The 57,671-nt window shown below is 34.3% G+C and carries 49 protein-coding genes and 1 pseudogene (1 of these 50 running past the window's edge); 38 read left to right on the top strand and 12 right to left on the bottom strand.

Going from position 1 to position 57,671, the window contains the following annotated elements:
* The 7 genes and pseudogenes from QLS31_RS03385 to QLS31_RS03355 all read left to right on the top strand — a co-directional run.
* Positions 1-192, top strand: the final stretch of a protein-coding gene (locus QLS31_RS03385; protein ID WP_282742597.1) for a flavodoxin. Its footprint begins 411 nt before the window's first position; 192 of the gene's 603 nt are visible here — the last part of the coding sequence; the start codon falls outside the window, past its left edge; its stop codon occupies positions 190-192.
* A 31-nt stretch (positions 193-223) separates the two neighbouring features.
* Positions 224-982: a carboxymuconolactone decarboxylase family protein gene (locus QLS31_RS03380; protein WP_282742596.1), complete on the top strand. Its 759-nt coding sequence runs from the start codon at positions 224-226 to the stop codon at positions 980-982.
* Positions 983-2,044, top strand: a complete 1,062-nt coding sequence (locus QLS31_RS03375) for an alpha/beta hydrolase (protein ID WP_282742594.1) — start codon at positions 983-985, stop codon at positions 2,042-2,044. It abuts the gene before it with no gap.
* An 11-nt stretch (positions 2,045-2,055) separates the two neighbouring features.
* Positions 2,056-2,538 carry a cupin domain-containing protein gene (locus tag QLS31_RS03370; RefSeq protein ID WP_282742593.1) on the top strand — a complete coding sequence of 161 codons (483 nt, stop codon included), beginning with the start codon at positions 2,056-2,058 and terminating at the stop codon, positions 2,536-2,538.
* Positions 2,539-2,762: 224 nt separating this feature from the next.
* Positions 2,763-3,341 carry a TetR/AcrR family transcriptional regulator gene (locus tag QLS31_RS03365; RefSeq protein WP_099715164.1) on the top strand — a complete coding sequence of 193 codons (579 nt, stop codon included), beginning with the start codon at positions 2,763-2,765 and terminating at the stop codon, positions 3,339-3,341.
* 215 nt (positions 3,342-3,556) lie between these two features.
* Entirely contained in the window at positions 3,557-4,696 is a 1,140-nt protein-coding gene (locus QLS31_RS03360) for an efflux RND transporter periplasmic adaptor subunit (protein ID WP_282716385.1), read from the top strand.
* Positions 4,697-4,708: 12 nt separating this feature from the next.
* Positions 4,709-5,869: pseudogene (locus QLS31_RS03355) on the top strand (efflux RND transporter permease subunit); the annotation flags it as partial.
* Here the strand turns inward: QLS31_RS03355 and QLS31_RS03350 are convergent.
* Positions 5,853-7,082 (bottom strand): SusC/RagA family TonB-linked outer membrane protein, encoded by a 1,230-nt coding sequence (locus QLS31_RS03350; protein WP_282742882.1) that lies wholly within the window; start codon positions 7,080-7,082, stop codon positions 5,853-5,855. The pseudogene QLS31_RS03355 and the gene QLS31_RS03350 sit on opposite strands and share 17 nt — an antisense overlap.
* Positions 7,083-7,762: 680 nt before the next feature.
* On the opposite strand from QLS31_RS03350, the gene QLS31_RS03345 reads away from it, so the two are divergent.
* The 4 genes from QLS31_RS03345 to QLS31_RS03330 all read left to right on the top strand — a co-directional run bounded on the left by QLS31_RS03345 (position 7,763) and on the right by QLS31_RS03330 (position 13,198).
* A complete protein-coding gene (locus QLS31_RS03345) occupies positions 7,763-9,547 on the top strand; it encodes a DUF885 domain-containing protein (protein WP_282742591.1) in 1,785 nt (594 codons plus the stop codon).
* A gap of 166 nt (positions 9,548-9,713) precedes the next feature.
* Complete coding sequence (locus QLS31_RS03340) at positions 9,714-11,873, top strand: S9 family peptidase (RefSeq protein ID WP_282742589.1); 2,160 nt, start codon at positions 9,714-9,716, stop codon at positions 11,871-11,873.
* A gap of 222 nt (positions 11,874-12,095) precedes the next feature.
* Positions 12,096-12,530, top strand: a complete 435-nt coding sequence (locus QLS31_RS03335) for a DUF6526 family protein (RefSeq protein ID WP_282742588.1) — start codon at positions 12,096-12,098, stop codon at positions 12,528-12,530.
* 98 nt (positions 12,531-12,628) lie between these two features.
* The gene (locus QLS31_RS03330; protein ID WP_282742586.1) at positions 12,629-13,198 is read left to right on the top strand and encodes a pentapeptide repeat-containing protein; all 570 of its coding nucleotides are present in this window, start codon (positions 12,629-12,631) and stop codon (positions 13,196-13,198) included.
* Between the two features lie 158 nt (positions 13,199-13,356).
* Here QLS31_RS03330 and QLS31_RS03325 read toward each other — a convergent pair whose 3' ends face one another.
* From QLS31_RS03325 to glyA, 6 genes are all read right to left on the bottom strand, one after another.
* A complete protein-coding gene (locus tag QLS31_RS03325; RefSeq protein ID WP_282742584.1) occupies positions 13,357-13,854 on the bottom strand; it encodes a GNAT family N-acetyltransferase in 498 nt (165 codons plus the stop codon).
* 18 nt (positions 13,855-13,872) lie between these two features.
* Positions 13,873-15,669 (bottom strand): ATP-binding protein, encoded by a 1,797-nt coding sequence (locus QLS31_RS03320; protein ID WP_282742583.1) that lies wholly within the window; start codon positions 15,667-15,669, stop codon positions 13,873-13,875.
* A 10-nt stretch (positions 15,670-15,679) separates the two neighbouring features.
* A complete protein-coding gene (locus QLS31_RS03315; RefSeq protein ID WP_282712628.1) occupies positions 15,680-16,132 on the bottom strand; it encodes a response regulator in 453 nt (150 codons plus the stop codon).
* A 29-nt stretch (positions 16,133-16,161) separates the two neighbouring features.
* Positions 16,162-16,722 carry an AraC family transcriptional regulator gene (locus QLS31_RS03310; RefSeq protein ID WP_282742581.1) on the bottom strand — a complete coding sequence of 187 codons (561 nt, stop codon included), beginning with the start codon at positions 16,720-16,722 and terminating at the stop codon, positions 16,162-16,164.
* 198 nt (positions 16,723-16,920) lie between these two features.
* Complete coding sequence (locus QLS31_RS03305; protein WP_099715146.1) at positions 16,921-17,514, bottom strand: tRNA-(ms[2]io[6]A)-hydroxylase; 594 nt, start codon at positions 17,512-17,514, stop codon at positions 16,921-16,923.
* Positions 17,515-17,638: 124 nt separating this feature from the next.
* The gene (gene glyA / locus QLS31_RS03300; protein ID WP_282712625.1) at positions 17,639-18,913 is read right to left on the bottom strand and encodes a serine hydroxymethyltransferase; all 1,275 of its coding nucleotides are present in this window, start codon (positions 18,911-18,913) and stop codon (positions 17,639-17,641) included.
* A 108-nt stretch (positions 18,914-19,021) separates the two neighbouring features.
* On the opposite strand from glyA, the gene fahA reads away from it, so the two are divergent.
* From fahA to argH, 12 genes are all read left to right on the top strand, one after another.
* Positions 19,022-20,305 (top strand): fumarylacetoacetase, encoded by a 1,284-nt coding sequence (gene fahA / locus QLS31_RS03295; RefSeq protein WP_282742580.1) that lies wholly within the window; start codon positions 19,022-19,024, stop codon positions 20,303-20,305.
* 156 nt (positions 20,306-20,461) lie between these two features.
* Positions 20,462-21,646, top strand: coding sequence for a hypothetical protein (locus QLS31_RS03290; protein WP_282742578.1), 1,185 nt, complete (start codon positions 20,462-20,464; stop codon positions 21,644-21,646).
* Positions 21,647-22,116: 470 nt separating this feature from the next.
* Positions 22,117-22,734 (top strand): GNAT family N-acetyltransferase, encoded by a 618-nt coding sequence (locus QLS31_RS03285; protein WP_099715142.1) that lies wholly within the window; start codon positions 22,117-22,119, stop codon positions 22,732-22,734.
* A 4-nt stretch (positions 22,735-22,738) separates the two neighbouring features.
* The gene (locus tag QLS31_RS03280; RefSeq protein ID WP_282742576.1) at positions 22,739-23,932 is read left to right on the top strand and encodes an argininosuccinate synthase domain-containing protein; all 1,194 of its coding nucleotides are present in this window, start codon (positions 22,739-22,741) and stop codon (positions 23,930-23,932) included.
* Positions 23,925-24,902, top strand: coding sequence for an N-acetyl-gamma-glutamyl-phosphate reductase (gene argC / locus QLS31_RS03275; protein ID WP_282742575.1), 978 nt, complete (start codon positions 23,925-23,927; stop codon positions 24,900-24,902). Before QLS31_RS03280 ends, argC begins: the two co-directional genes overlap by 8 nt.
* Positions 24,903-24,977: 75 nt before the next feature.
* Positions 24,978-26,114, top strand: a complete 1,137-nt coding sequence (locus QLS31_RS03270) for an aminotransferase class III-fold pyridoxal phosphate-dependent enzyme (RefSeq protein WP_282742573.1) — start codon at positions 24,978-24,980, stop codon at positions 26,112-26,114.
* Between the two features lie 235 nt (positions 26,115-26,349).
* Positions 26,350-27,546 (top strand): glutamate-5-semialdehyde dehydrogenase, encoded by a 1,197-nt coding sequence (locus QLS31_RS03265; protein WP_282742571.1) that lies wholly within the window; start codon positions 26,350-26,352, stop codon positions 27,544-27,546.
* Between the two features lie 135 nt (positions 27,547-27,681).
* Positions 27,682-28,443, top strand: coding sequence for a glutamate 5-kinase (gene proB, locus QLS31_RS03260; protein WP_099715138.1), 762 nt, complete (start codon positions 27,682-27,684; stop codon positions 28,441-28,443).
* A 69-nt stretch (positions 28,444-28,512) separates the two neighbouring features.
* Positions 28,513-29,460: an N-acetylornithine carbamoyltransferase gene (locus QLS31_RS03255; protein WP_282742569.1), complete on the top strand. Its 948-nt coding sequence runs from the start codon at positions 28,513-28,515 to the stop codon at positions 29,458-29,460.
* Positions 29,450-30,235, top strand: coding sequence for an acetylglutamate kinase (argB, locus tag QLS31_RS03250; protein ID WP_282742567.1), 786 nt, complete (start codon positions 29,450-29,452; stop codon positions 30,233-30,235). Before QLS31_RS03255 ends, argB begins: the two co-directional genes overlap by 11 nt.
* Positions 30,232-31,308 carry a M20 family metallo-hydrolase gene (locus QLS31_RS03245; protein WP_282742565.1) on the top strand — a complete coding sequence of 359 codons (1,077 nt, stop codon included), beginning with the start codon at positions 30,232-30,234 and terminating at the stop codon, positions 31,306-31,308. Before argB ends, QLS31_RS03245 begins: the two co-directional genes overlap by 4 nt.
* Positions 31,309-31,367: 59 nt before the next feature.
* Positions 31,368-32,648, top strand: coding sequence for an argininosuccinate lyase (gene argH, locus QLS31_RS03240; protein ID WP_282742563.1), 1,281 nt, complete (start codon positions 31,368-31,370; stop codon positions 32,646-32,648).
* Between the two features lie 86 nt (positions 32,649-32,734).
* Here argH and ytxJ read toward each other — a convergent pair whose 3' ends face one another.
* Positions 32,735-33,124 (bottom strand): bacillithiol system redox-active protein YtxJ, encoded by a 390-nt coding sequence (gene ytxJ / locus QLS31_RS03235; protein WP_121342333.1) that lies wholly within the window; start codon positions 33,122-33,124, stop codon positions 32,735-32,737.
* A 144-nt stretch (positions 33,125-33,268) separates the two neighbouring features.
* On the opposite strand from ytxJ, the gene clpB reads away from it, so the two are divergent.
* Positions 33,269-35,872: an ATP-dependent chaperone ClpB gene (clpB, locus tag QLS31_RS03230; protein WP_282742561.1), complete on the top strand. Its 2,604-nt coding sequence runs from the start codon at positions 33,269-33,271 to the stop codon at positions 35,870-35,872.
* Positions 35,873-36,173: 301 nt separating this feature from the next.
* Complete coding sequence (locus tag QLS31_RS03225) at positions 36,174-39,455, top strand: YCF48-related protein (protein ID WP_282742559.1); 3,282 nt, start codon at positions 36,174-36,176, stop codon at positions 39,453-39,455.
* A gap of 241 nt (positions 39,456-39,696) precedes the next feature.
* Here the strand turns inward: QLS31_RS03225 and QLS31_RS03220 are convergent, their stop codons facing one another.
* Positions 39,697-40,164, bottom strand: a complete 468-nt coding sequence (locus QLS31_RS03220) for an OsmC family protein (RefSeq protein ID WP_282742557.1) — start codon at positions 40,162-40,164, stop codon at positions 39,697-39,699.
* A gap of 203 nt (positions 40,165-40,367) precedes the next feature.
* Here QLS31_RS03220 and QLS31_RS03215 point away from each other — a divergent pair, with 203 nt between their 5' ends.
* Complete coding sequence (locus QLS31_RS03215; protein ID WP_282742555.1) at positions 40,368-41,237, top strand: DUF808 domain-containing protein; 870 nt, start codon at positions 40,368-40,370, stop codon at positions 41,235-41,237.
* 472 nt (positions 41,238-41,709) lie between these two features.
* Complete coding sequence (locus QLS31_RS03210; protein WP_282742552.1) at positions 41,710-42,189, top strand: hypothetical protein; 480 nt, start codon at positions 41,710-41,712, stop codon at positions 42,187-42,189.
* A gap of 64 nt (positions 42,190-42,253) precedes the next feature.
* On the opposite strand, the gene ltrA is transcribed toward QLS31_RS03210, so the two are convergent.
* Positions 42,254-43,570, bottom strand: coding sequence for a group II intron reverse transcriptase/maturase (gene ltrA, locus QLS31_RS03205; RefSeq protein WP_282742550.1), 1,317 nt, complete (start codon positions 43,568-43,570; stop codon positions 42,254-42,256).
* A gap of 736 nt (positions 43,571-44,306) precedes the next feature.
* Between ltrA and QLS31_RS03200 the strand changes: the two genes are divergently transcribed.
* From QLS31_RS03200 to QLS31_RS03185, 4 genes are all read left to right on the top strand, one after another.
* Entirely contained in the window at positions 44,307-44,972 is a 666-nt protein-coding gene (locus QLS31_RS03200) for a hypothetical protein (protein ID WP_282742547.1), read from the top strand.
* 178 nt (positions 44,973-45,150) lie between these two features.
* Positions 45,151-45,549 (top strand): lipocalin family protein, encoded by a 399-nt coding sequence (locus QLS31_RS03195; protein ID WP_282742545.1) that lies wholly within the window; start codon positions 45,151-45,153, stop codon positions 45,547-45,549.
* Between the two features lie 134 nt (positions 45,550-45,683).
* Entirely contained in the window at positions 45,684-46,751 is a 1,068-nt protein-coding gene (locus tag QLS31_RS03190; protein WP_282742543.1) for a serine hydrolase domain-containing protein, read from the top strand.
* Between the two features lie 428 nt (positions 46,752-47,179).
* Positions 47,180-47,665, top strand: coding sequence for a hypothetical protein (locus QLS31_RS03185; protein ID WP_147402356.1), 486 nt, complete (start codon positions 47,180-47,182; stop codon positions 47,663-47,665).
* A 135-nt stretch (positions 47,666-47,800) separates the two neighbouring features.
* Here QLS31_RS03185 and QLS31_RS03180 read toward each other — a convergent pair whose 3' ends face one another.
* Complete coding sequence (locus QLS31_RS03180) at positions 47,801-48,319, bottom strand: nuclear transport factor 2 family protein (RefSeq protein ID WP_282742541.1); 519 nt, start codon at positions 48,317-48,319, stop codon at positions 47,801-47,803.
* A gap of 183 nt (positions 48,320-48,502) precedes the next feature.
* On the opposite strand from QLS31_RS03180, the gene QLS31_RS03175 reads away from it, so the two are divergent.
* Positions 48,503-49,429 (top strand): helix-turn-helix domain-containing protein, encoded by a 927-nt coding sequence (locus QLS31_RS03175; protein ID WP_282742539.1) that lies wholly within the window; start codon positions 48,503-48,505, stop codon positions 49,427-49,429.
* Between the two features lie 154 nt (positions 49,430-49,583).
* Here the strand turns inward: QLS31_RS03175 and QLS31_RS03170 are convergent, their stop codons facing one another.
* Positions 49,584-50,123, bottom strand: coding sequence for a YSC84-related protein (locus QLS31_RS03170; RefSeq protein WP_282742537.1), 540 nt, complete (start codon positions 50,121-50,123; stop codon positions 49,584-49,586).
* A gap of 374 nt (positions 50,124-50,497) precedes the next feature.
* Between QLS31_RS03170 and QLS31_RS03165 the strand changes: the two genes are divergently transcribed.
* The 6 genes from QLS31_RS03165 (at position 50,498) to QLS31_RS03140 (ending at position 57,661) form a co-directional block, all read left to right on the top strand.
* Positions 50,498-51,439, top strand: a complete 942-nt coding sequence (locus QLS31_RS03165; RefSeq protein WP_282742535.1) for a hypothetical protein — start codon at positions 50,498-50,500, stop codon at positions 51,437-51,439.
* An 18-nt stretch (positions 51,440-51,457) separates the two neighbouring features.
* Positions 51,458-53,974, top strand: a complete 2,517-nt coding sequence (locus QLS31_RS03160; protein WP_282742533.1) for an FAD-binding oxidoreductase — start codon at positions 51,458-51,460, stop codon at positions 53,972-53,974.
* A gap of 121 nt (positions 53,975-54,095) precedes the next feature.
* Positions 54,096-54,605, top strand: a complete 510-nt coding sequence (locus QLS31_RS03155; RefSeq protein WP_282742530.1) for a GNAT family N-acetyltransferase — start codon at positions 54,096-54,098, stop codon at positions 54,603-54,605.
* 119 nt (positions 54,606-54,724) lie between these two features.
* Complete coding sequence (locus QLS31_RS03150) at positions 54,725-55,228, top strand: SRPBCC domain-containing protein (RefSeq protein ID WP_121341899.1); 504 nt, start codon at positions 54,725-54,727, stop codon at positions 55,226-55,228.
* A 290-nt stretch (positions 55,229-55,518) separates the two neighbouring features.
* Positions 55,519-57,048, top strand: coding sequence for a carboxypeptidase (locus QLS31_RS03145; RefSeq protein WP_282742528.1), 1,530 nt, complete (start codon positions 55,519-55,521; stop codon positions 57,046-57,048).
* Positions 57,049-57,127: 79 nt separating this feature from the next.
* Positions 57,128-57,661 (top strand): transposase, encoded by a 534-nt coding sequence (locus tag QLS31_RS03140; protein WP_282742526.1) that lies wholly within the window; start codon positions 57,128-57,130, stop codon positions 57,659-57,661.
* Positions 57,662-57,671: the final 10 nt, after the last annotated feature.

Here is a 57,671-nt window from a genome sequence, read left to right as displayed (position 1 = left end):
GGTTATGGTATTGGAAGTAGTTTTGATAAGATTAAAGAACTATGCACTGAATGCAAAATATTGGAAGGATTTTCCATTAAAGGAGGTAAAGAAAGAGATGGAATTTTATTTGTAATGGAAGGTGAAAAGAAAACTGAAGCCGAAAAAGAAATACAAACATGGTTAAAGAAAATAGGGATTCTGAAGAATTGAAATATTTGAAATAACAGTAAATAAAATAAAGATGAAGGATTTTAAAATTTTCAGTTTAATAGTCATGATTGTATGCATTACATTGTCTCCTAATGACGTTAAAGCAAAACAGTTGACAGCTACCGAAAGTAATTTAAGCGCAAAAGAAAAAAGCATTATTACCATTGCGTCACTTACAGCTAAAGGCGATTTAGTCACTCTAAAATCAGAGTTAAACAAAGGTCTTGAAGCGGGACTTACCGTCAATGAAGTAAAAGAAATATTGATTCATACCTATGCCTATTGCGGTTTTCCGAGAAGTATCAGAGGATTGCAAACTTTTATGGAAGTACTTAACGAACGAAAAACAAAAGGGATTAACGATGAATCTGGCAAAGAAGCTTCTCCAATCAAAGAAGATGGCAATAAATACCAACGAGGCAAAACCATTTTAGAACAACTTACCAAAACACAACAACCGAATACGCTTACAGGATATTCAGCTTTTGCACCGGTAATAGATACTTTTTTAAAAGAACATTTGTTTGCCGATATTTTTGAAAGAGATGTTTTAACCTACGCTCAAAGAGAATTGGTTACAATTTCTGTTATCAGTGCAATTGGTGATGCTGAACCAATGCTAAAAAGTCATTTATCAATTGCTATCAATGTAGGTGTATCCGCTGAACAGTTGAAAGAATTTATAGGCGTAATCCAACCAATCATTGGAAGAAAGAAAACTAAAGAAGCAAAAGAAACAGTAAACGAAGTGTTGAAAAGTAGACAGAAAAATAATTTAAAAATAAAATAAATGAAAAAAATAGCATTAATAATCACAATAGCAATTTCAATAATAACGGTACAAATGTCAAGTGCTCAAAATACCCAAAAGCAAGTAAATAAAAATCCATACACTCTTGTATATGAGGGAGCAATTACCGAAAATGTAAAGGGAAAAGTAAACATTTATCCTGTTACTTATACAATTAAAGAGATTACAATAGTAGCTAATGTCTATACTCCTGCCAACTACGATGCTTCAAAAAAATATCCTGCGGTAGTTATTGCTCATCCTAATGGTGGTGTAAAAGAACAAGTGGCAGGTTTATACGCCCAACGATTAGCTGAACAGGGCTATATCACTATCACGGCAGATGCGGCTTACCAAGGTGGTAGCGGCGGAGAGCCTCGTAATGTGGATAAACCGGCAAACCGAATTGAAGACGTACACGCAATGGCTGATTTTATTTCACAATACAAAGGAGCTGATACTTCAAGACTTGGATTATTAGGAATTTGTGGTGGCGGTGGTTATTCTTTAAAGGCAGCCCAATCTGACAAACGATTTAAAGCAATAGCCACAGTGAGTATGTTCAATTCAGGTGTAGTAAGACGTAACGGTTTTATGAACTCACAATTTTCAACAATTCAGCAACGATTAAAAGAAGCTTCTGATGCCCGTGCCCAAGAAGCAGCAGGCGGTACAATTATGTATGTAGGCGATACGCAACTAACTGATAAACAAATAGCAGCACTACCGTTTGATCTATATCGTGAAGGATTTGAGTATTACGGTAAAACACATGCTCATCCAAATTCAACATTTAAATACACAAAGAGTAGTCTGATGAATTTAATGACGTTTGATGCCAGTACCAATATGGACTTGATAAACCAACCTTTGTTAATGATAGCAGGTAGTAAAGCCGATACTTTTTATATGACTGATGATGCTTTTAACAAAGCTACCAATGCAAAAAACAAAGAACTATTTCTTATTAATGGCGCTACTCATATAGAAACCTATTGGAAACCTGATTATGTGTCGCAAGCGGTAAATAAATTGGTGAATTTTTATCAAATTAACCTTTAAAATTTAAAAGGATGAAACTTAAAAATATAGCCATAATAGTTCTTACAGGAATGTTTGCTTTTTCTTGTAAAGCACAAAAAAAAGCAATACTTTCAACAGAAACAGCATCACAAAAATCAATCCTTTTCGGCAAAGGAGAAAAAATCACCAATACTAATTTTACAGGTACAGCTTATTTACAAATGCTGATAGCTGCTGATAGTCTTAATCCAACCTCAGTAGGAAATGTAACCTTTGAACCTGGAGCAAGAACAAAATGGCATCTTCATCCGGGCGGGCAAATTTTGTTGGCCACCGATGGAGTTGGATATTATCAGGAAAAAGGGCAACCTAAAAAAATACTTCGTAAAGGAGATGTAATCAAATGTCCACCCAATATTCAACATTGGCACGGTGCCAGTGTTGACACCTATTTTGTTCAAGTCGCAATAACAAATACTCAAAACGGCGTGCCTGTTTGGTTAGAGGCTGTAACTGATGAAGAGTACAAATAAATAGAAACAGAAAAGAAATGTTTTTTTCTAAATATGCTTTTCAATGCTATATTACGAGCGGTTTCAACCGATTGATAAGCTAAATAATAATCCCAAAAAACCTATAGTAAATAAATATTTTTACGCTTTATAAAACTAAATAGAACTGAAATTAAAAATAAAATTGCATTCTGAAACGCTTGTTCCAAAAAAAATTATATATTTGCACTTTAAATTAAAACTTAATGGCTCGCTGCGTAGAATTTAACGAAGTTGAAAAAATTGAAAAAGCAATGAATGTCTTTTGGGAAAAAGGATATAATGCTACTTCAATGCAAGACCTCGTGGATGCAATGCAGATCAATAGAAGTAGTTTATATAATACAATTGGTGACAAGCATCAGTTATTTATGAAATGCATCAGCAATTATTTTGATACAGCAATGTGTGAAGTAAAGCAAAAAGTAGCCAAAGAAAAATCTGCTAAGCAAGCTCTTATCAACATTATTAATGATAAAGCATCCTGGATAGTAGATTGTGAAAAAGGTTGTCTAGGTATTAAAACTATTTTTGAATTAGCACCTGAAGACCTTGAAGTTCGCAACCTAATGAGTAAAAACAATGATATTTTTATTGATTTTTTAGCTGAAACGGTTCAAAAAGCAATGGACAATAAGGAAATGGATGATACTGAAGATGCTGATTTAATGGCAGAGTATATTATGACATCATTTACAGGTTGGAAACAATCCTACATCCTCCATAGAAATCCTATAAAAATTAAAAAAATGTCAGAATACCTGATTAAAAATATATTCAAATAATTTTTTTTACACGAATTCTGAAACGTTTATTTCAGATAACATTATTTATTAAGCATACGCATTTTTTTAAACTACAGCATTGATTCTGAAACGATTGTTCCAGAATTATTGCTACACTAAAACCATAATCTTTAAATAAAAACAGCATGAATTCTGAAACGTTTATTCCAAAAACAATTGCAATACCTAAGACCCAATTAAATCCAATTTCAATCATGAAAAAAATTACATTATTAAGCATAATGGCTGTGTTTATAATCAGCTGTGCAGATAAATCACAAGCGCCTGCTGCTGCAGCTCCTACTCTTCCTGTAATGAGTATTAGCTATCAGGCAGCCTCAACAGAAACCGAATATCCAGCTGCTCTACAAGGTGCTGTAGATGTAGAAATTCGCCCGCAAGTATCCGGAAACCTAGAAAGAATATATGTAGACGAAGGTACTTATGTTAACAAAGGTCAGACACTTTTTAAAATAAACGAACGCCCTTTTCGTGAGCAATTAAACAATGCTTTGGCTAATCTTCACGCGGCAGAAGCAGCTTATTTAAACGCTCAATTAGAAGTCGATAAATTGATGCCTTTGGTTCTGAACAAGGTAGTTTCGGAATATCAGTTGAAAACGGCTAAAGCTTCGCAAAAAATCGCTGCTGCCAATATCGAACAAGCAAAAGCAATGGTAGGTTCCGCTAGAATTAATTTAGGATATACAAATGTTACAGCTCCTGTTAGCGGTTATATTGGAAGATTGCCTAAAAAACAAGGAAGTTTAGTTGCCTCAACTGATGTTGAGCCGTTAACCAGCTTATCAGATGTGCATGAAGTGTATGCTTATTTCTCATTAGGTGAAACCGATTTTATCAAATTCAAATCGCTTTATACAGGAAATACCCTTGGCGATAAAATCAAAAAAATTCCTCCAGTTACTTTAATTCTTGCTGATAATTCGGATTACCCGCAATTAGGTAAAATCGATATGGTCGACGGACAATTCGATAAAAACACAGGGGCAATAACACTTAGAGCAACTTTCCCAAATGCAGGCGGAACGCTACGTTCAGGAAATACAGGGAAAATTCGTTTGGGAATTCAACACAATGATGCCATTTTGGTTCCGCAATCGGCCACAGTAGAAATGCAGGATAAAATATTCGTTTTTACACTAAACAAAGCAAACAAAGTTAACAAAATGCCTATCACAATTATTGGTAAAAGTGGTACTGACTATCTCATCAAAGATGGTGTGAAATCTGGAGACCAAATCGTATTAAGCGGTATCGACAAACTTCAGGAAGGACAGGTAATTCAACCAGAAAAAACAACGGCTAAAGTTGCCCAAATAATTAACAAAAAATAATTTATATAAAAAATGTTCAAAATATTTATACAAAGACCCGTACTGGCAACTGTTATTTCCTTTTTATTGGTGATATTAGGTATACTTGGTCTGACGAAGTTGCCTTTACAACAGTTTCCAGATATTGCTCCACCATCTGTTTTAGTGACGGCAGTTTATCCGGGAGCTAATGCAGAAACGGTTTTGCGTTCTGTTGCCCCTTCTCGGGAAGAATCTATAAACGGTGTTGAAAACATGACGTACATGAGCTCAACAGCCAGTAATGATGGTACTCTTGCTATTACTGTTTTCTTTAAACTGGGGACTGATGCTGATCAGGCAGCTGTAAACGTTCAAAACAGGGTGGCACAAGCTACAAGTCAGTTGCCGGCAGAAGTTGTTCAGCAAGGTGTAACCACTGCAAAACAACAAAACAGTTTCATCATGGCGATTGGTATGTATACCGATGATGAGTCGAAATACGATCAGACTTTTGTTGCCAATTATGCTCAAATTAATATTATTCCTGAAATCAAACGTATTCCGGGTGTAGGTTCTGTCAGTATTTTTGGTGGAGTCAAAGATTATTCGATGAGAGTTTGGTTAAACCCAACTCAAATGTCAACCTATCAGGTTACACCAAATGAAGTAATGGCAGCTATTCAGGACAAAAGTTTAGAAGCTGCGCCGGGTAAATTTGGTGAAAGAAGTAAAGAGGTTTTTGAATATGTAATTAAATATAAAGGGAAACTTACTAAACCAGAGGATTATCAAAACATTGCCATTCGTTCGAATGCAGATGGTTCTGTGCTGCGCTTAAAAGACGTTGCCAGAGTAGAACTTGGTGCCTATTCTTATAACAGCTTAACGCGTTTAAACGGAAAAAAGGGAATTGTAATTGGTGTTATTCAGTTGGCGGGTTCTAACTCAAATGACATTCAAGTTGCAATTAATAAGCTAATTGTGAAAGCCTCAAAAGATTTTCCTCCAGGCATAAAACACAATATTTTCTATAGTACAAAGGTTTCGTTAGACCAATCAATCGATCAGGTAAAACAAACTTTGATAGAAGCTTTTATATTAGTATTTATCGTTGTATTTATCTTCTTGCAGGATTTCAGATCGACTTTAATTCCGGCAATTGCAGTTCCTGTGGCCATTCTAGGTACGTTCTTCTTCATGCAGTTATTCGGTTTGTATTTGTCAAGTCTTCATACAAATCAAGACGTATCAACGGATTAAAAACATCTGCAAATATGGAAGGAGCACCATTTTCATCATATGCAGGATACGTTGGATTCAAACTCAATGCAGTACCTATCAAACTTTCTATAGTCGGCCTCTCACTTTTAGTATTGGTAGCATTCAAGTTCAAATCAATCTTAAGCCTGTTGTTTAACAGTTTTTGGGTTAGATTAATTCTACCGGAAATCTTTTTCAGTTCACTATTTTTTAAAATACCTTGTTGATCTTGGTGACCAACAGAAGCAAAATACGTTAGATTATCAGCACCACCACTTAAATTTAAGTTATGGTTTTGAGAAAATGCTGTTCGTGTTATTTCTTTTTGCCAATTAGTAGATCCACCCAAATCAATTAGCTGCCCACCGATTTCAACTACTTTTGCTCTAAAAGCATCTGCACTATAAACAGGGATTTCTTTGGCCATATTTGAGGTTCCAAGACTTGTTGAATACGTTACTTTAGATTGTCCTTTCTTACCTCTTTTTGTGGTAATCAAGATAACTCCATTAGCTCCTCTTGAACCATAAATAGCTGTAGCAGAAGCATCTTTCAACACATCGATAGATTCTATATCGTCAGCATTAATAAAACTAAGCGGATTTGTTGCTCCGCCTGTACTTGAATTATCAAGAGCAAATCCATCAATAACAAATAAAGGTGTACTTCCAGTACGAACTCCACCTTGACCACGTATGCTTATGGCTTGGTTACTACCTGGTTCTCCACTTGCAGAAGTGATGTTTACCCCAGAAACCTTACCTTGTATTAATTGCTCCGGTGAAGTAACGATACCTCGGTTAAACGCATCACTTTTAACTGAAGTTACTGCACCTGTAACATCTCTTTTTCGTTTTGAACCATATCCCACTACTACCAAATCTTCAAGTTGCATGGCGTTTACTTGCAATTTTATATCTAATTTGTTGTAGTTTTTAATCGTTACTTCTTGTGTTGCTAATCCTATATAAGAAAACTCTATAACATCACCAACTGATGCTTTAATACTAAAACGACCATCAAGATCTGTAACTATTCCTTTTTTATTTCCCTTTACTAACACATTAACTCCTGGTAACGGAAAATTGGCATCATCTAATACTACTCCTGTCACTTCTGTTTGAGCCCAAGCAGCAACAGAGAAAACGGTTAAAAAGAATAGCATCAAAAATCTAATTTTTTTCATCTTTTATCAATTTATTTATAATGGACAAATAGAATCGATATTTGCTAAACTTATGTTAATTGCGAAATAACAAAAAGTAAATTTTTCAAAAACAAAAAAGTGTATGACAGTAAAAAAAGAAAAAATAAAATAGGTACAATCACAACTAAACCAGATAGAAATTAAGTATTTAAAAGCATACTAACCGCGATTTTTTTATGATATAAAGTAGTTGCTACCGCTATTCCCGATTACGAACTCAACGAACGTAAAATCAAATTACATTCACCAATAAACAACTGAAATAAAGGATGTTTGTCATGAATTTCGTTATCATTTTTTAGGTATTGAAGAAGTCTTCAAAAGCTGCTTTTACTCTATTATTTGCATCTAAAAAAAATGTTCAAACAAAGTACGTCACTAATAATTCTTTGGCACAATTTGCTAAAATCAAATTCAAAACAGCATTATGACCAAACCCTTTTTTAGATAACAGATAGTTAACATTTGTATAATATACCATCCCTTTTTGAAGGAAAAAATTGTTATAGTTCATAAAATAAAGCATAAATTAGCGCATACTAACAACGTTTTTTTAAGCATACTCACCACACTATCAGATTTTTATAAAAATTAAAATCTAATACACATCATTTAATCATTTTTTAAACAATTCTTACATGAATCTAGTAAAAAGCCTTTTTAGAAAAACGACAGTAATCCTGTTCGTTTTATGCAGTACTTTTCTATTGGCCCAAAAACCAGCCAACAATGCTACATTCAATAAATTTCTGGATGATTATTACGAAGAAGGATTGCAATTTGACCCTATTTCTGCCACGTCAAGAGGCGACAACAGATACAACGATTTATTACCAAACGATATCGCAGAACCGTATCTGAAAAAGAAACACGACTTCACCATAAAATATAAAAAACGGTTAGAAACTTTTGATAGAAAAAGCCTCAATTACTTTGATAAAATTGCTTTCGATATTGCTAGCCTTCAATTAAGACAAGCTCTGGAAAGAGAAAAATTCCATTTTGAATACATGCCCTTTAGCCAGTTTAGGGGATTTCCTGGAGCATTACCTTCTCTAGGTTCAGGTAAGGGCGCTCAACCTTTTAAAACAGTAAAAGATTACGAAAACTGGATCAAACGAATAGAGGGTTTTACAATATGGGCTGATACTGCTATAGTCAATTTTGACAAAGGTGTTGCAATAGGAATGGTACTTCCCAAAGCATTAGTTGTTAAAATGATTCCACAACTGGAAGCGCAAACTACTACAGATACCCTTAAGAATATTTTTTATGAACCCGCCCGAAATATGCCAACCTCTTTTTCTGCAAAAGAAAAAAAAGCGATACGATTGGCTTATCAAAATGCTATCACTACTAAAATAATCCCTACTTACCGAAAACTGGCTGATTATTTAAAAAATGTTTATTTGCCAAAAGCCAGAACTACGTCAGGCTATAATGATTTACCAAATGGAAAAGCAATGTATGAATATTTGGTTAGCGTAAGTACTACTACTGATAAAACACCGGATGAAATTTACCAAACGGGACTTAGGGAAGTGGAACGAATTACCAAAGAAATTGATGACCTCAAGATAAAAATTGGCTTTCAGGGAGACAGAACCGCATTTTTCAATCATGCCTTAACCGATCCTTCCTTTTTTCCTTTTACCACTGACGAACAAATATTGGAAAGTTACAGAGCTATCCTGCCCATAATAGAACCCAACCTGAAAAAATTATTCAATATTGTACCCAAAACAGCATTCGAGGTAAGGGCAATTGAAAAGTTTAAAGCGGCTACTTCTGCAGCCAATTATGAAAGAGGTACTACGGACGGCAGCAGGCCCGGTTATTTTAATGTTCCCATCGTTGACGCTGCTAAATTCAATAAATTAGGTATGGACAATCTTTTTATGCATGAAGCCATTCCTGGACACCATTTTCAATTGTCCCTTCAACAAGAGAATCAATTGATGCCTAAAATTAGGAAATTTGCTGGCTATTCCGTTTTTTCTGAAGGATGGGCTTTATATACGGAATCATTGGGTGAAGAATTAGGATTATACACTGATCCTTATCAAAAATTGGCGGCATACAAATCAGAACTATTTAGAGCGATACGATTAGTAACAGACGTTGGATTGCATACCGGAATTATGACAAGGGAAGAATCAATCCAATACATGATGGAAAAAGGAGGAAGAGAGAAAAATGCTTCTGTTTCTGAAACAGAAAGATATATGGCAATGCCCGGACAGGCACTTTCCTATAAAACAGGAGAACTGAAAATAACAGAATTGAAAAACAAATATATTAAAAGCTTGGGTCCAAAGTTTGAAATCAAAAAATTTCATGATGCCATTTTGCAGGTTGGTTCAGTACCTTTAAGCGTGTTTGAAACGTATATGGATAATTGGGCAAATGAACAAATTAAATAATCACTTGTTCCGTTACCAATAAATACTGCTGAGTAGAAATTATACAGATAACCGATTTTTATTTTATATTTTTACTAAATAGTTAACCTATCAAACCATTATATAAAACACATTAGGCTCAATTTGGCTTAACTGATAATAAACCAATACTTATAAAATCCTATCTATGAGAAAATTTTCAATCGTACTATTTTTTTTAATACAATTACAATCTTCAATCGCTCAAAATGGAACAGAAGCTGTTGCCATTACTGATATGTTAAAAATTAAAACTGTTGGTAACATAACGCTTTCAAAAGATGGAAAACGAGCTGCTTTTACGGTGACTTCTATTGAAGCCGATGAAAATAATAAATTAGATTACAAATACCGCACACAGATTTTCACTACCAATACTTTAAACAATTCCGTACCTGTACAACTGACCACAAATAAAGATGGAGCGACAAGACCGGCATGGAGCCCAGACGGTAAACAAATTGCTTTTACCCGTTCTGTAGAAGACAAAACACAAATTTTTATATTATCTATGGAAGGTGGTGAACCCATGCAATTGACAAAACATAAATACGGCGCATCCAATCCAAAGTGGTCGCCAGACGGTAAAAGAATACTTTTTTCATCAAGCATCCCGTTACGAGAATTACTTCAGGATTCTACTTTAAATAAATCGAACGCAATTCCTACTTGGAAAATGGAAAAGCCCGGTTTTGACAAAAATGAACATTTACTAACGAACAAAGAGAAACCAAATCCTAACGGAAGTTTATCTGAAATAAGAGCTTATTTAGATAAAAACGCAATAGACAAAAAAGCAATTGTCTTGAATAAATTAAACTTCCAAAGTGAATCGAATGTCTCTTCAGAAATGAATTTCAATCACTTTTTTGAAATAAATGTCGCCAAAGATGCTGAACCGCGTTTGCTCACTAAAGGATTTTATAGTTTTAACAATGCAGACTACACGCCAAACGGAAAACAAATAATTGTATCAGGAGATGTAGACACTGAAGAAAATCAAGACCGATCATTAGAAGGTGAGATTTTTATAATGGATACTAATGGCGAGAATTTTAAAATGCTATTAGGGGAAAACGGAAAAAGATACAATGGCGCCACAATATCGCCTTCAGGGAAATGGCTGGCTTTCTTGTCCGGCAATACTTCTTTTATTAGTGTTCCTTCAGTATCAATAATGCCATTGAACGGCACAGAGAAAGATATTGTAACAATCCCTTTTGATCGTAATAAGACAAATTTTATCTGGAGTAAAGATGATAAATACCTGTACTTTACTTCTCAAATGAACGGTGGTAATGTTTTGCACAGAATTAACCGATTAACAAAAAAAATAGAGGCTTTGTCAAGCGTTGATACTGGTATTTCAAGTTTCGACATTGTAAATAATACGATTGTATTTGCAAAAACTCAAGTATCAAATCCTTCCGAATTATATTTTGCTGATTCTAATCTAAAAAATGAAAAAAAAGTAAGTAATTTTAATGATTGGGTTATCAATAAAAAACTATCCTTTCCTGAAAAGAAAACATTCATTAACGATTTAGGAATGACTGTAGAATATTGGATTATGAAACCCTCCAACTACACGCAAGGAGAAAAATATCCATTATTGTTAGAAATTCATGGGGGTCCATCAGCAATGTGGGGTCCCGGCGAAGAAAGTATGTGGCATGAGTACCAATATTTTTGCAGTAAAGGATATGGCGTTGTTTATAGTAATCCACGAGGTTCTGGCGGATATGGATTGGATTTTTTAAGAGGCAATATCAACGATTGGGGCAAAGGTCCGGCTAGTGATGTACTGACAGCATTAGATAAAACCGTTGAAGAAGGCTGGGCAGACAACTCCAAGTTACTCATTACGGGAGGTTCGTATGCAGGTTACCTGACAGCTTGGATTATAAGTCATGATAACCGTTTCAAAGCGGCTTGCGCCCAACGCGGTGTCTATGATCTTACAACCTTTTTTGGAGAAGGAAATGCATGGAGATTAGTTCCAAATTATTTTGGAGGGTATCCATGGGAACCAAAAGTGAAGGAAATTCTAACTCGTGAATCACCAATAAGCTATGTTCAAAATATCACAACGCCTTTCATTATTTTTCATGGTGGCAACGACCGTCGTACCGGTTTTATTCAGGCAGAAATGATGTTTCGCAGTTTAAAAGTATTGAATCGTCCAGTAGAATTTGTAGTACATCCCGGTGCAACTCATGAAATTACCAGAAATGGTGACAACCGCCAACGAATGGATCAAATGCTGCGAACGTATGAGTTTTTTGAAAGATCGATTGAAAAAAAATAAAGCAACTGAAGTTTATACATTCTTATACTGGAATTTAAATCCTAAAAATATAAAGCCCTATACATTGTAAAATGACAGGGCTTTTTTGTAAAAATCAAGTCTTATTTTTTATTATTAGCCGCTGCCAAAACATATATAATTTTGGAATTTTCATAATTAAAAAACCTGCTGCCTTCAAAATAAGTTGTTTTGACTATCTTTAAAAAACTTTAAAATAAAATCATGGAAACACAATCCTATAAAAATCATATTCGGTATTACCCACCCCATCATTTTGTTTATTATCCCATAATAATGACATTTCTAGCATTCAGCATATATTTTAGTTGCACCACCGAAGATTCATTAATTTGGTCATTTATAAGTGGAATTTTCGTTGTTCTGTTTTGTCTGGCTTTCATGCTACGCCAACATTATGCCTTGACTTTGCAAAACCGAATCGTGCGTCTGGAACTTCGATACCGCTATTTTTCAATTACAGGAAAAAGATTGGAGGATTTTGAGCATCGATTAAATGACGACCAATTATTTGCGTTACGTTTTGCCCCAGACGATGAATTTCCTGAGCTTACGCAAAAAGCGATGAATGAAAATCTTTCGGGAAAGGAAATTAAAAAAGTGATTCAGCACTGGAAAGGCGACTACGAAAGAGTTTAAATTCCAAAATAATACTCCAATTTATCCAATATAACGATTCAGAATTTTGTTTCTTTGTTCCGAAAAACAGCACTAAAAGCTGAATTTAAAACCCATAAATGGCAGAATATTTTCTAGATATTGAGTATAATGATATCACGTACCAAGAGGAAGAAGTCAATTTCAAAGAATTTGAGTGCTGTACGTTTACCAATTGTAATTTCTCCCAATGTGCTTTTGTAGCGGTTACTTTCATTGACTGCATCTTCAATGATTGTAATTTCAGTAACGCCAAAATAAATTATGTAGCCTTTAGAACTGTGACTTTCAACCGATGTGAAATCAAAGATGTTAATTTTGCTATGTGCGATAAATTAATTTTCGAAATTACTTTTAATAATTGCATTTTGGATTTCTCCAAATTTTATACTCTAAAGATAAAAGGGACTTCATTTACCAATTGTAGTATTATTGCAGTTGATTTTATGAGCACAGATTTAACCGAAGTTATTTTTGACAATTGCGATTTATACCGTTCAGAATTTGCGAAAGCAATTGCTAACAAGGCTGATTTCAAAACAAGCTATAACTATACGATTGATCCAAAAACAACAAAGTTAAAAAAAGCAGTCTTTGCTTTAGAAGGAATAAAAGGATTGCTTTATAAACATGAAATTATAGTGCAATAATAGTAATTTACTACTTAGAATAGTAGTTTTTTGAGTGCCTGAATTAAGTTCAACAGTTATGCAGACTGCTTGGAAAATGTATGGAAATATAGGTTTTAAAAGATCCGAAGATTTAGATTTCACGCAATTTTGGATTCAGATTGCTTTAACCAAAGGAATTAAAGCTTCTTTTCCATTTTATAATCTTCCATTTTGTAGCCATGTTCCAATAGAATCTCTTCTTCTGAAACCACTTCAAATCCTATTTTTTTATAAAACGAAATGGCTTTATTGAATTTATTTACATTCAATGAAACTACAACCGATTGATTTTCCTTAGCTAAGTTTTCTACAGCATTAATCAGTAGCTTCCCCGCTCCTTTTCCTTGCGCCTCAGGCAACATATAGATTTTGTGAAGGCGAGTGCATTTTTCGTTTAAATAATTGTGTTCATACGAAGCAAAACCAAGACATACTTCTCCCTCATTTACCAAGAGAAAACGATGTCCTTTTTCGTTTAAATTTTTAAGTAAGGTATTCTCTGAATAGAACAAATCGAGCATATAATCAATTTGTTCTTTCGATAAAATAGAACCGTAAGCGATTGGCCAGGATTTATAGGCAATTTCTCGGATAGTTTTAAAGTCGTGTATGGAGGCGTCAGCTAGTAGTAACATTGTGATTTATTATTGAAATTAAAGCAAATCTCCTTTTGGAATAAAAATATAAAATTTAGCACCTACACCCGGTTTTGCTTTTACTTTTATAAATCCTTTGTGATTATCTACAATTCTACTGCAAATAGCCAGACCAAGTCCAGTTCCAGAATATTTAGGATCTGTTTCCAATCGCTTGAACAATAGGAATATTTTATCTGAATACTCTTGTTTGAAACCAATTCCGTTATCAGAAATGACAATTTTATGGTAATCTTTTTTATTGGCGATTTTATAATCAAGCATTTCTTTTTCTGTAATTTTTTTAGAAGCAATACTGATTTCTGGAGCAATATTTTCTTTACTGTATTTAAGGGAATTTGAAATTAAATTTATAAAAAGCTGCTTCACCTGAAAAGGTATCGCTTTAATTGTAGGCAAATTTCCAATTGTGATAATGGCTTTTTTATCTTCAATATTAGAAGATAAATCTTGAAGTATTTCTTCTATAATTTTATTGACATCCGTTTTTACAAAAACCTTATCCCCTTTTATTGTTCTGGAATAATTCACTAAATCAATTAATAAGGTCTGCATTCTATTTGCTGTTACACGAATTTTTGAGAAATATTCTTTCCCTTGAGAGGTAAGCAAGTCCGATTCCTTTCCTTCTAATCTGGAGATAAACATTTGAATCTTGCGAAGTGGCTCCTGCAAATCATGACTTACAATATTGTTAAAAGCCTCGAGTTCTGTATTTATATATTTAAGTTCTTTATTATTATTTTCCAGTTCGAGTGTTTTGTTGTACTGGCTTGTAATATCATAATTAACGCCTATTTTGATCAAATCTCCATTACCGTTTTTAGTAAAACTACCAACGCCCATGATATATTTTATATCACCACTTGGTGTCAGAAATCTAAATATCATTGAAGTAGATTGATGGTTAACCAAAGAATCTGTATGCACTTTAGTCACATATTCTAAATCATCCGGATGGATATATTTAATTGAATTTTCTATATTCGGTTCGAATGCATTGGGTTCAACTCCCATCAATCGAAATAAATTATCTGAAAAAGTATAGGTATTACTTTCTAAATTAACCATCCAATGCCCGAAACTGGCTGTCATTTCAGCAGAATTATAGGACTCATTCAACAGTTTTAATTGATCATTCGCCTTTTTGAGTTCATCAATATCAACATTCATTTTTTGGAACGAAAGCAATAATATCATTAGCGAAAGAATGACTAATAAAAAAGCGGTAATGATTGAATCTTGTAATTCAAACTGATGATTATTGTTTTCAAATTCCGTTTTTGCACTTTCAGAAAATATAATTTTGGTGACGAAGGATTTCATCATTTCAGTAACATTACTGTTCTCCAATAACATCGCATTTATCGCTACAGGACCAGAATTTTTACTTTGTGCAAGAAGTAAGGTCTTCCTGAATATTTTGAATCTAAGATCAATAAGTCTTTTTAATCGGTCTATATCATTATATCTGGCAGTGTCATTTGCAGTTAACAACCTAAGCTTTGTAATGCTTTCTTCAATTTTACCCCTGCTCAAAAAACGATCTTGTATATAAGCAGCATCTTTTGTGATAATATAACTTCGCAGGCTCGTTTCGTAATTACTCATTACGGATAACAGTTTTTCTAATTCGAGTTGCGTTTCATTTGAATTTGCAATTAATTCAACCGTTGAATCAAGCTTTTTCATTTGGGAATAAAACATCGAGGCTATATAACAAACAACAACAATTGCAATAGCTAAAGCTATTTTAAACACTTGTGAGTTTTTATATAGTCCAAGAATTTTCATTTATTCCTTATTATATGCTAAAGAAAAAAGTCTCGATATTTAAACCTGAGGTATGAAATTGCCAATTCATATTTACAACCTCCTTGATTACTTTTTTAAGTTTAGAAAAGTCATTGGGTTTTTTAATGTAGATATTTGCACCTTCAATAAAAGTATCTTCAATATCTTTTTCTGATGAAGAGGTAGAATATATGGCAATCGAAACATCTCTAAAACGAGTGTTTGATCTAATTTCTTTCAGACAGTCAATTCCTGTTTTTCCTGGCATATTCAAATCGAGAAATAAAACATGAGGCAACTTAATTTCAGGATGCACTAAATAATCCATTAGATCATTACCATCTTTAAATAGAGTCAACTTATTATTCATTTTAAGCTCTTGTATAGCTTCACTAAAAAAAGTGCGATCATCTTCGTCATCGTCAGCTAAAAGAATATGCATTGAATCTTGGTGTGTAATCATAAAATATAGGGTATATTTTTAATTTTTATTTAATCATTATTAGATAACTCTCTCTTTTTACCTACTATCCTTTTAAACATTGAGGGTGTTAGTCCTGTTACTTTTTTAAATTGAGTTGATAAGTAAGCAACGCTGCTATAATTTAACTCATGAGAAATTTCGGTTAACGTGAGTTTCTCTTCAATTATAAGTTTTTTGGCTCTTTCAATCTTTTGAATAATAATAAAATTCTCAATAGATGTAAATGTATATTCCGAAAAAACATTAGTAATGTAACCGTATCTAAAATTCAGTTTATCCGATAAATATTGAGAGATCGTTATGTTTGGAAATTTCTCTTTTTCATAGACAATCTCAATTATAGCGTCTTTAATTTTTTGGATTAATTGTCCTTTTGGATTATCAATAATCTGAATACCATACTTTGTTAAACCAACTTGAAGTTCTGCCAAAACATCTTCAGAAACACTATCTCCAATTTCAATTTGTCCTAAATCCAACAGCTGATATTTAATATCGAATTTTTCTAATTGATCTTGCAATATTGCCTTACAAGCAACATTTCCATCATAATTAAAATTGAGTTTCATATCAATAAACAAGTGTTAAGGTTAAAATTAAATCATAAATGTAAATCAAAAAATATTAATCTGGTAACAAATAATTTATTTTAAATACAAAACATTGTCTTCTTTTAAACGCAATAAATATAAATAACTGATTATTACGGTTCTTAAATCGTTCATTATTTACTAAAAATTAGAACTAAAATCGACTATAATAAAAAACTACCCATGAATTGTTTCATTTTTACCGTAATTTGTTATAATATTTTCTTCAAATTCGAGCCATTCTCTCCAACGCTTTTCAACGTCAATTCCTACTCCGTATTTTCTTGCATAAGTAATAAAAGTAGTATAATGTCCCGCTTCACTCTCCATCAAATCCCTGTAAAAAACAGATAATTCTTCATCTTGAATGTTTTCCGAAAGTACTTTGAAACGCTCACAACTTCTGGCTTCTATCATTGCTGAAAACAATAACCGTTCCACTAAACTGGAAACTCTGCTTCCATCGCTGCTTTTTTTCATGTACAAATACAATTCGTTCACATATTCATCTTTGCGTTCACGCCCCAATTTCAAGCCACGCTTAATAATGATATTGTGAACTTGCTCAAAATGATCGATTTCTTCTTTGGCCAAAGCCAATAAATCCTTCACTAAATCTTGATGCTCTGAATTGTTTGTAATAATGGTAATTGCATTTGTAGCTGCTTTTTGTTCGCACCAAGCGTGATCTGTCAAGATTTCCTCAATGTTCTTTTCTACAATATTGACCCATCTTGGATCCGTTGGTAATTTTAATCTTAGTACAGACATTTATACAATTTGTTTAAAGTTTAAAGTTACATTAAAATAAAAAAAGTTTAAAGTTTAAAAAATTGCGATCACTTTCCGTAAACACAAAACCTTAAACCTTAAACTTTAAACTTTTTTGAACTTTTTAGTATACGAAAATAGCTCTTTCGCTCATCATTTCGTTTACTTCATTAGCTACAGCCTCGATAACATCTTCGTTAGTGTGGTCTACCAATACTCTGTCAATAAGAGCAACAATAGTTTCCATATCTTCTTCAACTAGACCACGAGTGGTAATAGCAGCAGTTCCTACACGAATACCTGAAGTTACAAATGGTGATTTATCATCAAATGGAACCATGTTTTTATTTACGGTAATTTCTGCTTTTACCAATGCATTTTCAGCATCTTTTCCAGAAATATTCTTGTTTCTTAAATCAATCAACATCATGTGATTATCTGTTCCGCCAGAAATGATTTCATATCCTCTTTTTACAAAAGCATCCGCCATAGCGTTAGCATTTTTTTGTAATTGTAAAGCATATGTAAAAAATTCATCTTTCAAAGCTTCACCAAAAGCTACTGCTTTTGCAGCAATAATGTGCATTAACGGACCACCTTGATTTCCAGGGAAAACAGCCAAGTCTAATAAAGAAGACATCATTCTGATTTCTCCTTTTGGAGTAGTTAAACCAAATGGATTTTCGAAATCTTTACCCATCATAATCAAACCACCACGAGGACCACGTAACGTTTTGTGCGTTGTAGTAGTTACAATATGGCAATGAGGCAATGGATCATTCATCAATCCTTTTGCAATAAGTCCGGCAGGATGAGAAATATCTGCTAATAAAATAGCGCCAACACTGTCAGCAATAACTCTGAAACGCTCAAAATCCATATCACGAGAATAAGCCGAAGCTCCTGCGATAATTAATTTTGGTTGTTCTCTAGTCGCTATTTCTTGAATTTTATCATAATTTAATCTTCCTGTTTCCTTATCTACACCATAAAAAGAAGGCGTGTATAAACGTCCTGAAAAATTAACCGGTGAACCATGCGTTAAATGTCCTCCATGAGACAAATCAAAACCTAAAATTTTATCTCCTGGTTTGATACATGCGTGGTAAACCGCTGTATTAGCTTGTGAACCGGAGTGTGGCTGTACATTTGCATATTCAGCTCCAAATAATTCTTTGGCTCTGTCAATAGCAATTTGTTCAACAACATCAACTACTTCACAACCGCCGTAGTATCTTTTGCCGGGATATCCTTCAGCATATTTGTTAGTTAAAACAGAACCAGCTGCTTCCATTACTTCGTCACTTACGAAGTTTTCCGATGCAATAAGTTCTAATCCGTGAATTTGTCTTTCTTGTTCTTCTAGAATAAGGTCAAAAATTTGTTCGTCGCGTTGCATTTTTTTGATTTTCGTTAATTTGATGCAAAAATACAAAAAAACGTTTGGTTAATAGTTAGATTATAATATATTTGATGAGTAATTTTTTAACAAAATAATTAACAAAATATGCCAATAACAGCTAACGATACCAATAGAAAATCATGGCTTGAAGTACCTGTCAACAGTGATTTCCCTATTCAAAATATTCCTTTTGGAGTTTTTCTTACCAAAGAAAACATTGTAACCGTAGGAACAAGAATTGGTGATTTTGCAATCGATTTGGGAGCTTTACAACAATTAAATTATTTTGAAGGCATTGAACTGACCGATGACATGTTCATGCAGGATACTTTGAATGATTTTATTTCTGACGGTCAAAAAACATGGCGTTTGGTTCGAAACCGAATTGCTGAACTTTTTGATGTGACAAATTCGAAACTACAAGATAATATTAAAGACAGAGATATTATAATTTTCAAAATGGAAGATGTTGAAATGCAATTACCGGTACTCATTGGTGATTACACTGACTTCTATTCCAGTAAAGAGCACGCAACTAATGTAGGAAAAATGTTCCGTGACCCTGAAAATGCATTGTTACCAAACTGGCTTCATATCCCTGTGGGGTATCACGGCAGAAGTTCTACCATCGTTCCATCAGGAATTCCGGTTCACAGACCAATGGGACAAACGTTACCAAACGGAGAAACCACGCCAGTTTTTGGACCTTCACGTTCAGTCGATTTTGAACTTGAAACTGCTTTTATTACTACGGATGTAAATATAATGGGAGAAAACATTGCTGTAACTGAAGCTGAAGATTATATTTTCGGGATGGTTTTATTGAATGACTGGAGTGCCCGCGACATTCAAAAATGGGAATATGTACCATTAGGACCATTCTTGGCAAAAAACTTTGCAACTTCAATTTCGCCTTGGATAGTTACTATGGATGCTTTGGAACCTTTTAGAACCAAAGGACCAAAACAAGAACCTACTCCGCTTCCTTATTTGCAACAAAAAGGAAAACATTCTTTTGACATCAATTTAGAGGTGGCAATTCAGCCTGAAAATGCAAAACCAACAATAGTTTCGCACTCTAATTTTAAATATTTATACTGGTCAATGTGCCAACAATTAGCACATCATACTTCTAATGGATGTCGTGTAAATTCTGGTGATATGATGGGATCAGGAACTATTTCCGGTCCAACTGAAGATAGCTTTGGTTCCATGTTAGAATTAACTTGGGGCGGAAAAAATCCAATAAAAATGGGCGACGGAACAGAGCGTAAATTTATCAATGACAATGACACCGTAATCATGAAAGGTTTTTGCCAAAATGGTCAGGTCCGAATTGGTTTTGGTGAAGTTTCCAGCAAATTACTGCCTCCTTTTGTGAGACAATAAAAAATTAGAAATACACTTTTTAAAACCTAACATTTATTCTATTTTTGTTAGGTTTTTTTATGGCATTATTTTTGGATTTTAAAATTCAAAACCCGTATAACTGCTTAAAAAACAGTAGAAACAATTTCGAAAAATCATTTACTTAACTGTAAGCTTATGAAAAAAATTACTCTTTTATTATCCCTGTTTCTCCTTGTTTCCTCTTGTGGCGTGAAACAAACCCAAAATTTATTAAGCTCTGGAAATTACGATCAAGCAATTGATAATGCCGTTTCAAATTTGCGAACCAATAAAGATAAAAAAGGCAAACAAGATTATGTTTACTTGCTGGAAGAGGCTTTCGCCAAAGCAAAAGAACGCGATTTAAATTCTATAAATTTGTTAGCAAAAGATGCTAATCCTGCTCAATTGGAAAAAATGTACAACACGTATTTACAATTGAATTCCCGTCAGGAAAAAATCAAACCGTTACTTCCTTTGAAACTACTTAAAGAAGGACGAAATGCAATTTTTCCATTTGATAATTATAACGACCAAATCATTGACAGCAAAAATGCCTTATCAGCGTATTTGTATGCTAATGCAAAAAAATTAATGGGAACTTCAGACAAAATGAATTACCGAAAAGCCTATGATGATATGGAATATTTAAACCAAATAACTCCAAATTATAAAAACGTTTTACAACTCATGGATGAAGCTAAATTTAAAGGTTCTGATTATGTTTCGGTTTACACCAAAAACGAAACGAATATGATTATCCCGGTTCGTCTTCAAAATGACTTATTGGATTTTAGCACCTATGGATTGAACGACAAATGGACTGTCTACCACAGCAACAAACAAAAAGGAATTGATTATGATTACGGAATGGTAATTAACTTTAGACATATTTATATTTCGCCTGAGCAAATAAAAGAAAGAGAGTTTGTAAAAGACCGCATCATAAAAGATGGTGTAAAAAAACTGATTGACGCCAACGGAAAAGAAGTTTTGGACGAAAAAGGCAAAGTGGTGATGGTGGATAATATGAGAAATGCAACTGTACGCATTTATGAATTCAGACAGTTTAAATCCTGTCAAATTACTGCCAAAGTAGATTACATCAACTTTAAAAGCAATCAATTATTACAATCTTTCCCAATAGCCAGTGAGTTTATTTTCGAAAATATTTATGCAACATATAAAGGAGATCGACGCGCTTCTGACGATAATTATTACTCTTATTTTGACAAAAGAGCGGTAGCTTTTCCTAGCAATGAACAAATGGTTTATGATACCGGAGAAGATTTAAAAGCCAAAATAAAAGATGTAATCAGCAGAAACAGGTTTAGAAACTAATATTTTAAATTTATACCATTACATAAAACTCCTTGATAATTAAGCCTATCAAGGGGTTTTTCAATTTAAAAAATCAACAATACATTAAAATTTTGTTACAAAACACAAAATTAGTGTTGTATTTTAAAAATATGTGTACTTTTGCATCAATGAATAAAACAAGTTTACATATAACTTCTTTGTCACGGACAAACAGACCTACTACTTCTCCCGAAGTACGGATACTATCCCTATAGTACCCAAAAGCTGTTTCGTATCTTTATTCATTTTTCATTTTTTCCGTTTTGAAATTACCGCTATTTTCCATTGGATTAATATATCCAAAAATCAATACTTATTTATCACTATCGTATTGTAGTTCAATTTATTGCACAACAATCGACTGTTTTAGTATTATATTTGAATTTGGCGAAAATGCATTTCAAAAACAAATACACAAATCGTTTTTTAACTCAAAATAATCGCTTGAAATGAAAATTTCTATCATTGTAACTCAGGAAGAACATTATAAGTATTCGCAAGAAATATGCGATACTATTGAATCGTCCGCCTTATTGAGAGGTACTGGGATTGCAAAAAGAACTCCTGAATACATCCAAAAAAAGATGGAAAGTAAAGATGCCGTTATCGCATTAGATAATGGGAAATTTGCCGGTTTTTGCTATATCGAAAGTTGGCAACACGGAAAATTTGTAGCACATTCCGGATTGATTGTACATCCTGATTACAGAAATTTAGGTTTAGCAAAAAAAATCAAATCATTTGTTTTTGACTATTCATTAGAGAAATATCCAGACGCTAAGGTTTTTGGAATCACTACTGGTTTAGCGGTAATGAAAATAAATTCCGATTTGGGGTACAAACCTGTTCCTTTTTCAGAATTGACCAGCGATCCAAGTTTTTGGAAAGGGTGCCAAACGTGCACCAATTATGAAATCCTAAAAAGCAAAGACAATAAAATGTGTTTGTGTACCGGAATGCTTTATGACCCAAAAGAAAAGCCTAAAGATCCGCCTAAACACCCATTTAATGTCAGAGTATTAAACAGATTAAAATCAATTAAAGAAGCCTTGTTCTTAAAAAAATAATATCATGAAAAAAGTTGTATTAGCTTATAGTGGAGGATTAGATACCTCATATTGCCTGAAATATTTAAAAACCGAAAAAGGATATGAAGTTCATACCGTTCTTATAAATACAGGAGGATTTGACGAAGCTGAACTAGCCGCTATTGAAGAAAGAGCCTACGAATTAGGAAGTGCGCAACATGCAAATCTTACCATTGTAGATAAATATTATGATAAAGCCATTAAATATTTGATTTATGGAAATGTATTAAAAAACAATACGTATCCATTATCCGTAAGTGCAGAACGTGTTTTTCAAGCTATCGAAGCGATTAAATATGCAAAATCTGTTGGCGCTGAAGCAATCGCCCACGGGAGTACTGGTGCAGGAAATGACCAAATTCGTTTTGATTTAATTTTCCAAACCATTGCTCCCGAAATTGAAATCATCACTCCTATCAGAGATTTAAAATTATCAAGACAAGAAGAAGTTGATTATTTATCTAAAAATGGAGTTCATTATTCTTGGGAAAAAGCACAATATTCCATTAATAAAGGATTGTGGGGAACAAGCGTAGGTGGTAAAGAAACATTGACATCAAATCAAACTTTACCAAGTGAAGCATATCCTTCTCAATTGCAAAAAACTGGAGAAGAGAAAGTGACACTACAATTTGAAAAAGGACAATTAGTAGGCATCAACGGAACTTTGGACACACCAACAAAAAATATCGTTGCACTTGAAAAATTAGCCAGCGCGTATGCAATTGGTAGAGATATTCATGTGGGCGATACCATCATCGGAATTAAAGGAAGAGTAGGTTTTGAAGCCGCCGCACCTTTAATCATCATCAAAGCGCACCATTTATTAGAGAAACACACGCTGGGTAAATGGCAACAATACTGGAAAGAACAACTGGGGAACTGGTACGGAATGTTGTTTCATGAAGGACAATTCTTAGACCCTGTAATGAGAAACATCGAGGCTTTCCTAGAAGACACTCAAACAACTGTAAACGGAACCGTTATCATTTCTCTAAAACCATATCACTTTACATTGGACGGAATTGAATCTGAAAATGATTTAATGAATACCGGTTTTGGACAATATGGAGAAATGAACAACGCTTGGACATCTGACGATGCTAAAGGATTTATCAAAATTCTGGGGAATGCCCAAAACATATTTTCATCTGTAAATAAACTGACACATGATTAATATTGGAATAATTGGCGGTTCGGGTTACACTGCGGGGGAACTCATCAGAATATTGATGTTTCATCCCAATGCTACACTTGATTTTGTTTACAGTACGACAAACGCTGGAAAACCACTTTCAGTGGCGCATCATGATTTGATGGGCGATATCGAAATGAATTTTACCGATACTGTAAATCCAAATGTGAATGTTGTTTTCTTGTGTTTAGGTCATGGTAAATCAAAATCGTTTTTAGAGCAAAATCAATTTGCGAGTCATACCAAAATAATCGATTTAGGAAATGATTTCAGATTGACAAAAGACAAAGAGTTTGACAATAAAACTTTCGTTTACGGCTTGCCTGAATTGAATAAAGCGGTTATCAAAAACGCACAATTTATCGCTAATCCTGGTTGTTTTGCGACAGCGATTCAATTAGCATTATTGCCATTGGCCAAAAACGAAATGCTTACTACTGACGTTCATATCAATGCCACAACAGGAAGCACAGGAGCTGGAGTTACACCTTCGGAGACGACTCATTTTAGCTGGAGATCGAACAATATGTCGCATTACAAAGCTTTTGAACACCAACATTTGGGCGAAATAAACCAAAGTGTCAACCAATTGCAAGCGGATTATGCAAACGAATTGATTTTTGTACCCAACAGAGGTGATTTTGCTAGAGGGATTTTCGCTACATTATACACAACAATCGAAGAAAACTTGGAAGATGTAGTAGCTAAATATGAGGCTTTTTACAAAGACCAGCCTTTCGTAACGGTTACGACCACCGGAATCAACATGAAACAAGTGGTTCAAACGAATAAATGCATCATCAGTTTAATGAAAAAAGGAAACCGGCTATTGATTACTTCAGTAATTGATAATTTAACAAAAGGAGCCTCAGGACAAGCCATACAAAACATGAATTTGATGTTTGGATTGGATGAAACCACAGGATTACATTTGAAACCAAGCGGGTTTTAGATCTTTATTTGGTTAATCGTTAATTCGGTTAATCGATTAAACAAACAACCCATTAACCGATTAAACTTTAAAAAAATGAACTTATTTGACGTTTACCCATTATACAACATCACTCCTGTAAAAGCACTGGATTGTACTATTACAGATGAAAAAGGAGTAGAATATTTAGATTTATATGGTGGTCATGGAGTAATTTCCATTGGACACACCCAACCGGATTATGTAGCCAAACTAAAAAATCAATTGGATAATATTGGTTTTTATTCGAATGCGATTCAGAATCCATTACAAGTAGAATTAGCAGAAAAATTAGGGAAACTATCCGGATTGGAAGACTATACTTTATTCTTATGCAGTTCTGGAGCAGAAGCCAATGAAAATGCCTTGAAATTAGCCTCTTTTCACAACAATAAATCTCGTGTAATTGCTTTTGATAATTCCTTTCACGGAAGAACTTCGGCGGCAGTTGCGGTTACAGATAACAAAAAAATTGTTGCGCCAATCAATGCACAACAAATCGTTACTTTTTTACCATTGAATAATATCGAGTTGGTAGAAAACGAATTAAAAAAAGGAGATGTTTCTTCTGTTATTATCGAAGGAATTCAAGGAGTTGGCGGTTTAGACCAAGGTACAACTGAATTTTTTCAGGCATTAGAAAAACTATGTGAGGCTTACGATGTCGTTTTGATTTTGGATGAAGTGCAATCAGGATACGGAAGAAGCGGAAAGTTTTTTGCACACCAACACCATAACATCAAAGCAGATATTATTTGTCTGGCGAAAGGAATGGGTAACGGGTTTCCTATTGGCGGAATCTTGATTTCTCCAAAATTCACAGCAAGTTACGGATTATTGGGAACTACTTTTGGTGGAAACCATTTGGCTTGTGCTGCTGGAATAGCAGTTTTGGATGTGATTGAAAGCCAAAAATTAATGGGTAACGTAAATGAGGTTTATGCCTATTTTTTAGAAGCAATCAAACAAGTTCCTGAAGTGATCCAAGTAAAAGGAAGAGGATTAATGCTAGGTGTAGAATTTGATTTTGACGTAAGTACACTTCGTAAAAAAATGATTATTGACAAACATATTTTTACCGGAAATGCAAATAATAAAAACTTATTAAGAATTCTTCCACCATTGACAATCAATAAGGAAGCAATCGATACCTTTATTATAGCTTTAAAAGAAACATTGGCTGAATTGAAATAATATGCTCAGCAAAATCAGACTTTGAGGAGCGTGCAAATTAATTTTACAATAAGTACAAAATGAAAAATAATATTAAATTGTTACTTTCTTTATTAACAATAATAATTGGATGGCTCATGGGTGGTTTTGGTTTTACAACTAAACTAGGACACCCCATTAGTACAATTTGCTTTTATTTAGGTCTTGCATTGATTCTCACAGGAATAATATTTTTTATTAAAATCGTAAAAGAAAAATGAACACTTTATTACCAATAGAAAAACGAAATTCAGTTTTAAGCCGTATGGCCGAACTTCTTGAACAAGAAAGAGCCAATCTTAAGACTATAAATCAACAAGATTTAAATAATTATTCTGGGGATGATTTGGCCATGGAAAAACGTTTATTGGTTGATGACGCCAAAATTGACGGCATGATTTTATCCATGCAACAATTAGCAAGTCAAGAAGATCCTATTGGTGTGGAACGTTTTAATTTCGACCATGAAAACGGAATGAAAATCATCAATAAAACAGCGGCTTTTGGAACTATAATGATTATTTATGAATCCAGACCTGATGTTACTGTTGAAGCTGGCGGAATCGCTTTTAAATCCGGAAATAAAATTCTATTGAAAGGTGGAAAAGAATCTTTGCTATCCAACTTAAAAATTGTGAAATTGTGGCATCAAGCCTTAAAAGAAAACAATGTTGCTACAGAATGGGTGGAGTACTTGAATTACAATCGGGAAGAAACTCAGGAATTTTTGGAGAAACCAACACAAAAAGTGGATTTAATTGTTCCTCGTGGTGGTGAGAAATTGATTGCTTTTGTAAAAAAACACGCCACTTGCCCAGTAATTATAAGTGGTCGAGGAAATAATTTTGTGTATGTAAATAAGGAAGCCGATTTAAAAAAAGCGCTTGACATTATTATTAACGGAAAAACCTCAAATATATCTGTTTGCAATGCTTTAGATAAAGTTTTAATTGATACAAATCTTGAAAATTGGGAAGCTTTTGCTACCAATATAGTTCAAGAATTACAACAAAGAAACGTAACCGTTTTAGGAGATGAAAGCATTTCCAGAGCAACAAATGTTCCTCAGATTGAATCTGATTTAATTTGGTACGAAGAGTTTTTAGATTACAAAATTGTTATCGGAATAACAAATTCAGATCAAGAAGCGATTGACAAAATAAATAAATATTGTGGCGGACATTCGGCTTCGATAATCACAAAGAATGATGCAATTGCTCAGGAATTCATGGAAAACGTGGACACGGCAGCTGTTTATCAAAACGCCTCTACCCGATTCACCGATGGAGGACAATTTGGTTTAGGAGGAGAATTGGCGATAAGCACAGACAAATTACACCAACGTGGACCAATTGGTTTGCAACATTTAGTTACTAATAAGTGGTATATTTACGGAAATGGACAAATCAGGTAAAGGATTTTTGATTAACGATTTTTGATTGAAGATTAAAAAAAGAAGAATTCAGAATATTAACACAACACTTTGCGAACTTAGCGTTTAACACTGTTACGTTTGAAAATTAACTTTGCGCACTTTGCGGTTAAAAAAATGGCTAAAAAAAGAATTTTATTAAAGTTAGGAAGCAATACATTAACCAAAGAAACCAATCACATTTCGAGAGGAAAGATTGAAGATATTGGGATGCAAATAGCCGCTTTACAAGACGATTATGAGTTCATCATTGTAAGTTCAGGTGCGATTGCCGCAGCCAAACAATTTGTAAAACTGGAAAATCAAGACAAAGATGTTTTTGTGAAACAAGCATTGGCTTCTATTGGTCAGCCCCATTTAATGAGGATTTATCATGAAAACTTCAGCGATTTAGGATTACTGATTTCGCAGTGTTTGCTTTCGTATTCTGATTTCGAAAAAGAACAATCCAAAGTAAATATCGTGAACACCATCAATGTGTTGGTCAAAAATAATTACATTCCTATTATCAATGAAAATGATACGGTGGCTACGGATGAGATTCGGTTTGGCGATAATGATAAATTAGCCGCTTTAACGGCCGTTCTATTAAATGTTGACATTCTGATTATCGCCACCAATACGAACGGGATTTACACCAAAGCATCCATTAATGATGCCGTTCCTGAAACGATTTCTCTAGTAACCGATTTGAAAGTATTGGAAAAAGAGATTGGTGATTCTAAATCCTCGCACGGAACCGGCGGAATGCAATCTAAAATAGAAGCTTCGGCAATTGCCAAAGACGCCACTATCGAAACCTGGATTGTCAATGGACTAGAAGACAATTTTATTTTGAAAGCTTTAAAAAACGAAATACCTTTTACTAAAATTCTATAAAATGTTGATACGGTTAATCGCTAATTCGGTTAATCAATTAAACAAATAACCGATTAAACAAATAAGACAATGAACTATATCTCCATACAAAACATAGATTCACTTGATAAATGGGTGAAACAAGCATTAAAAATCAAGAAAAAACCTCTTAAAAACAAAAAACTAGGTAAAAACAAAACCTTAGGAATGTTGTTTTTTAATTCCAGTTTAAGAACGCGTTTAAGTACACAAAAAGCCGCTTTGAATTTGGGAATGAACGTCATGGTAATGAATTTTACCAGCGAAGGTTGGACATTAGAATTTGAAGATGGAGCCATCATGAACTCCGGTGCTTCAGAACACATTAAAGAAGCTGCTGCGGTAGTTTCTCAATATTGTGATATTGTTGCTATCAGAGCTTTTGCCGGATTAGCAGACAAAGAAAAAGACAATGCCGAAATCGTACTTTCAGGTTTCCTAAAATATGCCACTGTACCTGTTGTCAATATGGAAAGCGCTACAGGGCATCCGCTACAATCGCTTGCAGATGCGATAACTATGGCAGAATATAAAACAGAACATAAACCAAAAGTAGTTTTGACTTGGGCGCCACACCCTAAAGCGTTACCTCAAGCAGTTGCCAATTCTTTCGTGCAAATGATGCAGTTACAAGATGCAGACTTTGTAATTACACACCCCAAAGGCTACGAATTGAATCCTGAAATCACGAAAGATTCCAAGATTGAATACGACCAAGACAAAGCTTTTGAAAATGCCGATTTTATCTATGCCAAAAACTGGAGCAATTATAACGAGTATGGTCAGATTACAAATTCTGATCCAAATTGGACTGTAACTGCCGATAAAATGAAACTGACCAACAATGCTAAATTCATGCACTGTTTGCCGGTAAGACGTAACGTAATTGTTACTGACGAAGTGATCGACAGCGAAAATTCAATTGTTATCGAACAAGCCAACAATAGAACCTATGCCGCACAATTAGTGTTGCAAAAAATATTGGAAAATGGAAAATAAAAAACCGGTAACGCTAATAAAAATTGGAGGAAATATTATTGATAATCCAACGGAATTAGCACAATTTTTAGCTGATTTTTCTAAAATTGAAGGGTATAAAGTGCTCGTTCATGGTGGTGGAAAATCAGCTACCAAAATGGCCGAAAGTATTGGTTTAGTTCCTCAAATGATTGATGGAAGACGCATCACCGATGCCGCTATGCTTGATGTAGTTGTGATGATTTATGCTGGTCAAATTAACAAAAGTATTGTTGCTCAATTGCAAGCAAATTCAACCAATGCAATGGGTTTTTCTGGTGCTGATGGGAATTTAATTCAATCGGACAAAAGAAACCACCCAACCATCAATTATGGTTTTGTGGGCGATGTAAAAAAAGTGAACACAAACTTATTGGAAACATTGCTTTCAAATGGTATAGTTCCTGTATTTTGCGCAATAACACACGATGGAAAAGGGCAATTATTAAACACGAATGCAGATACGATTGCCAGTGAATTGGCGATTGCTTTATCGGAAGTTTTTGATGTTACTTTGAATTATTGCTTCGAAAAACCAGGCGTTTTATATGATGCCGAAGACGATTCTTCCGTAATTGAGAACATCAATCAAGAATTATATTCCAAATTAAAAGCCGAAAAAGCCATACATTCAGGTATGATTCCAAAATTAGACAACTGTTTCAACAGTTTGTCCAAAGGAGTTCAAAAAATAAAAATTGGTCATCACCGCATGTTGCAAGACAAGACCGCATTGTACACCACAATTACACTATGAAGAGTATAGAAATCCTTACACAAGAAGCCATTGCGCTATTAAAATCGCTGATTGAAACGCCTTCATTTTCAAGTGAAGAAGACCAAACAGCACTTTTAATCGAAAATTGGTTTACACAAAATAATATCCCTTTCGAAAGAGAGAATAATAATGTTTGGGCTTTCAATAAACATTTTGACACTACCAAACCTACCCTTTTACTAAATTCACACCACGATACCGTAAAACCAAACCAAGGCTATACCAACAATCCATTTGAAGCCATCGTAAAAGACGGTAAATTATTTGGATTGGGAAGCAATGATGCGGGAGGTTGTTTGGTTTCACTTTTAGCCACTTTTGTACATTTTTATTCGAATGAAAATCTGCCTTACAATATTGTGATGGTCGCTTCAGCAGAAGAAGAAAGCAGCGGAAAAAATGGATTAAACAGCGTTTTAAAACATTTACCAGAACTGGAATGTGCGATTGTGGGAGAACCCACTTTGATGCAATTAGCAGTAGCTGAAAAAGGGTTATTGGTTCTAGATGTAATCGTAAAAGGTACAGCCAGTCACGCTGCACACAACAATCCGGATAATCCTATTTACAATGCGATTCCCGTTATGGAATGGTTTAACAGCTATCAATTCGAAAAAATATCGGAGGTTTTAGGTCCCGTAAAAATGACCGTAACGCAAATATCTGCTGGAAAACAACACAATGTAGTTCCTGCGGAATGTCATTTGGTTGTCGATATCCGAGTGAATGATTGTTACAGCAATCAAGAAATTTTAGATACCGTGAGAAAGCATTTGACTGCTGAAATAAATCCGAGATCGATGCATTTGAATGCGTCATCAATTCCTGTTGCACACGGATTAGTACAAGCCGGAATTGCGCTGGGAAGAACCACGTATGGCTCGCCTACCCTTTCGGATCAATCGGTTTTGAGTTGTCAATCCTTGAAATTAGGACCTGGAGAAACCCTGCGGTCACACTCGGCAGACGAATTTATATTTATAAACGAAATAGAAGAAGGAATTCAATTGTATATCAAAATACTTTCAGACTTCTTTATTCAGACTTCTTAGATTTTTAGACTCCTTAGAAGTCTAAAAATCTAACTGTCTAAAAATCTAAAAATCTAATTATGAAACTTTGGGAAAAAGGAATACCAACCGATAAGCAAATCGAACATTTCACCGTTGGAAACGACAGAGAACTGGATTTAGTTCTAGCAAAATATGATGCTTTAGGTTCTATTGCACATGCAAAAATGCTGGGACAAATCGGGCTTTTAACAGACTCCGAAACCGTTTCTTTGGTTTTGGCTTTGGAAGAAATAATAAAAGACGTTGCAAACGGAAAATTCGAAATCGAAGACAGCTTTGAAGACGTGCATTCCAAAATCGAATATTTACTAACAGTAAAATTGGGTGATGCCGGAAAAAAAATTCACACGGCTCGTTCCCGTAATGACCAAGTTCTGGTAGATGTTAATTTATACTTGAAAGATGTCGTTAAAGAGTTGAAAGAGCAAGTAAAAAGCCTTTTTGATTTACTGATGGAATCAGCTGAAAAACATCAAAATGTGTTATTGCCAGGATACACACACCTTCAAATTGCTATGCCGTCTTCTTTTGGAATGTGGTTTTCCGCTTACGCTGAAACTTTGATTGATGATATTACGATGTTGAATGCCGCTTTAAAAATTGTGGACCAAAACCCATTAGGTTCAGCCGCAGGTTACGGAAGCTCGTTTCCTATCAACAGAACATTCACCACACAGGAATTGGGTTTTGAAACTTTAAAATTCAATTCTGTAGCCGCTCAAATGAGCCGTGGAAAATCAGAGAAAACAGTGGCTTTTGCTATGAGTAGCGTAGCAGCAACTTTAGCGAAGTTCTCGATGGATGTTTGCTTGTATATGAGTCAGAATTTTGATTTTATCACTTTACCTTCGCATCTTACAACCGGTTCGAGCATCATGCCACACAAGAAAAACCCAGATGTTTTTGAATTGATTCGTGGAAAATGCAACAAAATTCAAGCGTTACCATACGAAATCACTTTAATCACAAATAATCTTCCAAGTGGCTATCACAGGGATTTGCAATTATTGAAAGAAGGATTGTTTCCAGCGATTCAAAATCTGAAAGCCTGTTTGGATATCGCAATTTTTGCTATCAAGGACATTAAGGTAAAAGAACATATCTTAGACGATAAAAAATACGACTATTTGTTTACGGTAGATTCCTTAAACGAAATGGTGGTTGCAGGAATGCCTTTTAGAGATGCCTATAAAGCCGTTGCTGAGCAATTAGAAAATGGCACTTTTCAATCTCCAAAAGAAACCAAGCATACGCATGAAGGAAGTATCAACAACCTTTGTTTGGATGCCATAAAAAAGAAAATGGACGATTCTTATTAATTCAAGACCAAAATAATTGTTACAAAAAAATCCATCAGCCGCGACTGATGGATTTTTTTTATATTCCAAATTTAAACTGTTGGTTCTTAAACCTTTCTACTTAATTCTTCCGCATCAATATCACTGTGCGAAACATTATAAATGGCTTTTCCTTCTTTAATTAAAATCAATTGCGGGGATTGATGCGTTACTCCAAATTGATCCGCAATGGCATTAGAAATAGCTCTATATGCTATTAAATCTAAAAAATAAGGCGTAACTTTATCTGAGCTATTAAACTCATTTTCAAACTGTTTCAGTGCCATCCTACTTACACTGCATCGTGTACTGTGTTTAAAAATCGCTACTGGTTTTTCATTCGAAATAGCAATAATTTCATTCAGTTGCCCTAAATCGGTTAGTTCATTCCAATTGATTTTATTTTCATTTAAATCCTTGTCGTCTGAACTATTGAACATATTTTTAAAAAAACTCATAATTGTCTTATTTTAAGACATTTTGACTTTAAAATATGATAAAAATCATGAAATTTCTGTCAATTTGTCGGTAATATTGTATTGGAATATAAATTGAATATTGATTCGCAAAGTTAGTCAAATAACCACAAAACAAATAACATCATGAACATAAATAAATTTACAATCAAATCCCAGGAAGCCATCCAGCTTTCCCAACAATTGGCGCAAAGCCATGGGCAACAACAAATAGAAAACGAACATATTTTCAAGGCTATTTTTGAAGTCGATGAAAATGTGGCTCCTTTTCTGCTTAAAAAACTCAACGTAAATGTGAGTTTATTGGAACAAATAATAGACAGCACGATACAAAGCTTCCCTAAAGTTTCCGGCGGTGAAATTATGCTTTCCAGAACTGCAAATTCAACGCTGAACGAAGCCGAGATTATTGCAAAAAAAATGAATGATGAATTCGTTTCTGTGGAGCATTTAATTTTAGCCATATTTGGTTCCAAAAGTAAAGTTGCCCAAATCCTAAAAGACCAAGGCGTTACCGAAAAAGGACTAAAAGCCGCAATTGATGAATTGAGAAAAGGAGAACGAGTGACTTCGGCATCAGCTGAGGAAACCTATAATTCTTTAAATAAATACGCTAAAAACCTCAACGAATTAGCCCGTACCGGGAAACTCGATCCCGTTATTGGCCGTGATGAAGAAATTCGTCGTGTGTTGCAAATTCTAACCCGTAGAACCAAAAACAATCCAATGTTGGTTGGTGAACCCGGAGTGGGAAAAACCGCCATTGCGGAAGGATTAGCGCACCGAATTGTTGACGGAGACGTTCCTGAAAACCTGAAAGATAAAATCGTGTATTCCCTTGATATGGGAGCGCTGATTGCCGGTGCAAAATACAAAGGGGAATTTGAAGAACGACTAAAATCCGTGGTGAAAGAAGTGACTTCTGCCGAAGGTGATATTGTTTTATTCATTGACGAAATCCATACGCTTGTGGGAGCCGGCGGTGGAGAAGGCGCTATGGATGCGGCAAATATTCTGAAACCGGCGTTGGCTCGTGGCGAACTTCGCGCTATCGGGGCAACCACATTAGACGAATACCAAAAATATTTTGAAAAGGATAAAGCACTAGAAAGACGTTTCCAAAAAATAACGGTCGAAGAACCAGATACTGAAAGTGCCATTTCTATTTTGCGTGGAATCAAGGAAAAATATGAAACACACCATAAAGTCCAAATCAAAGACGACGCTATTATTGCGGCTGTCGAATTATCGCAACGCTATATTACGAACCGTTTTCTTCCGGACAAAGCAATCGATTTAATGGACGAAGCCGCTTCAAAACTGCGTATGGAAATCAACTCCAAACCGGAGGAACTCGATGTTTTGGATCGAAAAATCATGCAATTGGAAATCGAAATTGAAGCCATCAAACGTGAAAAAGACGAAAGCAAACTTAAAGTTTTAGGAATGGATTTGGCCAATCTCAAAGAAGATCGCAACGAAATTTACGCCAAATGGAAATCAGAGAAAGATGTCGTTGACAACATCCAAACGGTAAAAACGGAGATTGAAGACTTTAAATACGAAGCAGAACGTGCTGAACGTGATGGTGATTATGGAAAAGTAGCCGAAATTCGTTACGGTAAAATTAAAGAAGCACAGGAACGCTTGGATGTTTTGCTCAAAGAATTACAAGAAAACCAATCTGGAACTTCGTTGATAAAAGAAGAAGTTACCCGCGAAGATATTGCCGAAGTCGTGGCCAAATGGACTGGAATTCCAGTGATGAAAATGCTTCAGGGCGAACGAGAAAAACTATTAAAATTGGAAGACGAACTGCATCACAGAGTTGTAGGACAGGAAGAAGCGATTCAAGCCGTGAGCGATGCCGTGCGCAGAAGCCGAGCCGGATTACAGGATATGAAAAAACCAGTGGGAACCTTTCTTTTCCTCGGTACAACGGGAGTTGGTAAAACAGAATTGGCAAAAGCCTTAGCGGAATACCTATTTGACGATGAAAATGCGATGACGCGTATTGACATGAGCGAATACCAAGAACGCCACAGCGTAAGCCGTTTGGTGGGTGCGCCTCCGGGATATGTAGGTTATGATGAAGGCGGACAATTGACCGAAGCCGTTCGTAGAAAACCGTATTCCGTAATCTTATTGGATGAGATTGAAAAAGCGCATCCGGACACGTTTAATATCTTGCTACAAGTTTTGGACGAAGGACGTTTGACAGATAACAAAGGACGTTTGGCAGATTTTAAAAACACGATTATCATCATGACTTCAAATATGGGAAGCCAGATTATTCAAGAGAAATTCGAAAACCTGAAAGGAAGCGTGGAAGCTGCAACCGAATTGGCTAAAGTCGAAGTTCTTGGGCTGTTAAAACAAACGGTGCGTCCTGAATTCATCAATCGTATTGACGAAATCGTAATGTTCACGCCATTAACCAATGAAAATATAGCTCAAATCGTAGGGTTGCAACTGAAAAATGTGACCAAAATGCTGGCGCAACAAGGCATCACTATGGACGCCACTCCAGAAGCTATTGCCTATTTATCTGAGAAAGGATACGATCCTCAATTTGGAGCGAGACCCGTGAAAAGAGTGATTCAACGAGACGTTCTCAATGAATTATCCAAAGAAATTTTATCCGGAAAAATAACTACAGACAGCATCGTTTTGATAGATGCTTTTGATGGAAAATTGGTTTTTAGAAATCAAACCGAGTTAGTTTCTTAAGAATCTAGAACATTTAAACTTATGAAAACACTAGTCGAAAGGCTGGTGTTTTTTTGTTGCTATATATAAATATATTCTATTCACTGTTTAAAAAATTGTCAACAAGAAAAAACAGCAATTTGAAATTAACACTGAAATAAACAAAATAATTTAAAAAAAATAACACGAATATTCATCTATTTTTATTTACTTTCGGAATTTAAATTAAACTAGAAAAGTAATTTTTTAAAAAAATCAGTAGTAAGAATAAACAAGATTTTAAAACTTATTAATAAAGTTAAAAAAAACACCAAAAATAATTATGAATATTTCTACAACTTTCAAAAATCTAGTATTCGTTTCCGCTTTTTTTTGTTTCTCGTTACATATACATTCTCAAACCAATTGGGAATTATTGAACCCAAAACCATCCAGTAATAATGGTTTAGATATTCGTTTTGTTTCAAGTAGCAATGGATATATTATAAATTCTAATGAAATACTTGAGACTTTAGACGCTGGAGTTTCTTGGCAAAAAAAACAAAATATAAACAGTGGGAATGACTTAAATTTCTATAGTCCCATCGGTTTTATTGTTGGTAATAATGGTTATGTTTTAAAATCCAATGATGGCGGAACTTCTTGGTCACAAATTTCCACAGGGTTCAGCGATAATTTTAACACAGTAAACATTATAAATGAAACTGACATTATTATTTCAACTTCAAATAGTATTATTAAGTCCTCAGATGGAGGTTTAACTTGGACAAATAAAACAATCCCTAATAGCACAGTTAATAAAACGTTTTTTGTAACTCCTCTAATTGGTCACGCAGCATGTAATAATGGTACAATGCTGAAAACTGTTGATGGAGGTGTCAATTGGTATGTTACCCAGAGCTCCAATTCATTTCCATCAGATTTATTAATGGTTTATTTCATAAATCAAAATATTGGTTTTTACACAAAAGAACATAGCGATATGTATAAAACGATTGATGGTGGAGAAACATGGTCCAAAGTAAATGGAATTTCTGATGCCATTTATGCAATATCTTTTTTAAATGAAAATATGGGATATGCAACTGGTGCTGATGGAGTTATTTTTAAGACCATGGATGGAGGAAATACATGGGTGTGGGCTGGTTTCCAAAATGGACGTTATGCTAACACAACAATATATGGCATACATTTTTTAGACCAAAACAGAGGTTATGCGACTGGTGCTCGTGGACGAATTATTAAAACTATTGATGCTGGTAAAACTTGGACTGAGAACTCACCTACTTATAATGATATCAAGCAGCTGCAGTTTATTGATAACAATATGGGATTTGCTGAAGTTGGAGACAAATTCTTTAAAACAGTGGACGGTGGGCAAAATTGGCAAAATATTGGTTCCTTGAATCTTGGGCAATCAGTTTTCGCAAGTAAATATCAATTTATAAATAAAAATTTAGGCTACGCTACAACGGGAGGAACTTACGGAGGACAAGTATATAAAACCGTTGATGGTGGAATTACTTGGGCAATATTAAACAATGGATATTACATTATTGACGAAGGTATTGATTCTATTTGTTTTTTGGATGAAAATACTGGTTTTATATCAGGAGGGTTTAATCAAAAAAAAGTAATGAAAACTATTGATGGAGGTATTACATGGCAGCAAGTATTGAATCAAGAATTTGGACAAATACAATTTCTCAATAACCAAGTAGGTTATGCAAATCGTATAGGTTATACAGGTGGCAGAATGTACAAGACTATAGATGGAGGTAATACTTGGAATATAAATATTGATGTCGACCAAAGTATTAATTCTTTTCATTTTTTAGATGAAAATAACGGTTATTTTGCTGGTGACAATGGCTTAATGTATAAAACTAAAAATGGCGGAATTACTTGGGAGAAATTGACAGTACCTTATGTTTATTACACATTTGTAAAATTTTATTCAAAAAATGTAGGATACATTTTTGATGATTATGGACGACTATACAAGACAACTAACGGTGGCGCCACATGGGAAAATATAACAACAATAAACTCGTATGGTTCACCATCAAATTATATCGATATTGTTCAAAAAGACATTTACGTAGGTAGTAGTAATGGTAAAATTTTAAAAAGCGAGATTTCATTTGATCCTGTTTCAATTCTTGCTAATCCAGTTCTAAATCTATCAAACAAGGGTGCAACACTTTCTGGAAATGTAGCTTCGAATCAAGGACTTATTCAAAATATTAGATTTGAATACGGAACAAATTATGCTCTCGCTAACATTAAAAACACAAATCCTAATTCAGTAACTTTCGATTCTTCATTAGATATTTCTAGTGATTTAACTAATCTTAGTCCAAATACAACTTACTTTTATAAAGTGGTGGCAACTTATAACAACATCGATTATTCAAGTCAGATCTTGAGTTTCACTACACTTCCAGATTTTGTAGTATCGATGAATGATATTTACACCTATTCTTCAAATACCGCAGAAGTATCAGGAAATATAAAATCAAATGAAAATGAAATTTCCAATATTGAATTTCAGTACGGAACAAAAGCTGATTTTTCAGAATTTAGTATTTTACCACTAAACACTTTGGTAGCAGGAAATACAAATCAAAACATCACAAGTAATTTGTCAAACTTGATTCCAGAAACTACTTATTATTTGAGAATTAAAGCAGTACATAAAGGACTAAATATATATAGTCCAGTAAAATCATTTAAAACAAGGGCAGAATATACAATCAATTTATATAATCCTACTATTAGTGGTAATAATGTTACTTTATCAGCTTATATAACTAGTTATAATAAAAACATCACTAACATAGTTTTTGAATACGGAACCATAAATTATGAAAATTCTATCTCGACTGCTATCAATCAGATACCTCTAAATACTTCAAATACTGTAAGTGCTACAATTGCTAATCTAGACCCAAATTTGACCTATTATTATAGAATAAAAGCATTAAATGGAACTGATATTATTTATAGTAAAGGAAACGTTTTTAATACTTCAGGCAATGTAATTATGGTTTCTAATCCAACAATAGAGACGCCTTCTGCTATTAGTTTTGTGGGTCTCATTAATGGCTATGGAAAATATCTTACAAATATTCAATTTGAATATGGTCTCACAGACAGCTATGGTTCAACAATTAACGGTTTACCTAACTATGCTTTTGGATATGAGACAAGCACTATAACAGCTACAGTAACTAATCTATTACCAAATCAAACCTATTTCTATAGATTAATCGCTACATACAACGGAAACAAACTTTACTCCAGTAAATATCAATTTACAACTAGCACGCTAAATATTGATAATTTTGATATCGATAATAATAAAATTACCTTGTATCCAAATCCAACAAATGATGAAGTGAGTATTACTTCAAATGGAATTAAGAATGTAGCAAGTATTATATTAATTGACATTACTGGAAAAGTATTAATGACTCAAGATAATCCAAATCAAAAAAATAATTTTAAAATTTTACTTTCCAACCAAGCAAAAGGCACATATATTGTAAAAGTGCTATTTAGCGACAATACTATTAGTAGCAAAAAACTTATTTTAAAATAAATACTATCCGGAAAAATAACTACAGATAGCATTGTATTAATCGATGCTTTTGATGGAAAATTGGTTTTTAGGAATCAAACCGAGTTAGTTTCTTAAGGATCTAGAACATTTAAACTTATGAAAACATCAGTCGAAAGGCTGGTGTTTTTTTATACCATCTTATTTTTCCAGGAGTAAAACGGCAGATTTAATTGCTATTCTATAATTAGTATTGCCAAAAAAGTAAAAAAATATTCCAACTTTAATTTGTACTTGCAACTTCACAAGTTGGAAAATGCAGAATTGGAAAATTACAAGAATTGGCTATAAAACAGAGTTGGTTTGCTTTTTTATGCAAGCTAAGTGCCTCCTCTATTTTTTCTTTGTTGCTGATACAAACTTTAGGATTGAGATTAATGGCAATAAAACGACCGCTACCGTCAGCCGAAACTTCCAGAGTTGCCTCCGCTTCGTCTGTGTAAGACACCACGTCAATCCCATTTTGTTTACAAACATACAAGTAAGACATCATGTGACAGGAAACCACACTGCTCAACAACAAGTCTTCAGGATTGTACAAAGCAGGATCTCCTTTGAAAGCTTTAGCAGCCGAAACATGTAGAACAGCCTTACCATCAATCGTTATGGTATGACTTTTAGTATACGTCGCCGCTTCCTTTTTGGAAAAAAGCCAATCTAATTTAGCTTTAAATACATGTTTGAATCCCATAATTATTTTTATTTCAAAAGTAATTAAAAACAGTATCGTTACTACAGAAAGGTTTTGGGTGAATATTAACTAAAAATTCAACCGTTTTATAAATAGAGTAAATAAAAAAAGTTTTAGCTTCGCATCAATAAACAATCAAAACGCGCAGATTAGATTTTGGCAAAGCAAATACCAAAATCAACGCAGTTTCTAAAACAATCAAAATGGCATCAGGTTTTTTCGCACTATTAGATGATATCGCAGCAATTATGGATGATGTTGCAGTAATGAGTAAATTTGCCGCCAAAAAAACGGCTGGTATTTTAGGTGATGATTTAGCCGTAAATGCCGAAAAAGCCTCCGGATTTATCTCCTCAAGAGAACTTCCCGTATTATGGGCAATTGCAAAAGGTTCTTTCATTAATAAGGTAATCATTTTACCCATCGCCTTTCTGCTGAGTGCTTTTTTACCGGTGGCTGTTATCATAATCTTAGTGCTTGGCGGACTTTATTTAGCCTACGAAGGTGCCGAAAAAATATACGAATACTTCTTTCCGCACGAACATGCAAAGCACGAAATTTCGTTGGAACCGATGACCGAAGAACAAATTTTAGCCTTTGAAAAAGAAAAAATAAAATCAGCCATCGTAACCGATTTTATTTTATCCGTAGAAATCGTAATTATTGCGCTGGGCACCGTTATTGGAAAACCTATTTTATCACAGATTCTGGTTGTTTCCATCATTGCAATAATTGCAACCGTAGGTGTTTACGGGATTGTAGCCCTAATTGTAAGAATGGATGAAGCAGGTTTAAAACTGATTCAAATGAGTTCCAAAGAAAAAAGTTTTACAAAAACGATCGGTACTATTCTGGTACAAGCACTGCCAAAAGTCATCAAAAGTTTATCCGTAATAGGTACTATCGCCTTGATATTAGTGGCAGGCGGCATATTTGTACATAATATCGATTTCTTACATCATGTGTTACCGCAATTACCGGCCATTGTAACCGAATTTTTAATCGGACTTATAATCGGGGGAATTGTTTTGGGAATTGTAACCCTGTTCAAAAAGATTATTGGCAAAAAGTAAGCAACAATTGAATACACTTTAGCCGCATAAATAATTAAAAAACAAGGAGGACATCAGTCGAAAGGCTGGTGTTTTTTTATGTCTTTTTTTAGGAGCAGACGACTTTGTTTTTCCAAGACGAGTTGTCCCGCTGTCCGCAGTATCTTTTTATAAACGCAACTCTCTCTGGTTGTATTTATAAAAAGGATACTTGCTCCCATCGGGGCTAAATTAGAACTTTTTGATTTCCTAAATTCTATAGAAAAAACAGAAATGACTACAACTGAACTAAGATATATATACCCTTCAAAATTGTAAAGGAATTCAATAAAGAATCCTTTTGATAATTTGTAAGAAAATTTTAATATATTTGAGTGAACATAAAACGAAATAAACCTTCGCCAATCTACCCATATTTTGGGTGTATATAGGAAGTTTTGTTTCGCCTATATACTAGTTTTGGGCAAGTTACCAACGAAATAACGAAGAAACTATGAATAAATACTTCTACATTTTATCGATTGTAGTTTTGATAGTAAGTTGCGGAAAAGACGTTGAAATTTTTAAGCCGACAACAAATCTCGAAAATATATTGAAAAATGAAAAGCTTGGTAAAGTGTATTATGAATTTAGGAAAGAAAATATTTATTTGACACTCGGAATTGACACAGTAAAGAGTTTTAAAAAGTTTGTGGCAGAAACATCCATTAAAGAATTAATTTCCTTAACAGAATGTGAACGCCCTGTTGTGCGTTGTTTTGCTTTCAAAGCGTTAATAGAAAAAGATTATCCTGATATTAGAAATATATTATTCAGACATAAATATGATGAAGAAAATGTGGAAGAATTTCATAGTCAATGTATCAGAATGAATCTTCCAGTAAAAATTTATATGCTAAATAAACTTCGACCATTTGCGAGTTACAAAAACAAAGAATACTTAGAATTGGAAAAAGAATTTATGGACAACTAAATACATAAATAACCTGCCCATAATCGAGTAGACGGCTCCGCCAGAAACTGACGGAGTGCGCCTCTCACACCACCGTACGTACGGGTCTCGTATACGGCGGTTCGCAAAGTGATGGGTTGAGTTCCATGTAAATCTCCAACATAGACTGATAGCCTTTCTTCTTGAGCCGTAGTAGGGTAATTGTAGTGGTTAGAATTGGGCTCTGGGCGATTCGCCATCCTCCTTTTCTGGTTCTGCTCCAAGCATAAGCAAGGTCTTTATCAGTCCCTAGTCGCATCAGGTTTTTCCTTTTGCGTTCAGGCTTTTTCCAGTCCGTCCAAATGCAGTAGCGCAGTCGGTTGCGCAACCATCCATCAATATCTCGTAACTTTCCTTGAATACTCGTTCCCCGAAAATAGTTTAACCATCCTCGTTGAATCTCATTGATTTTACGGATGCGTTCCTCGAAACTTCTCGGTGCGGTTTTGCGTGTCACTTCTTTTAAACTCTGCTTGAGTTTTGCCCAAGCTTTGTCCCCTACCGTTAATTGATACCTGCCTTTTACTCCTTTTTGATAGGTCGATGCAAACGAAAATCCCAATATCGTGAACTGAATCGGTTTTCTAATCCCGCTCTTCTCCAGATTAATAGTCAGTTTCAGCTTGTCTCTCAAAAATAGAAAGATAGCGTTTCCAACCGTTTTGGCTTGGTATCTCGATTTGGTGTAAATACTAAAATCATCGGCATAACGGACAAACTTCAAGCCTTTTCTCGTCAATTCTTTGTCCAATTCGTGGAGTAAAATGTTTGACAATAAAGGACTAATTGGACTTCCCTGCGGAACGCCTTTTCGTCGTTTGACCAGTTTTCCTTTGATGAGTATCGGCACTCGCAACCATTTGCGGATTAATCGCAAGGTGGTTGGGCATTTTACCTTTTGGTAAATTAGGTTCAGCAACAAGCAATGGTCGACTTCGTCAAAGAAGGTCTTTAGGTCAATATCTACAATATAATTGTAGCCTTCGTGAATGTTTCCCAAGGCTTTGCCCACCGCTTGGCGGGCGTTTTTGTTGGGTCGAAATCCGAAGCTGTTCACGCTAAAATCCTTTTCAAATCTCGGCATCATCGCTTGTGATACGGCTTGTTGAAGCAGTCTGTCGACTACTGTTGGGATTCCTAAAAGTCGTGTTTTACCATTCCCTTTTGGAATCTCTACTCCAAGAATGGGTTGCGGCAAGTAACGGTCATTCTTAATATCTTCCAGTAATGCGGTTTTGTGTTCACGGACATAATCCGCGAGTTGAGTGGTTTTTAGCCCATCAACGCCCGCACTGACTTTATTGACTACTACTTGACGTAGCGCCTTTTGGAGATTGTAAGGATGTGTTACTTGTGCAATCATACTTGTTGTTTTACATAAAATTCTTCCTGTTCCGCTTTTTCAGGGCTATAACTTGCGTTATTCTGATGAAAATTGAGAACCACTTGCGTTCAGTCCTTCCTTGTTTGTGAGACTTATACCGTTTCTATTGGTAACTCGTTCCCCCAAGTACTATGACTTCTGCTGACTTCTCCACCTAACCAATTCGTAGTTGTGAAGACCTCCCCTGGTAAGAGCTTTTTCCTTTGTCCAATCCCTGCGACATCTACTGAAATACGATTTTGGTAATCTTCGGACGTTACAACGGTGTGCTTGCTTATCCTCGTATAACAGCCTCTTATGTCGTTTCTGTTCGTCAGTACCAGACTTTGCCGTTTGGCTTCCTTCAGTTCTATCTTCGCAGATAACAACCTTGCCACTTGCTAACAATTCGGGTTTTCAATCCGCTTGTAAGGGACTTACACCCTCTGGAAAAATAACACTCCATAAGTTTGATTTCTAATCCGAAATTTGTATTTTCGAATTTTTCTTCGAGCTTATAGAGTGTGTACTGCTCATGCAGGGCACACACACACGCTACAAGCAAGTTGGGTTTTAGGCTTAATTTGAAGTTGGTTTTGTATTTGGAAAAATGGTGATTATCCGAAAATTTGTTTTTACTTAGCCCGACCATCGCCTACTAGCGGGACATTAGCAGTTATTTTTGGAAAAACCGTAGTAAAATCAACACTTTAAAAGAAGCAATGATATTTGAAAAATGGAAAAATCTATATTCGAAAAGCATCCGTCAAAATTACTAAATGAACTTTATTCAAAAAGGAATTACCAAGGAGCAAATCCTGTGGACGCGCAAGTTTTATTTGTAGGACGAGATCCAAATTGGGCATTTGACGTGGAAACTAAAGAAATGTTTAATTACGTTTCTGAATATTTAACTGACGGAGTAACTTTTTGGAAAACTTACAATATTCATCATCCTTTTTTATTGCCAAATTATAAAGGAGACGGAAAACGTTATCATAAAATTTTCTCTAAACTAAATGTTGAAAGTAGTTTGGCAAGCAAAATTTCATTTGTTGAACTTATTGGATTTCCCACTACTGGAATGGCAAAAACGAACAACAAAATCTTTTTAGAATATTTAATTTCCGCAGAAAACAGAAAGCACTTAATAGAATTGGACAATCTATTAAAGGACTTTGAAAAAACAATATTCGTAGCTTGGGGTTTACTTGAAGATTTTAAATTTTTAAATAGAGAAACTGGATTATTCAGAAAATTAGCGGAAATAGATAAAAGCAGAATGAATATCAGCGAATTAAATCAGCACGAAAACATTTATGTTCATCGACATTTTTCTGATGCTATTAGTAATGCAACCCTTGTAAAAATGAAAACAGAAATAAAACGGAACATAAAATAAAACAACCGCCAACACACGCTACAAGCAATTTGGGTATTAGGCTTAATTTGAAATTGGTTTTGTATTTTGAAGATTAGGCAAATCCGAATAATGGGCTTAATTTAGTACCAAACCCGCTTTAATACCAGAACGTTACCTAAAAGCAACCTATAGAATCAGAAATTTAAATTCACAAATTATGAAAACAAAAATCTTTGCAATTGCAACAATTATTTTCACATTAATTTCTTGCACCAAAAACGATAACGAATATACAACTAGTCCATTGTTAGGAACTTGGGAATTAAAAGAAATATTAGCTGACCCAGGTGATGGAAGTGGAATATTTAATACTGTAAATAGCAATAAGAAATTAACTTTTTACAGTAATAGAAAAATAACTTCTAATGGTTCAATTTGTGATATGTCAGTTGAGTCGAATATAAGTTCTAATGGAACTTACACTGAAACAAATTCTACAATAAATTCAACTAATTGTCAAGACTCTACAATAAAATATGAGCTAACTGGAAATACTTTAATCCTACTTTATCCATGTATTGAAGGTTGTAAAGCAAAATATATTAAAGTAAAATAATATAAAAAAACTTCTGCCAATCGAGTAGACCGCCCCGCTCTCCGAAGTCTCCCGACTTCGGAATCGTCATGAGAAAATCCAAATAAGAAATATCTGCAGACTATTTAAAACCAACCAAAAAAACAGAATAATACATGAAAAAAATAATGCTACTCCTTGCCTATTTTACTTTTAGTAATTTTACTTATTCCCAAGTTGACAAAGTGGATAATGCTATTAAAGACTTGATGCAAAAAAATAAAATTGTTGGTTTGCAATTAGCAGTGATTAAAGACAATGTGATTGTTAAAGCAAGTCATTACGGATTAGCATCTATCGAAGATTCGATTGCTGTTGATAGCCAAACTGTTTTTAGCATTAATTCTATTACTAAAGCATTCACAGGAGTTGCTATTATGCAATTAGTAGAAAATGGTAAATTAAATCTCGATGAACCTATTTCAAAATATTTGAATAAACTGCCAAATGCTTGGCAAAATATTACCGTAAAACAAATAGTGACTCATCAATCAGGACTTCCTGAAATTTGGGATTCACAAGGAAATATGTTATCTGAAAACAGTGAAACTTTATTCCAAAAAATAAAAGAATTGCCTCTTATTTTTAAACCTGGTAAAGAATTCAGAGATAGTCAATCGAATTACCTGATACTTGGAATGCTAATTGAAAAAATAAGTGGACAGCCATTTGAAAAATTCATTACAGAAAACCAGTATAAAAAAGCGGGAATGAAGAATTCTATCAAAGCTGGGATTGGAGATTTTTACAACATAATAAAGCACTCCGCAAAGCCGTATTCTTATTTTAGAAATAATGTTCTAACCAATGTATATCAACCAATGCCTTCAAATTTGTTTCCTGCAGGTGGAATCTATTCAACGGCAACTGAAATGGCACAATGGATAATCGCATTACAAAGTAATCAATTAATTAATGCCGAAAATCTAAATACGCTTTGGGCTCCAATACGATTAGATAATGGAGAAATATATCAAGAAAACGGTTTTCTGAACCAAAGTTCGATTGGTTTTTATTCCTCTTCAAGAGTTAAAAACCCTGTAATTGCTTCGGTCGGTGGTAATAGAAACGCCTTATATATTTATCCAAAAGACAATGTTTCTGTAGTGATTTTGACAAATTTAGTGGGTTCTCGTCCAGAAAATTTCATAGAAGAAATAGCAAATTTATACCTAACAGAATAGAAATAACAATAATGTCAAAAGTCCTCTCGTTAACAAACAAAAACAAGCAACTTATTGACAACTATCAAAAGGACTCTTGAATATTATAATGTAAACTTCAACGCAATAAACATGAAAACATTTAAACCAACCCATACGTTATTGACTGTTGTAGTCACTTTATTTATACTTTCCTTTAGTACAAATACTGTGGCTCAGGAAAAAAATTCAAATGGTCAGTTTGGCTGTTAATTTAAATTTACTGATTTTTCAAAGAACAAATCTAAAGGCTAGCGCGAGTATCCCGCTCGTGACCACTAGCAAAAGGAAATAAGAGATTAAAAATTAAATTATAGAATAATACTGTAAAACAAAATAAGCTACTGACTCAAAAGGATGTAGCTTTTTTTATACCTTGGTACTACAATAAAAACCAAATAGAAAAAACAATGAACACAACAGAGCAAATACCACCGCAGTTAAAGCAATCAAAGTTCAGTATCAAAAATATTTTTCTTCCAGACTACGAAAACTACGAAGGCGTTCGCAGAATCAATATTTATGTGATGCGGTTGTTCTTCGCGTTAATGTTTGTTTTTGTTGCCACAGATTCCTGGACCGTTATTCTTACCCATGAAGGGGAATGGGATCCTACAAGAGCTGTAGCTTGGTGCACTTGGGCAGCTTACTCCACACTGGCGCTTTTGGGTGTATTCCATACGTTGCGCATGTTACCCATTATGCTTTTTATGATTTTTTACAAAGGACTTTGGCTTATTGTTGTTGCTTATCCTTTATGGTCGGCCGGGACGCTCAAAGGTTCACCAGCCGAAGGAATGGCGTATATGTTCACCGGAATTATTATCCCAATACTTTTTATGCCTTGGAAATATGTATTCAAAAAATACATTTTATTTGAGACGAAAAAGAAATGATTTATTTCGATAGCGCGGAAATGCTATCCCTGTCCACAACAATGAGGCAGTACAACAAAAAACAGAAAAAGCTACATTCCTAAAAGATGTAGCTTTTTTATATCAGACCGTTTTAATATTTTACATAACGTCTTTTTAAGGTTTCATTTCTGTTTTTTCTGTCCATGTAAAATTAGATTGTCTTTTATTGATTAACCAATGACCGTTTTCTTTAACATACTCATCATGGTAGATTACGCCCATTGTGGTTTTCATTTTTTTATTATTTTCAGTTCCAATTAATACTACTTGACAGTATGAAATCCCCGAAGCCTTATTCCCATTTAAAGTAACAGTTTGCTGTCCGTTTATGTGATACACCACATCAAAAAGATTGAGAAAACCAGCAAATGCTTCGCCTATTTGTTTTCTTCCTATAAAAGTTGTGCCAGTCTGACCATTATTTACAGAAGAAACTTCGGCATTATCAGTGAAAAGCAATACTTGGTTTCTCACATCTTTTACATCAGCTAAAACTGAAAATGTATCTACTATGTTTTTGAGGGCAATTCTGTCTTCAATTGCTGCAATTTTTTTGTTATCGTTGTTCATTTTTTGTGCGTTTACTGATAAACAAAGAGTCATTAAAGCGAATGCTAAAATAATTTTTTTCATCTTGATTTTGTTTTGATTGTTATACTAATTAATTCTTATTTCTTGAAGTGCAAAGCTACTGGCACTTTATCCAAAAATTATTACCCGTATTACAGAATGACATACCATTATTACAGAATAGATACAACCATAGCCGACACATCCAATAGTTTTAATAAATTTGTACTAGATAATTAGAACAATATGAAGCTAATAGCCCACATAGCAACAATAAGTGAGTATAATGATAAGATCGATATTGAAACATTACATCCTTTGGTTAGTTTTATTGATTTTTCAAATGTAGAACCTCAGAAAAGAGGAAGAGAATCGGCAGAAGCAGTAAGCTTCGGCTTCTATTCCATTTTTCTAAAAGAGGACACCAATTGCGAAATAAAATATGGACGAAATAGTTATGATTATCAGCAGGGAACTTTAGTGTTTATTGCCCCACATCAAATAGTGAGCATTATAGAAGATGGCGAAAACTATCAGCCAACTGGTTATGCCCTTTTATTTCATCCTGATTTGATAAAAGGAACTTCATTAGGACAACATATTAGAGAATACCAGTTTTTCTCCTATGATGTACACGAAGCCTTGCACCTTTCAAAACAAGAAAAAAAATTGATACAGGAATGTTTCAAGAAAATAGTTTTTGAACTCAAACAATCGATAGACAAGCATAGTAAAAAAATATTGGTATCAAATATTGAATTGTTTCTGGACTATTGCACTCGTTTTTACGACCGCCAATTTATTACTCGTGAGCATGCTAATACTGGTGTTGTAGAAAAATTTGACATATTGTTAAATGAATATTTTCAATCTGAAAACCCGCAAGCAATTGGTATAGCTACGGTGGCATTTTTTGCCAACGAATTGAATTTATCTGCAAACTATTTTGGAGACCTTATCAAAAAAGAAACTGGTAAATCGGCTTTGGAATATATCCATTTAAAAATAATTGAGACAGCTAAAGAGCTGTTGTTTGACACTGGGAAATCGGTAAGCGAAATAGCCTATGAATTAGGCTACAAATATCCTCAACATTTTACACGCTTGTTTAAGCAACAAGTTGGTTATTCGCCTAATGAATACCGATTTTTAAATTTAGACATTTCACAGTAATCCTCCGTTATTGTATGTGTAATCTGATTACGTTAAGGAATAATCTCCATTATTTATCATTCCGACGAAGAAGGAATCTCAACAAGTGTTTGCAACAAATAGAGATTCCTCCTTCGTCGGAATGACAAATAGACTTACATTTATAATAAGAGTGTTACATTTTATTAAACTTAAACTTCTGTCCGCCAATCGATGCTTCGTACATGAGTCCGCCCTTTTGCATGGTGAACACCATAACGCCATCGGTATATTTTACATTCGCCGAAGCGCCTTCAGTTACGGCAACCGCTGAGGCTTGTGCGGAAAACTCGAATCGGCTCTCTTTAAACCGGTTCATTTCGTTTTTTGTTTCAAAAAATATCACCTCCCGATAGGCTTGTCCGCCAGCCTGAAAGCCTATGCTCAATTGCGTCAACTTGGCCATGCCAATCATCTTGCCATGTTCATAGACAACCCCGTTTCCTGCGGCACCACCTACGGCAAGTCCTCCTTTCCCAACATTTGGAAAAATAACATAACCGTAGGCTTTATCAAAAAGTGCTTTCATCAACGGGTCACTTTTAATGAACTCCGCTTTTGCTGTTTTGCTGTCAGCAATAATTTTATTCTTTTTAGCTGTCGATTGCCCCAATACTGGCACTATGTTTAGTACACAAGCCATTAGTATTACCCAAAAAATATTTAAATTTTTCATAATTGTATGTATTAAATTGTTGTACAGTTTCTTTGCTCAAAGGTAAAAAAAAATTCTTGTTTAATAGTTAAATATACTGATTATCAATATTATATAAATTCACTTATTTGTTAAAAGTATAATTATTTCATCAAAAGAAAGAAGCGATTTGTACCTTTTTAATTTCCAATAGGTTAACAATCCTAGTTCGCTCGGTTATCCATAATTTCTCTTGGTCGGATTGCGCAAAAACATTATTCTCGTAAAATCTATAACCTGAGCTATGAGGAATGGGATTTTTTTTAAGGTAATTCAAATAAAATTTTGAATAGATTTTGAATTAAGTCCTATATTTACATTTAACAAGAAATCGATTATTATATTATTGATTAACTATGAAGAGACGAAATTTTATTAAAACAACACTACTTTTTATCACATCTACACAGTTGTTTTCCAACAGCATATTCAATTCTAATTCAGTAGTTAGAAGTAATTTCAAATATATTTATACCAATATCAAACTCAAAAATGAGTTTTTTTTATTTCTTAAAAATGTATTCAATTTATATCCTGAAAAACAGTTCCATAAGTTAATTTATGACAACACCATCTTAAAAAATACTGATAAAGAAATTTATACGGCTACCCAATCAAAGTTAGAAGATATTTCACCGATTTTATCAAGTTTTCGATATCAACTTCCCGCTTTGATGCACCAAAAAAATGAAATGTCTAAAGAAACAGTTTCCCTACTTGGAGAAGGTAGTATTTATAATGGTTATTTAGAAGTAGGTTCTTCTGGAAGATATTTAGATTATCTTGAAGAAAGTGTCTCCATTAAAGGAAAAAGATATTATGCTGATGGCAGAAAACCAAAATATTCATTTACAGAAATGGTTGAACGCGGTCAAATAGTCGTAGGAGCAGAATATATTCAATTTACCAATTATAAAACCAAATTTTCCGATCACATACCTCCTAATAGTCTAGATCTTGTAACCATATATATAGGCTTCCACCATTGTCCATTGGATTTACGCGTTCCTTACATCTCTTCGATCAGAGATACTATGAGGGTTGGTGGAAAACTTATCTTAAGAGATCATAATTGCTATACCGAAGATCAAAAAGTATTAGTCGCTCTTGCCCATGATGTCTTTAATATGGGAGTCAATGAATCATGGGAATACAATAGCAAAGAGATTAGAAATTTTTACTCGCTGGACTTTATTTGCAAATTTGTTGAAACAATTGGATTTAAATTTAATAAAAAAACACTGTATCAAAAAGGAGATCCCACCAAAAATGCTTTAATGGTATTCACAAAAATCTAATCACTGCAATACGTTTCCATGAAAAAAAAATTCCATTTAATTCAATTGCTTTTTACCTATTTTATACAAACAATAAAATTTATATACTCCGGAATTAGGAAATTGATTCGATTTATTAATAGCAAAAAAATCATATCAATTCCTTTCTATAGTCTAATTGCATTTGCTTTATACATTTTTTTATTAATAAAATTTTCGGGCGATCCTACATTCAATAAGACACTTGCCAATAAGACCCTAAATGATATTACTCAAATAAACCCTATTCAAGTTAATAAAATCATCAAACCAAAAACGGTAAATGAAATTGTTCATGCCATAAAAACTACAACTGGACCAATTTCAATAGGTGGTGGTAAATACAGTATGGGAGGGCAAACTGCTTTTGAAAATAGCTTGCATATTGATATGAGATCTTTTAATGAAATTATCAATATTGATAAAACTAAAAAACAGATTACTGTACAAGCAGGAATTAGGTGGAGAGATATTCAAAAGGAAATAGACCCTTTAGATTTATCCATAAAAATAATGCAAACCTATTCTAATTTTACTGTAGGAGGTGCTATATCTGTAAATTGCCATGGGAGATATATTGGTCATGGTCCAATTATTTCGTCAGTTTTAGAATTAAAAATAATCACTGCAAATGGCGATATTATAATTGCCAACCGAAAAACAAATCGAGATGTTTTTAATGCTGTAATAGGTGGTTATGGAGGAATAGGTGTGATTACTGAAGCTACTTTACAATTAGTTGATAATGTAAAAGTAGAAAGATTCAATCAAGTCATGAAGATTGAAGATTACAAAGCTTATTTTGATAAAAATATTAGAAATAATAAAGACGTTGTTTTTCAAAATGGCAATTTGTATCCGCCAAAATATGATGAAATAATGAGTATTTCATGGGTAAAAACTACAAAACCATTAACCGATAAAGAGCGATTAATATCTGAAGATGAAAGTTATTGGTTGGAATCAAGATTATCAGGAGTCGTTTCTTGGGGTAATTCAGGAAAATGGATCCGAGAATACACTATTGATCCCTTGTTTTATTTCCCTAAAATAGTACGATGGAGAAATAAAGAAGCAAGTTATGATGTACGCGAATTAGAACCTTCTTCTCGAGAAAAGGAAACGTATGTCTTGCAAGAATACTTCATTCCCGTTGAAAATGTAAAATCGTTTATTCCAAAAATGAGCGCAATTTTTCAGAAGAATAATGTCAATGTTATCAATGTTTCGTTAAGACATGCTTTACCTGATAATGAAAGTTATCTTTCGTGGGCGAATAAAGAAATGTTCGCTTTTGTAATTTATTATAAGCAAAAAACAAATCAAGAGGCAAAAGACAAGGTAAAGAAATGGACACTTGAAATGACGGATGCTATTTTAAGCGAAAACGGAACCTGGTATCTGCCTTATCAACCTCACGCAACAATTGAGCAGTTTCAAAAAGGTTATCCAAATAGTGCTAAATACTTCGCAATAAAAAATAAACTAGATCCTAACCAACGATTTACAAATAAGTTACTGTACAAGTATAATCCTTATGCAAAAAACAATCTGTCTCAAGAAAAGAATAAAATAAAAGAATACTTCAGAGCTGAAGAACAAACGATTCTTACAGTTCCCGAATGGTATTTAGTTTTTAATCCAAAAGAGTATGCTGATTACCTCGAAAGTGGTAAAAACCCATCTGACTTTCCTTTCTATAAATCTATTGATGAATATTGGAACCTTTATGATCGCTCCATAAAATTGACCTCAAAGGCATATCCTGAAAACAGTGAATACAAAACGATGTTACAAGTCATTGGTGTTAGTATGACTATGGAATATGGAGCAAAAATCATTTATGAAAATACGATAGGAAGATTCTTTGCTCTATTTTCAGAAGAAAAAATATCTAAAGAAGAAGAAATAATAATTGAAGCTCAAAGAACGTATAGTGATTTTATATATCAAACCGCTTGGTATGAATTTAAATTTTTGCCATGGATTAAAAAAGTGTGGAATACTTCCGAAAAATCAAATTGTAGTATGATTAGAAAATGGGAAAGAACATTGTTTTTTACATTCGAGTTTTCATTCAAAGCTTTTTATTCACAACTCATTCAATGGGCTGCAAAGTCAACTTACGAAACCCCAGCAAATACTATTTATTTAATTATTTCTAATGTTGATTCCGTTAAAGAAAGTAAAAATTTAAAAATCATCAAAAAATATGGCAACAAAATGATAATTACTGTTACTCGATGGGAAGCATTTACAACCGAAATGATTAAACTTTCGAATCAAAATGTAAAAATTTATGAGATTTCTGGAAATGATGAAGTTGCAGTTTCTGTAATTATGAATAACTCTCAAGAAATAAATTCTAAAAATATAACGTTACTATACAAATCAAGAATAGTAACTAATGACAACTTAAAAAGAGATATATACTTTTTACCTATTGACAAACTATTACCTTTTATTAAAAATGCAATAAATAAAAAAGCTACAATTGAACATGTTTATGATTATTAATCCAATCGCTAGGATATCAATAATTTCTCTCGGTTCGATAGTTCCAGAAATGCAATTGTATTATCCTTTTTTCTACCTTTGAAAAACATAAAGCAATAACCCTAGAATAGAATTCTTATCCATGATTACAAAAGCAACAATAGAAAACGTTTCCTTATTAAATACATTAATCAATTCAGCCTATCGCGGCGAATCTTCTAAAAAAGGATGGACCACTGAAGCTAATATTTTAGAAGGACTCAGAACCACTGAACAAGAACTGATAGAAATAATTCAAAATCCAAAAAATACTATTCTTAAATTTACAGAGAATGACCAGATTATAGGTTGTGTATTGTTGATTGAAAAAGAGCAACAATTGTATTTAGGAATGCTGACGGTTTCGCCAGAATTGCAAAATAGTGGCGTTGGAAAAAAATTATTGCAACAAGCTGAAATTCATGCTTCGGCAATGGGACTACCAAAAATTGTAATGACAGTAATAGCTGTTCGGGAAGAATTAATTGCTTGGTACAAACGCAATGGTTATGTGGATACGGGAGCAAGAGAACCATTTCCGGCAAGCGATGTTCATATTCCGATTTCGGAACAGCCATTGGAATTTATTGTCTTGGAGAAAAGTATTGGATAATTTTTTACCAAGATATAGTGCCTAACGGCACAAAAAGAGCTTTCGAGACTTAATTCGCATTGTATAGGAATTAGATATTTATTTAGAACTAGTAATAATCAATCTTAAATCGAAATAAAATGGCAACTAATAGCAAAACACTTGTTGTAAAAGATTTAGAAGAAAAAACAATTCTGGTTTCCAGAACATTTTCTGCGCCACTTGAAAAAGTCTGGCGTGCGTATACTGAAAGTGAATTATTGGAACAATGGTGGGCACCAAAACCTTGGAAAGCCGAAACCAAATCGATGGACTTTTCTGTTGGCGGTTATTGGTTGTACGCAATGGTGGGTCCCGAAAATGAAAAACATTGGGGACGAATGGATTATACAGCCATAACACCCCATTTAAGTTTTGAAATTAAAGATAGTTTTTGTGACGAAGAGGGAACTGTAAACACTTCGTTGCCGGTTGCTACAGGAACTATTGTTTTTACGACAACAGAATCCGGTACTTTGGTTGAATTCAAGATGTTTTATTCTAATGAAAAAGAGATTGAAACCATGATTGAAATGGGCTTTGAACAAGGTATTACGGCTTGTTTGGAACAATTGGAAGCTTTATTTCAAGAAAATAAAATCTAGCGATTACCAAAGATTCTATCTATTGTCGGGCGGCTCGCGTAAGGGATTGCGACGGCATCCTTTATTTTTTTTCTTTAAAAAAATAAAGATAGAGCCAAAAGCCCGACCCCAAAGCTGCAGTTGCGGGAATGGGAAAGGGAATTTTGTGCTTTGGGGTTACGCCCAAATAAGGTTTCATGGTTTGGAAATTACTATGCTGCTTTTTGTCACTCTATTAAAAAGCAATATATTAGTGCTGTCAAAATTATATCCGAAAAACGGTATTGAAATACCCCAAACCAATCTCTTTTATGAAAAAAACAATACTATCCTTGCTCTTCGTTGGATTTTTTACCGCTTTGCATGCCCAGCCTTCAAAAACACCTACAACTCCTGCCGCGCCAAAAGAAGAAAGTTCAGCCGCAAATCTTACTTTCAATCCGGATTCGCATGTAGTGACTGAACATACAACAACTATCAAAGGTCAAAAAGTGCCTTACAAAGCGACCACTGGTACAATGCCGGTTTGGGATGAAGACGGAAAAGCTATAGCCGGTTTATTTTATACCTATTACGAACGCTCCGATGTAAAGGATCGTGCCGCACGTCCTTTGGTTATCTCCTTCAATGGAGGTCCAGGTTCGGCTTCGGTTTGGATGCAGATTGCCTATACCGGTCCAAGTTTAATCAATATTGATGATGAAGGCTATCCGTTACAGCCTTATGGAATCAAGGAAAATCCATATTCGATTTTGGATGTTGCCGATATTGTTTTTGTAAATCCGGTCAATACCGCGTATTCAAGAGCAACGAGCAAAGAAATACCAACCACTAAATTCTTTGGTGTAAATGCCGACATTAAATACCTAGCCGATTGGATTAATGGATTTGTATCCAGAACCAATCGTTGGGCTTCTCCAAAATATTTGATTGGTGAAAGCTACGGTACCACACGCGTTTCGGGATTGGCGCTAGAATTGCAAAACAGCGAGTGGATGTATCTGAACGGTGTTATTCTCGTATCGCCAACTGAACTGGGAATCACTCGTGGAGTCGCTTCTGAAGCGGCACTGAAACTGCCTTATTTTGCTGCTACTGCTTGGTATCACAAAATGCTGCCTGCTGATTTACAGAACAAAGATTTAACAGCCATGTTACCAGAAGTGGAAGACTTCACCATCAATGAGTTGCTTCCCGCAATGAGCAAAGGAGGCGCATTAGACGACCAAAAAAGAAAAGAAATGGCCGCTAAAATAGCACGCTATTCCGGACTTTCGGAAAAAGTGGTTTTGCAAAATAATTTAGACGTACCGTATGATTATTTCTGGAAAGAATTATTGCGCGATCAAGGTTTTACGGTAGGAAGATTAGATTCCCGCTACAAAGGAATTGACCGTAAAGCGGCTGGTGACGGACCTGATTTTAATGCTGAACTTACTTCGTGGCTCCACTCCTTTACTCCTGCCATCAATATGTACTTGCGTAATAATCTAAACTACAAAACCGATTTTAAATACAATATGTTTGGTTCTGTGAGACCTTGGGATGATTCCAATGATAAAACCGGAGAAAACTTGCGTCAAGCCATGGCACAAAATCCATATTTGCATGTAATGGTTCAGTCTGGGTATTATGATGGAGCCTGCGATTATTTTAACTCAAAATACAACATGTGGCAAATGGACCCAAGCGGAAGACTTAAAGACAGAATGTCCTGGAAAGGCTATAGAAGCGGTCACATGATGTACTTACGAAAAGTAGATTTGGAAACTGCCAACGAAGATATTAGACAATTTATAAAACAATCCCTGCCTAAAGCCGGAGAATCGGCGAAATATTAGGTTTGCTCGTACTTTTATAAAAAAGGCTGTTCAAATTGAACTGCCCCCAAATAATTAGACATTATTTGGGGGTATTTTTATGGAAAGAAAAGTCAGTTACAATTATGAATTTAAACTTCGCTGTGTAAATGAAGTTTTAAAAAATCGTCAATCACTAAGTGTCATCGCTAAAGAGAATGACATAGGTACAACCAGCCTTAAAGATTGGATTAGGTGGTATCTTAAATTTGGAAACGAAGGTCTTTTGCCTGTCCAAAAAAACGCAAATTATAGTATAAACTTTAAGTTAAAAGTTCTAAAAAGTATTGAAAGCAAGTCATTATCTTTGAGTCAAGCCTGTTTAACATTCAATATTCCGACAAGTTCGATAATAAGACGTTGGCAATGGAAATATGCAAAAGAAGGTTCGGCAGGTTTAAAACCTAAACCCAAAGGAAGACCAGCATCTATGAATTTTAAGAGAAAACAACGAAAAACAGACAAACCATTAACCAAGGAAGAAGAACTTTTAAAGGAACTGGAATATTTGCGAGCAGAGAACGAAATTTTAAAAAAGTTCAATGCCTTAGTTCAAGCCGAACAAGCCAATCAAAACAAAAGGCTCAAACCATAATGGAATTAAG

The organism is Flavobacterium sp. XS2P24, from assembly GCF_030010285.1.
GTDB lineage: Bacteria > Bacteroidota > Bacteroidia > Flavobacteriales > Flavobacteriaceae > Flavobacterium > Flavobacterium algoritolerans.
Note: the sequence above shows the minus strand (reverse complement) of the source record. Positions and strands in the feature narration are given on the sequence as shown.

What these genes read in the sequence shown, in the direction of transcription:
- QLS31_RS03190 (WP_282742543.1), top strand. Translation starts at nt 45,684, where the DNA reads ATGAAAAAAATAATGCTACTCCTTGCCTATTTTACTTTTAGTAATTTT.
- QLS31_RS03375 (WP_282742594.1), top strand. Translation starts at nt 983, where the DNA reads ATGAAAAAAATAGCATTAATAATCACAATAGCAATTTCAATAATAACG.
- ltrA (WP_282742550.1), bottom strand. Translation starts at nt 43,570, where the DNA reads ATGATTGCACAAGTAACACATCCTTACAATCTCCAAAAGGCGCTACGT.
- QLS31_RS03335 (WP_282742588.1), top strand. Translation starts at nt 12,096, where the DNA reads ATGGAAACACAATCCTATAAAAATCATATTCGGTATTACCCACCCCAT.
- QLS31_RS03320 (WP_282742583.1), bottom strand. Translation starts at nt 15,669, where the DNA reads ATGAAAATTCTTGGACTATATAAAAACTCACAAGTGTTTAAAATAGCT.
- QLS31_RS03180 (WP_282742541.1), bottom strand. Translation starts at nt 48,319, where the DNA reads ATGAAAAAAATTATTTTAGCATTCGCTTTAATGACTCTTTGTTTATCA.
- argC (WP_282742575.1), top strand. Translation starts at nt 23,925, where the DNA reads ATGATTAATATTGGAATAATTGGCGGTTCGGGTTACACTGCGGGGGAA.
- QLS31_RS03345 (WP_282742591.1), top strand. Translation starts at nt 7,763, where the DNA reads ATGAATCTAGTAAAAAGCCTTTTTAGAAAAACGACAGTAATCCTGTTC.
- QLS31_RS03170 (WP_282742537.1), bottom strand. Translation starts at nt 50,123, where the DNA reads ATGAAAAATTTAAATATTTTTTGGGTAATACTAATGGCTTGTGTACTA.
- QLS31_RS03220 (WP_282742557.1), bottom strand. Translation starts at nt 40,164, where the DNA reads ATGGGATTCAAACATGTATTTAAAGCTAAATTAGATTGGCTTTTTTCC.
- QLS31_RS03165 (WP_282742535.1), top strand. Translation starts at nt 50,498, where the DNA reads ATGAAGAGACGAAATTTTATTAAAACAACACTACTTTTTATCACATCT.
- QLS31_RS03140 (WP_282742526.1), top strand. Translation starts at nt 57,128, where the DNA reads ATGGAAAGAAAAGTCAGTTACAATTATGAATTTAAACTTCGCTGTGTA.
- argB (WP_282742567.1), top strand. Translation starts at nt 29,450, where the DNA reads ATGGAAAATAAAAAACCGGTAACGCTAATAAAAATTGGAGGAAATATT.
- QLS31_RS03265 (WP_282742571.1), top strand. Translation starts at nt 26,350, where the DNA reads ATGAACACTTTATTACCAATAGAAAAACGAAATTCAGTTTTAAGCCGT.
- QLS31_RS03270 (WP_282742573.1), top strand. Translation starts at nt 24,978, where the DNA reads ATGAACTTATTTGACGTTTACCCATTATACAACATCACTCCTGTAAAA.
- proB (WP_099715138.1), top strand. Translation starts at nt 27,682, where the DNA reads ATGGCTAAAAAAAGAATTTTATTAAAGTTAGGAAGCAATACATTAACC.
- QLS31_RS03175 (WP_282742539.1), top strand. Translation starts at nt 48,503, where the DNA reads ATGAAGCTAATAGCCCACATAGCAACAATAAGTGAGTATAATGATAAG.
- fahA (WP_282742580.1), top strand. Translation starts at nt 19,022, where the DNA reads ATGCCAATAACAGCTAACGATACCAATAGAAAATCATGGCTTGAAGTA.
- QLS31_RS03150 (WP_121341899.1), top strand. Translation starts at nt 54,725, where the DNA reads ATGGCAACTAATAGCAAAACACTTGTTGTAAAAGATTTAGAAGAAAAA.
- QLS31_RS03360 (WP_282716385.1), top strand. Translation starts at nt 3,557, where the DNA reads ATGAAAAAAATTACATTATTAAGCATAATGGCTGTGTTTATAATCAGC.
- argH (WP_282742563.1), top strand. Translation starts at nt 31,368, where the DNA reads ATGAAACTTTGGGAAAAAGGAATACCAACCGATAAGCAAATCGAACAT.
- QLS31_RS03305 (WP_099715146.1), bottom strand. Translation starts at nt 17,514, where the DNA reads ATGTCTGTACTAAGATTAAAATTACCAACGGATCCAAGATGGGTCAAT.
- QLS31_RS03210 (WP_282742552.1), top strand. Translation starts at nt 41,710, where the DNA reads ATGAATAAATACTTCTACATTTTATCGATTGTAGTTTTGATAGTAAGT.
- QLS31_RS03365 (WP_099715164.1), top strand. Translation starts at nt 2,763, where the DNA reads ATGGCTCGCTGCGTAGAATTTAACGAAGTTGAAAAAATTGAAAAAGCA.
- QLS31_RS03380 (WP_282742596.1), top strand. Translation starts at nt 224, where the DNA reads ATGAAGGATTTTAAAATTTTCAGTTTAATAGTCATGATTGTATGCATT.
- QLS31_RS03160 (WP_282742533.1), top strand. Translation starts at nt 51,458, where the DNA reads ATGAAAAAAAAATTCCATTTAATTCAATTGCTTTTTACCTATTTTATA.
- QLS31_RS03370 (WP_282742593.1), top strand. Translation starts at nt 2,056, where the DNA reads ATGAAACTTAAAAATATAGCCATAATAGTTCTTACAGGAATGTTTGCT.
- QLS31_RS03155 (WP_282742530.1), top strand. Translation starts at nt 54,096, where the DNA reads ATGATTACAAAAGCAACAATAGAAAACGTTTCCTTATTAAATACATTA.
- QLS31_RS03225 (WP_282742559.1), top strand. Translation starts at nt 36,174, where the DNA reads ATGAATATTTCTACAACTTTCAAAAATCTAGTATTCGTTTCCGCTTTT.
- ytxJ (WP_121342333.1), bottom strand. Translation starts at nt 33,124, where the DNA reads ATGAGTTTTTTTAAAAATATGTTCAATAGTTCAGACGACAAGGATTTA.
- QLS31_RS03215 (WP_282742555.1), top strand. Translation starts at nt 40,368, where the DNA reads ATGGCATCAGGTTTTTTCGCACTATTAGATGATATCGCAGCAATTATG.
- QLS31_RS03340 (WP_282742589.1), top strand. Translation starts at nt 9,714, where the DNA reads ATGAGAAAATTTTCAATCGTACTATTTTTTTTAATACAATTACAATCT.
- clpB (WP_282742561.1), top strand. Translation starts at nt 33,269, where the DNA reads ATGAACATAAATAAATTTACAATCAAATCCCAGGAAGCCATCCAGCTT.
- QLS31_RS03245 (WP_282742565.1), top strand. Translation starts at nt 30,232, where the DNA reads ATGAAGAGTATAGAAATCCTTACACAAGAAGCCATTGCGCTATTAAAA.
- QLS31_RS03285 (WP_099715142.1), top strand. Translation starts at nt 22,117, where the DNA reads ATGAAAATTTCTATCATTGTAACTCAGGAAGAACATTATAAGTATTCG.
- QLS31_RS03145 (WP_282742528.1), top strand. Translation starts at nt 55,519, where the DNA reads ATGAAAAAAACAATACTATCCTTGCTCTTCGTTGGATTTTTTACCGCT.
- QLS31_RS03280 (WP_282742576.1), top strand. Translation starts at nt 22,739, where the DNA reads ATGAAAAAAGTTGTATTAGCTTATAGTGGAGGATTAGATACCTCATAT.
- QLS31_RS03185 (WP_147402356.1), top strand. Translation starts at nt 47,180, where the DNA reads ATGAACACAACAGAGCAAATACCACCGCAGTTAAAGCAATCAAAGTTC.
- QLS31_RS03325 (WP_282742584.1), bottom strand. Translation starts at nt 13,854, where the DNA reads ATGTTACTACTAGCTGACGCCTCCATACACGACTTTAAAACTATCCGA.
- QLS31_RS03350 (WP_282742882.1), bottom strand. Translation starts at nt 7,082, where the DNA reads ATGCTATTCTTTTTAACCGTTTTCTCTGTTGCTGCTTGGGCTCAAACA.
- QLS31_RS03290 (WP_282742578.1), top strand. Translation starts at nt 20,462, where the DNA reads ATGAAAAAAATTACTCTTTTATTATCCCTGTTTCTCCTTGTTTCCTCT.
- QLS31_RS03315 (WP_282712628.1), bottom strand. Translation starts at nt 16,132, where the DNA reads ATGATTACACACCAAGATTCAATGCATATTCTTTTAGCTGACGATGAC.
- QLS31_RS03200 (WP_282742547.1), top strand. Translation starts at nt 44,307, where the DNA reads ATGGAAAAATCTATATTCGAAAAGCATCCGTCAAAATTACTAAATGAA.
- QLS31_RS03195 (WP_282742545.1), top strand. Translation starts at nt 45,151, where the DNA reads ATGAAAACAAAAATCTTTGCAATTGCAACAATTATTTTCACATTAATT.
- QLS31_RS03255 (WP_282742569.1), top strand. Translation starts at nt 28,513, where the DNA reads ATGAACTATATCTCCATACAAAACATAGATTCACTTGATAAATGGGTG.
- QLS31_RS03330 (WP_282742586.1), top strand. Translation starts at nt 12,629, where the DNA reads ATGGCAGAATATTTTCTAGATATTGAGTATAATGATATCACGTACCAA.
- QLS31_RS03310 (WP_282742581.1), bottom strand. Translation starts at nt 16,722, where the DNA reads ATGAAACTCAATTTTAATTATGATGGAAATGTTGCTTGTAAGGCAATA.
- glyA (WP_282712625.1), bottom strand. Translation starts at nt 18,913, where the DNA reads ATGCAACGCGACGAACAAATTTTTGACCTTATTCTAGAAGAACAAGAA.